Raw genomic sequence first — 57,671 nt, forward strand, 5'->3', positions numbered from 1 at the left:
CCGCCGAACCAGTTACTCACGGGGGTTCTGGTGTTCGACGGCGGCCGCTGCGGGCGGACACCCCCCGCCCCGTCCCCTCCCCGCCGTACGCGGCTGACGCCCCCGCCCGTGGGCGCTTCGCGTCGCACGCGTCTCCCGTCCTGTCCGTGGCTGCTGCGCGTCGCACGTGTCTTCCGTCCTCGTCCGTAGCCGCCGCGTGCCGTACGCGCCTTCCGCCCCGCCCGTGCCCCCTCCGTGCAGCCCGCGACCGCCTGCCGCCGCGGGCATGCGTGCCGCCAGGGGCGGCAGGGGTGGGCGCTGGGGGTCCCCTCTGGGGGAGGCACCTCGTCGCGCCGAGTTGCGCGCCGCACCGTCCTCAGCAACCGCCGGGCGGTACGTCGCTGACGCCGAGCCGCGAAACGTCCCCACGAGGGGGGCATATCGGAACGCCGAGTTTCGCAGCGCCCTGGTCGTCAGGCTCTTTTCGCGGCTGTGCCCGCGCCGAGAGCGCCTCGTTGGGGGCGGATTCCCGCGGGGACCGCGCGGGCCCGGGCGGGGGTGCCCGTCCAGCACGTGCCTCGGCGGGCCAGCAGGCGGGTGAGCCAGAGTTCGAGGGAGACGAGTTCGGCGAGGCCGTCCAGAGGGAGTACCTCGCCCGCGGCCGCGGAGCGGAGGGCCTTGCGGACCACTCGGGCCTCGATCAGGCCGGCCTGCGCCAGCAGAGGCGTGTCGAAGAGGGCGATGAGGGTGTCGGCCGCCACGCGCAGGCCCGTCCGGGCGGCCGCTGCCGTGGGGGCGTGGGAGGGAGCGCCCCAGCCCGGCGGAAGGTCGGGCACGCCCGCGCCCTTCAGGACGGTGCTCAGGATGGACGCCCGGGCGCCCGGCTGGACGCGGAGGGCCTCGGGGAGCGCGCGGCAGGCGCGGACGACCTGGTTGTCCAGGAACGGCGCGTGCAGGCGCTGGAAGCGGATCTCCGCGGCCTGCTCGAGGACGCGGATGTCGGCGGCCGTACGGGCGAGGGCGGCACGCGCGCGGTAGTCGCCGGGGCGTTGTCCGGGGCCCACTCCGGAGCGATGGGTGGCGGCCTGCAAGCGAATCGATACTTCGGCCAGTGCCTCTCCGGTGAGCCAGCGGGCGGCCGGGCCCGGGCCGCCCCAGGCCAGGGCGGCGAGGGAGGCGTCGGCCGCGCCGCCGGGGTCGTCGAAGCGGCGGTCGAGGAGGCGGGTGGCGAGGTTCTCCACGCCGGTGCGGTAGGAGGTGCGGGCCAGCCTGCGTGCGGCGGCGTACACGCGCGCGGGGACCATCACGGAGCCGTCCGCCCTGGCCAGGGCGGCGACCGGGCGGACCAGGTGGCGTCTCTTGCGGTCCATCAGGAGGTCGGCGAGCCGGGCGGGGTGGGCGTCCAGGACCTGGCGGGCCCCGTGGCCGGTGAAGTGGTCGGCGCTGCCCGCGGCGAGCCGGGCGCGGTGGCGGGCGGCCGTCACCAGGCACGGGCTGGGTTCGTCGGTGAGCGGGCCGTCGAGCTCGGCGTACGGCAGGGTGTCCTCGCCGCCGGTCACCACGACGTGGTGCAGACGCGGGTTGGCCGCGAGTTCACCCGCGCGCTCCAGTTCGGCCTCGGTGCCGCCGACGGCGAGGTCGTTGAAGGTGACGGCGAGGAGCCGTTCGCCCGCGCCCGTGCCGTGGCCGAGGACCGTGCCGGGCATGCCGGGCAGGCCCGCCGCGAGGAGGGCCAGGGTGCTGGAGGCGGGACCGCCGGAGAGGTCGGCGCCGATGCCGGGGACCGGTGTCCCGCGTTGGGCCCGTCGTTCGGCGGGGCCCATCCCCGGTACCGGGCCGGGGTCGATGCCCGTGCCCGGGACGTGCCGGGGCGCGGCCAGGCGGGCGCGGACGGCGTCGACGAGTGCCTCGCGCACGGCGCCTACGGCGCTGCCGGGGTCGGCCGGGGGCGCGGCCACCGCGAGGGAGGCGACGGGCTCGTAACCGGCGACCTCGCGCGCCCCGGCGCGCAGGATCAGCGCGTGACCCGGCGGAACGCGTCGCACGCCGTCGTAGGGCGTGGAGTCGTAGAGCGCGGCGGGAACGTCCGGAGCGGCGAGCAGCGCGGCGAGATGGCCGAAGTCGAGGTTGGCCTCGATCAGGTCGGCGAGCGGCAGGGCGGCGGTGGCGTAGGCGGTGCCGCCGGCCCAGGGGGTGTGGAACACCGGGCGGGCGCCCGCGAGATCACCGCACACGGTGACGCGGCGGCCGACCTGGACCACGGCCGTGTAGCTGCCGGCCCAGGCGGTGAGATGGCGCAGGGCGCCGCCACGCGCGGTGAACAGGCCGAGGCGCAGTTCCTCGTCGCTGGCGCCGCAGGTACCCAGGACGGCGAGGCGGTTGTGCTCGTCGGCCTTGACGACGCGCACCTCGTCGGGCCGCCAGTCGCCGACCGCCCACAGCGGGTCGGGGTCGCCCCACAGGAGTTGGGAGCCGACCGGATGGAGGGTCTCGCCTTCGTACCCGGTGGCGCCCGCGGAGCCGGGGGCGACGGCCCCCGCGGCGGCGCTGCTCCATCCCACCAACCACCGCATCGACGCCTCCACGAGCTGTGGACAATCAGTGCACCGTACGAACGGTTCACCATGCTGCCACGAAGAACGCGTCACAGAGGGCTGGCGGAGCCGCTTGCGCCACGTGGAGTGCGGCGGTGGTCACCGGGTCGACCGCCCGGTGGGGCGGGGCGCGTGCGACGTGAATGCGCCCCCGAGTGAGCCCCCGAAACCCCGTGCGCGCCCTCAACTCCCATGGTCGGGGGGCTGATCACGCATCGGACCTGGAGGCGATTTTCGGCCAATTCTGGGCTGTGGACCGTGTATTGGGCTTCCGCCGCACACGCTCCGTACAGGCTCTGCGCCCGGCCCTGCGCGCGCAGCCCGGGAGGCGTAACCCGCCCCCCGGACCGGTCCGCCGCCCGCGGGGATGGAGGCGGCGGTGTCCCCCAGCCCACTGGATCCAGTACAGCGGGCCGACCCACGCATCAGCCATGGAACCGCTCCCCGAATGGCCGGAGTAGAGCGCACGCACAGGCGCACGGCCACACGTCGGGGGCACGCCGCAACACACCGTGCCCGGCCCGTACTTGAGTGCGGGCAACAATCCCGCCAACCGGAACAATGCCCCTTAACGCTTGGGATGCGGCGAACTACGCTGGGTTTACGAATGCCGCGTGGTTATGCCAGCGCGGCAGCCGTCTGTGTCGAGGGGTGGCGCATGTCCAGGGAGCAACGCGGGCCGAACGAGAAACTCGGCGCCGTTCTCGCCCTCGCGGGAATCAGCAACGCAGGCCTCGCGCGGCGCGTCAACGACCTCGGCGCACAACGCGGGTTGACGCTTCGCTACGACAAGACGTCGGTGGCGCGCTGGGTGTCGAAGGGCATGGTGCCGCAGGGCGCCGCTCCGCACCTGATCGCGGCCGCCATCGGCCAGAAGCTGGGCCGTCCCGTGCCGTTGCACGAGATCGGCCTGGCGGACGCCGACCCCGCGCCCGAGGTCGGCCTGGCCTTCCCCAGAGACGTCGGCCAGGCGGTCAGGTCGGCCACCGAGCTCTACCGTCTCGACCTGGCCGGCCGCCGCGCCGGCTCCGGCGGCATCTGGCAGTCGCTGGCCGGATCGTTCGCCGTGACCGCGTACGCGACGCCCGCGTCCCGTTGGCTGATAACCCCGGCCGACAGTTCGGTCGCGCGCGAGGCCGGCCACACGGAGGGCTCGGGCGCACCGCTCAAAGTCGGCCACAGCGATGTGCGCAAGCTGCGGGAGGCCGCCGAGGACGCCCGGCGCTGGGACTCCAAGTACGGTGGCGGGGACTGGCGTTCGTCGATGGTCCCCGAGTGTCTGCGGGTGGAGGCGGCCCCTCTGCTGCTGGGCTCCTACTCCGACGACGTCGGCCGGGCCCTGTTCGGCGCGAGTGCCGAACTCACCCGTCTCGCGGGCTGGATGGCCTTCGACACGGGACAGCAGGAAGCGGCCCAGCGCTACTACATCCAGGCCCTGCGCCTGGCCCGGGCCGCCGCGGACGTCCCCCTCGGGGGCTACGTCCTCGCCTCCATGTCGCTCCAGGCCACCTACCGAGGCTTCGGCGACGAGGGCGTCGACCTCGCCCAGGCCGCCCTGGAGCGCAACCGCGGCCTGGCCACCGCGCGCACGATGAGCTTCTTCCGGCTCGTCGAGGCACGCGCCCACGCGCGCGCCGGTGACGCCCAGGCCGCCGGCGCCGCCCTGAAGGCCGCCGAGGGCTGGCTGGAGCGCTCACGCGACGGCGACAACGACCCCGGCTGGCTCGGCTTCTACTCCTACGACCGCTTCGCCGCGGACGCCGCCGAGTGCTACCGCGACCTCAAGGCACCCCGCCAGGTCCGCCGCTTCACGGAGTACGCCCTGTCCAAGCCGACGGAGGAGTTCGTGCGCTCCCACGGCCTGCGGCTGGTCGTCTCCGCCGTGGCCGAGCTGGAGTCGGGCAACCTCGACGCGGCGTGCGAGCAGGGCGTGCGGGCGGTGGAGGTCGCCGGGCGCATCTCGTCGGCCCGGACCACGGAGTACGTGAAGGATCTCCTGCACCGCCTCGAACCCTACGGGGACGAGCCGCGCGTGGTGGAGCTGCGCGAGAGGGCCCGGCCCCTGCTGATGACTCCGGCGTAGCGGCGGGGAGCCCCGACGTCCGTCCGTACCGGTGACAGGGCCGCCGCCGGCCGTACGCGTGCCCGCGGTGACGCCCCGGGCCGCCGCACCCCCCGCGTTCCCGGACGGACACCGCGAAGGCACTGGGTTTCAAACGATTGTCAGTGGCGCAGTGCACTATCGAACCCGGGAGGTGGAGCCAGGTGCGTTCAATCGGGTACGACTGCGATGTGCTCGTGATCGGCGGTGGGATCGTCGGGCTGTCGACCGCGTACGCGGTCACGCGTGCCGCGCCCGGCACCCGTGTGACGGTGCTGGAGAAGGAGCCGGGTCCCGCCCGGCACCAGACCGGCCGCAACAGCGGAGTGATCCACAGCGGCATCTACTACCGTCCCGGCTCGCTCAAGGCGCGCTACGCCGTGCGGGGCGCCGCCGAGATGGTCAAGTTCTGCGCCGAGTACGGCATCGACCACGCCGTCACCGGCAAGCTGATCGTCGCCACCGAGCGCTCGGAGCTGCCCCGGCTGCACGGACTCGTGCAGCGCGGCCGGGAGAACGGCATTCCGGTGCGGGAGCTGGGTTCCGCGCAGATCGCCGAGTACGAGCCGGAGGTGCGCGGCCTCGCGGCCATACACGTCGGCAGCACGGGCGTGTGCGACTTCGTCGGGGTCGCCCGGCAGCTGGCCGAGGCGTCCGGCGCCGAGATCCGCTACGGCGCGCAGGTCGCCCGGGTGGACCGCCGCCCCGACCTCGGGGTGGCCGTGCGGACCTCCCGGGGCGACATCGTCCGGGGCCGCGTCCTGGTGAACTGCGCCGGGCTGCGCTGCGACGAGATCGCCCGGATGACCGGCGACGAGCCCGAGATGCGGATCGTCCCGTTCCGGGGCGAGTACTACGAGCTGGCCCGGCCCGACCTGGTGCGCGGCCTCGTCTACCCGGTGCCCGACCCCGCCTTCCCCTTCCTCGGCGTCCACCTCACGCGCGGGTTCGACGGCGGTGTCCACATCGGGCCCAACGCGGTGCCGGCGCTCGCCCGCGAGGGCTACGGCTGGTCCACCGTGCGCCCCCGCGAGCTGGCCACCACCCTCGCCTGGCCCGGGGCCTGGAAGATGGCCCGCCGCCACTGGCTCTACGGTGCGGGCGAGCTGCACCGCTCCCTGTCCCGGTCCGCCTTCACCGCGGCGGTGCGCTGGCTTCTGCCCGCCGTGACAGCTCGGGACCTGGTGCCCGCCCCGGCCGGGGTCCGGGCCCAGGCCGTACTGCGCGACGGCACCCTCGTCGACGACTTCCTGATCAAGGAGGGGGACCGGGCCGTCCACGTCCTCAACGCCCCCTCCCCCGCCGCTACCGCCTCCCTGCCGATCGGCCGGGAGGTGGCCCGCCTGGCGCTGACGGCCCTGGCCCGGGTCTGAGACGGGCGGGACCGACCGTGAGGCGGGTGGCCGGTGGCGGGGTGTGGGGTCGTTGGCGAGTGGCCGGTGGCCGGTGGCCGGTGGCCGGTGGCGAGGGCATCGGACGGGTCGCGGGGAATCCTTCGCTTGCGTCCTGGGCGGCGGGGTCAGGTGCTGCCGTCCGGGGGCGGGAGGTCGGCTGAGGTGACCTCCTCCATGGCCGGGCGGCCGAAGGCCATGCGTGCTGGGGCTCCGGGACGCGGTGCCGCCGGGCGGCAGAAGGACGTGCGCGCGGAGGCTCCAGGACCCGGTGCCGCCGACCGGCCGAAGGGCGTGCCCACGGGGGCTCCGGGACGCGGTGCCGCCGGGCGGCAGAAGGACGTGCCCACAGGGGCTCCGGCGCCCGGTGCGCGTCCCCGCCGGGCCGCGCACCGCCCCCGGCCCGCCGCGCGGACGCCCCGCGCATCCCGCCGCCGTAGACTCGACCCCACTGTGTCTGAGTCGCCCCACACCCCCGCAGCCCCGCTTCCCCGCGCCAAGGGAGAGCCCCGTTTCCCCGACGGCCCGAAGGCCGACCCCGCCGGGTCGCACTTCGAGCGGCGGATCCGGAGCTTCCAGCCGCGCCGCAGCCGTGTCACCGCCGGTCAGGCCGACGCGCTCCAGCGCCTGTGGTCCAGGTGGGGCCTGGACATCGACGGCCACAAGATCCCCGACCTCGGCGAGCTGTTCGGCAACGACCGCCCCGTCGTCCTGGAGATCGGCTTCGGCATGGGCGAGGCCACGGCGCAGATGGCCGCCGCCGACCCGCACACCAACATCCTGGCCGTGGACGTCCACACGCCGGGCCAGGGCAATCTCCTCGGCCTCGCCGACCGCACCAGCCTGTCCAACGTCCGTGTCGGCAACGGCGACGCGATCATCCTGCTCCGCGAGATGCTCCTCCCCGACTCCCTCGACGGGCTGCGCGTGTACTTCCCCGACCCCTGGCCGAAGAAGCGGCACCACAAGCGCCGCCTCATCCAGCCGGAGTTCCTCACCCTCGCGGCCACCCGCCTCAGACCGGGGGCCCTGGTGCACTGCGCCACGGACTGGGAGCCCTACGCCGAGCAGATGCTGGAAGTCCTGACGGCCCACCCCGACTTCGAGAACACCCAGGACGACGGCGGCTTCGCACCACGCCCCGCCCACCGGCCGCTGACCCGTTTCGAGGGCCAGGGGCTGGACAAGGGCCACGTCGTGAACGATCTGCTGTTCCGCCGCGTGAAGCCTGTCGGGGCCACAGAGACCGCGGAGACCGATCAGTCCACCGCTTACGGAGCCCCCACCCCCCACGAACCTCCCGGCGCCTGAGCCCCTTACGCAACTGCGGGGCGCGCCCCTGTCTCGTTAGGGTCGATGTCGTGGCCATCTTTCCCCCGTACCCGACACCCCCCGCACAGGACCCGCTCGGCCGCGGCTCGCGGCGGCACCCGCACTGGTGGCAGCGCGTCTGGGTGCGCTACGCGGCGCTGACGGTCCTTCTCGCGCTCTCCGGCCTCGTGATCCTGGCCCTGGTGCGCGAACAGACCGGTACGGACGGCTTCCTGGTGGGCCTGGGCCTCGCGGTGCTGCCCGTGCCGCTGCTCATAGCCGCGTTCCGCTGGCTGGACCGGGTGGCGCCGGGCCCCTGGCGGAACCTGGTCTTCTGCTTCGCCTGGGGGGCCTGCGCGGCGGCGCTGATAGCCATCGTCGCCAACAGCTTCGCCACGAGATGGATAGCCACCGCGACGGCCGACCCGACCAGCGCGGACACCCTCGGCGCCACGCTGGTGGCGCCGGTCGTCGAGGAGTCCGCGAAGGCCGCCGCGCTGTTGCTGGTCTTCCTGTTCCGCAGAGGCGACTTCACCGGGATCGTCGACGGGGTCGTCGTCGCCGGTGTCACCGCGACCGGGTTCGCGTTCACCGAGAACATCCTCTATCTGGGCAACGCCTTCGGCACCGACCAGCTCGCCGGCGACTCGGGCATCGCCTCGGTGACGGCCGCGACCTTCTTCGTCCGCGTGATCATGTCCCCGTTCGCGCATCCGCTCTTCACCGTGCTGACCGGCATCGGCTTCGGCGTCGCCGCGCTGTCCGGCGAACGCCAGCGTCTGCGCCGCGTGCTGCTGCCGCTGGCGGGCCTGCTGACGGCGATGGGCGTGCACGCGCTGTGGAACGGCTCGGCGACCTTCGGCCCGTACGGCTTCTTCGCGGTGTACGGGGCGTTCATGGTCCCCGCGTTCGGCCTGCTGACCTGGCTGGTGATCTGGACCCGGCAGCGCGAACTGCGCACGGTGCGCGAGGAACTGCCCGCTTATGTGGCGGCGGGCTGGCTGACGCCCGGGGAGCCGTACGCGCTCGGCTCGATGCGGGCCCGCCGGACGGCCCGTCAGTACGCCCGGCACCACCTCGGCTCACCGGGCAGACGGCAGGTGGCGCAGTACGAGGCGTACGCGACCTCGCTGGCGTTCCTGCGGCACCGGGGGCGCAGGGGCCGCGCCGGCGCGGACTTCGTCGTACGGGAGCGCGAGCTGCTGCACGAGCTCTGGGCCCGGCGCGAGGCGGCCCGCCCGGCACTCCGGTACGCGGTGAGGACGACTGCTCCCGCGCCGCAGTACTACGGGCCCTACGGGTCCTACGGACACCACGGGTACGGCGTCCAGGGACTTCCCGGCGGCCGTCCCGTCCACAACCCGTACCGCACATGAGGAACCGGCAGCCCTGACGTCGGGGGGTTGCCGTCAGGACCGCCGGGGATCGGGGAAGTCCTCGAGCGGTGTGCGCGCCGGGGCGCACGGCCGGGGACCTCCCGGGTCGTCAGGGGTTGAGGCCCTTGCTCTGGAGCCAGGCCATCGGGTCCACGTCGCCGCCGCCGGTGTGCACCTCGAGGTGCAGGTGCGGACCGGTGACGTTGCCGGTGGCACCCACGCGTCCGATCACGTCACCGGTGTTGACCTGCTGGCCGACGCTGACGTTGATCGAGGACTGGTGGGCGTACCAGACCTCGGTGCCGTCCTCGAGGGTGAGGACGGTGCGGTAGCCGTAGGAACCGCTCCAGCCGGCCTCGGTGACCGTTCCGGTGTGGACCGCCTTCAGCGGGGTACCGGTGGGAGCGGCGAAGTCCAGACCCGTGTGGTAGCCGGAGGACCACATGGAGCCGGCCTGTCCGAAGACGGAGGTGAGCGTGTACGAGGAGGTCGGCAGCGTGTACTGGCGGGCCAGCTCGGCGAGGCGCTCGGCCTCGGCCTTCTTGCGGGCCTCCTCCTCCGCGGCGGCCTTCTCGGCGGCGGCCTTGGCCTCCGCCTCCTTCTCGGCCTTGGCGGCGGCTTCGGCGGCCTGCTTCTCAGCGGCGGCCTGCGCGGCCTCGACGGCCCTGGCCTCGGCCTGGTCCTGCTGCTGCTCGGCCTGCGCCATGATGCGGGCGCGCAGGGCCTCACCGGCGTCGGTGGTGCCCTCGGTGGTGTCGGCCGTGGTGGTGCCGATGGAGCTGAGCGGGGACGCGGCCTGCGGCGTCTCCTCGACGGGCTCCTCACCCGGCAGGAAGGAGCTGACGGAGGGCAGGTCGGGCATGGAGATGGCGACCGGCGGCTTGCCGGACTGGGCGCTGGCCATACCGCCGGCACCCACGGCGGCTATGACGCCGACGCCGAGGACGGTGGAGCTGCGGGCGAGACCGCCGCCGCGCTGCTTGGAGACCCGGTGCTTGCCGCGCACGGGACGGACGGAGTCCGCGGTGGGGTTCCACTCCTCCCACGGGCCGTCGTCGGTGCGGGGACCGCCGTAGACGAAGGTCTCGGTGTCGGCGGTGCGCTGGCCCGGCACGAACGGGGCTTGCGGGACAGGCGGGTTGGACGCCACGTGGGCGTGCTCCTTTCCTTCCTTCTCGCCTACCGGGTTAGCTGACGGGTTCGGAGCAGGAAGGTCTCCTACGCGCGTATATCTGCCGATTTCGCGGCGGATTACGCCCGATTCACCCCAAGTTGGTGGTTCCCCGGTTCCCTTGCGGGATTCGGCGCGTGCGCACGGAGCCGCCTCTTGTGACGGCTGGGACGACCGCGCTGCGTTATCGGACGTTAATAGAACCGGGTGCCTAATTCCAAGCCGTTCAGCTTGATCATTACAGTTTCCGGCCAGGACTTTCGGACCATGAACGGCCAAAAACGGGCGACTTGACCGCGACTCGGTACCGCCCCAGTTTCTGACGGTGACTCAGATGTTATGCGGAGGGCAGTCGTCCGATCACCTGGGGTGACATCGGCCCCTCTCAGGCCCGCTCCCGCGCCGCCGCTCCCGGCCGCCGTACGGCGAGCAGCGCCATGTCGTCACCGAGCGCGCCCCCGGTGTGCCGACGCACCTCCCCCACGAGGGTCTGGAGCAGTTGCTCAGGCCCGCGGAAGACCCGGCCGGCGAGCCGGGCCCCGGGGTCGTAGAACACCCCGTCGGCGTCGCGCGCCTCGGACAGCCCGTCGGTGTGGAGGAGGAGCGTGGCCCCGGCGGGGAAGGGCCGTTCCTCGGCCTGTACCGGGAGGGGCTCCAGGTCTCCCAGGCCCAGCGGCAGCGCCGCGACGCGTGGCTCCAGGGTGTGCAGGGTGCCGTCGGCGTGCAGCACGAACGGGGGCGGGTGCCCGCGGTGGAGCAGGCGTACGATCCCGTCGCCGTGCGGGAGTTCGGCGAGCACGGCGGTCGTGAACCCCTCCTCGGCCTCCGGCCCGAGCCGCCGCCCCACATCGCGCTCCAGGGCCCGCTCCAGGCGCTGGGCGATCGTCTCCAGTGCGGCCTCCTGCTCGGCCGCCTCCCGGAACGCCCCGATGACGACGGCGACCGCGGACACCGCGCCCATGCCCTTGCCGCGGACGTCCCCGACCACGAGCCGTACGCCGTGCGGGGTGTCCTGCACGGCGTACAGGTCGCCGCCGATGAAGGCGCCCCGCTGTGCGGCCTCGTAGCGGGCGGCGATCTCGAAGCCGCCGATCCGTCCGGGGGGTTGGGGCAGCACCGCACGCTGGGCGGCCTCGGCGATCTCCCGCACCGAGGCGAGCCGCTCGCTGCTGCGGCGCACCAGGTTGTTGATGACGACGGCCAGGAAGGCCACCGTCCCCACGGTGATCTCCTCGGTGACCGACTCGGCCTCCAGCGCGATACCGAGGAAGACGTGCACCACCACCACGACCACGAGCGCGACCAGACCGGTGAGCAGCGTGCCGCGCCGGGAGTAGAGCGGGGCGGCGACCAGGGGTGCGGCGGTGAAGAAGGGGGCGGCCGTGTGCACGGAGGGGGTGAGCAGGTCGTAGACGGCCCCGACGCCGATCAGCAGGGCGGGCAGGGCGCGGACGAAGGTCCGGGTCCAGGAGGCCCGCCGTCGTTCGGCGGGCGGCGGGCCGACGCGCCGGCCGCGCGCACCGGCGCCCCTCTCCTCACCCGGCGCCACCCTGTCTCCCGCAGCCTTGGTCGCGGGCCGCCGCTCGGCCGCGTCCGTCCAGGGTCACGGCCCCGGGCGTGGGCGGCGAGCGGGGGCGGTCCGACCGGGGGAGAAGAGGAGTGGGAAGCGAAGGGACCGAAGGGAGACGACTCAGGGCCGGTGCCCATTCGCATGGACACCGGCCCTGAGTCTTCAGTAGCGGGGACAGGATTTGAACCTGCGACCTCTGGGTTATGAGCCCAGCGAGCTACCGAGCTGCTCCACCCCGCGTCGATGAAACCAGTGTACGCCATCCGCGGGACCGGACGCACAGCGGTTTCCCCCGCCCCCGCCGAGCGGCCTTTCCGCCCTTCGGAGGAGCGGGCCGTGGCCCTGCCGCCGCAGGGCCACGGCCCTTCAGGACTTCAGCCCGGCAGATGCAGATTGGGCGCCTTGGCCGACTCCTCGTACGCGGGGAGCACGACGACGTCGACGCCGTGGGCCGCGAGCAGTCCGCTGCCGTCGGCGGCGGTGACGAAGGTGTCGGGCTCGCGCCAGGCGGTGACGACCCGGCGTACACCCGCGTCGAGGATGAGCCGGGCGCAGGGAGCCGGGCGGGAGGCGCGGTGGGCGCAGGGCTCCAGGCTGGAGTAGACGGTGGCGCCGGGCAGCCGCGGGTCGGCCGGGTCGATCTTGGCGAGCGCGGCCTCCTCGGCGTGCGCGACGGGGTCGCCACCCTCGCGGGAGTGGCCGCGGGCCAGCTCGGTGCCGTCGGCGGCGACCACGACGGCACCGACGCTGAACGCGGTCTCCGAGGGCGGGCACAGCGCCGCCAGCTCGCAGGCCAGGGCCAGCCAGTGCCGGTCGGCGGGAACGGCGAGGCCCGCGCCGCCGGGCTGCGTGGGCTCGTAGCGCATCAGGACCACGTCCTCGATCCGCCGGCTCTCCGCCAGCCGCAGCCGCCCGTCCTGGTACCCGCCGGGCCCGAACAGCCGGGGCGCCCCGGGGTCGCCGACGAACAGGGGCGCGAGGACGAGCTGGAGCTCGTCGGCGAGCTGCTGCTGGAGCATCTGGGTGTGCACGGTGCCGCCGCCCTCGACCATGAGCCGCCGCACCTCCCGTACGTCGTGCAGATGCTCCAGTACGTCCCGCCAGTCGAGCCGGTCGCCGAGCCCGACGATGTCGGCGGGGACGCCGGCCCGGGTGGCACGCTCGGCGCCCTCGCCGGTCGTGTACAGGACCTTCTCGCCGCCGGTGTGCCAGAAGCGGGCGTCGGGGTCGAGGTCGCCGGTGGCGCTGACGCAGACCTTGAGGGGGAACTCAGGCTGTCCGGCGGCGAGGCGCGCGGCCCGCCGTTCGGCGGAGTTGACCAGCAGCCGGGGGTTGTCGGCGCGCAGGGTGCCTGCGCCGATCAGGATCGCGTCGCAGGAGGCGCGTACCTCGTCGACGCGGTCGAAGTCGGCCGGCGAGGAGAGCAGCAGTCGGTCCGGGCCGGTGTCGTCGAGGTAACCGTCGAGGGAGACGGCGGCGGAGAGCAGGACGTACGGGAACGGCATCGGCGCGGTCTCTCTCGGCAGACAACTTGGTTCAAGTTTGAAGCAAACTTACACTGGCGGCATGACGACCCGCTGGCTCACCCCCGACGAGCAGCGCGCCTGGCGCGCGTACGTCGCCGCGACGCACCTCCTGGAGGACGCGCTGGACCGGCAGCTCCAGCAGGACGCCGGCATGCCACATCTGTACTACTCCATCCTGGCGACTCTCTCCGAGGCCCCGGACCGCCGGCTGCGCATGACCGACCTGGCCGAGGCCCTGAAGATCACCCGCAGTCGGCTGACGTACGCCGTCACCCGCCTGGAGAAGGACGGCCTGGTCGTACGGGAGGGCTGCCCGTCCGACCGGCGCGGCAGCATCGCCGTCCTGACGGGGGAGGGCATGGCCGTCCTGGAGCGCACGGCACCCGGCCACGTGGAGACCGTCCGCACCCATCTCTTCGACCTGCTCACGACCGACCAGGTACGCCATCTGGAGGAGATCTGCACCCGGATCAAGGGCGGCCTCGAGCAGGCGCCCACCGAGGAGGTGCCGTGGCTGCGGCGGTCGTGCGGGGCGCGGGAGGAGCAGTAGGGGGCGCGGGGCGAGCGGTAAGGGGCGCGGAGTGGCCCCCGGACGCGCCCGGCCGGCGAGGCGTGCGGAAGTCGCGAGGCACACCGGACGCGTGAGGCGCGCCACACCCTGGTTGCTTCAACTTTCAAGCAGGGGTAGCGTCCCCGCCAGAACCTGTGCTTCAAATCTGAAACACACGGCTGGACCGTCCCACCGAGCAGGTCCTCGCCGCCGCCGGACGGAGACCCAGATGCCCGACACCCCCGCCGCCACCCAGCGCGCCCGCGTCCGCGTCCCGCTGAGCTTCCCCGACGGCTACCGCGTGGACGCCGAACTCGTCACCTTCCACGGTCTGGCCGACGGCGCCGAGCACGTGGCCGTCGTCCTCGGCGACCCGGCGCCCGACAGCGCCCCGCTGGTCCGCCTGCACTCCGAGTGCCTCACCGGGGACGTCTTCGGCTCGGCCCGCTGCGACTGCGGCCCGCAGCTGCGCGAGGCGGTGGAGCGGATAGCGGCCCGGGGCGGAGTCCTGCTCTACCTCCGCCAGGAGGGCCGCGGCATCGGCCTCTACAACAAGCTCGACGCCTACGCCCTCCAGGACCAGGGCCTCGACACCTACGAGGCGAACGCCGCCCTCGGCCTCCCGGAGGACGACCGCGACTACACCGCCGCCGCCCAGATGCTGCGCGCCCTGGGCGTCACCGGGCTGGACCTGCTCTCCAACAACCCCGACAAGGCGGACCAGTTGCGCGACCTCGGCATCACGGTCCACGACCGGGTGCCCACCGGCGTCTTCACCACCGCCCACAACGTCCGCTACCTGCGTGCCAAGGTCCTCCAGACCCAGCACACCCTGCCGCTGGCGGAACTGGCGAAGGTGACTGCGGGCTGAGTGCTGCGCGACGCCCCCTTGACCCCGGCGCTGAGCCCGGCGCGACGCCCGCTTGAGCGCGGCGCTGAGCGGGGCGCGACGCCTCCCCCTTGACCCGATGCTGAGCGCGGCACGACACCCCCTTTGGCCGCGGCGCTGAACGCGGCGCGACGCCCCCTTGACCGCAGCGCGACGCCCCTGGGCCGCGGAAAACCACCTGCCCGGTGCCCGGCGGCCGCCGATACTGGACGGGCCAGAGGAACGCCAACGCCCCTGCCCGGACAGCGAGGTCCCGTGCCGCCCTCCCGCTCGACCCGCCACAGCTACGACGCCGTAGCCGACCGCTACGCCACCGAGATCGCCGGGGAGCTGGACGCCAAGCCCCTCGACCGCGCCCTGCTGAACACCCTGGCGGAGCTGGCCGGCGACGGCCCGGTCCTCGACGTCGGCTGCGGACCCGGCCATGTCACGGCCTACCTGGCCGACGGGGGCACCCGCGTCAGCGGCCTCGACCTGTCACCGGGGATGTGCTCGGTGGCCCGCCGCTCGACCGGCCTGCCCTTCGCCGCCGCCGACATGACCGCCCTGCCCGTCCGCTCCGGCTCGCTGGCCGCACTGCTGTGCTGCTACGCCCTCATCCATCTGACCGGACCGCAGCGCGCGGCGGCGTACCGGGAGTTCGCCCGTGTGCTGCGCCCCGGCGGGCACGCCCTGCTCGCCTTCCACACCGGCGACGCCGACACCGCGCCGGGCGGCTCCCGCAGGATCACCGACTGGTGGGACCACGAGGTCGACCTCACCTTCCACTTCCTGGACCCCGACGCGGAGACCCGGGCCCTGGCCGAGGCGGGCCTGACCGTGACCGCCCGTCTGGACCGCGCCCCGCACCCCGGCACGGAACACCCCAGCCGACGGACGTATCTGCTGGCCCAGCGCCCGCCGGCCCCCTGACACGGGTACGTCAGGCCGTCGGCCCGTCCGTCGACGACGACTCCTTGCCGGGCGGGGCCGGCTGCCGGGTGAAGACCGCGAGATGCCAGGAGCCGCCCTCCCGCATCACGGTGAACGTGTCCCGCACGAACTCGCCCCTCGCGTTCCCGGCGACGAGCCGGGCCGAGCCGACGTCCGGGCCCATGTGGTCGCCGATCTCCACTTCCCTGATCCTCCACCGCCGTCCGCCTCGCTCGGCGAGGATCCGGGCGGCCTCGCGCCGCGACCAGGTCTCGTCCTCGACACCGCCGACCGCGATCAGCGCGGTGGCGTCACGGGAGTTGAGTGCCTCGACGTACGCCTCGACGGCCTGCCGGGCTCCGGCGGAGGACGGCGGGCCGGCCTCGCCGTCCCGGGACGAGCACCCGGCGGCGAGGGGAGCGGCAGCGACGGCCGACAGGGCCAGGAGACGTCGACGTTCCACAGCACACTCCTCACGGTCCTCCGGTGGGCGAACTGACCGGTCGGCCAGGCGCGATGGACGCACCCCGCGACACGCGCACGCTCCCGGGACGGGGGCCGCCCGGTCGAGGCCGGCCTCCTGTCAGGAGTCCCGGTGCGTACGGGACGTTCCCCCGCGGCGGGTTCCTGATCCCGGAATGCCCCGCTCCTGAGCGGCGGCGCGCCCCCGGCCCTCGACGCAGGCAGGACCACGCTCCTGGCATGCCCGGCCGCAAGCCCCCGCGTAGCCGCCGCACCGCTCGTGCGGAACCCCGGAAACACCGCGGCGCCCGGCCCGACCGAAGTCGTACCGGGCGCCGCGGCGCAGGTCAGAGGGGGTGACCCCGTCCCCGTTTCCGTAGGCCCTGTGGGACTCGAACCCACAACCAATGGATTAAAAGTCCACTGCTCTGCCAATTGAGCTAAGGGCCCTGGCGATGTTGCCTCTCCGAGCATAGCCGGACGTGGCCGAGTCTCCGATCGGGTATCGGTGACCCGGCCACGTCGCGGTCGGGAAAGGTCAGGGATCGACCGGTTCGGGGCGGCCCGCTCGGGCGGCCGTCCAGGCGATGGTCCGTTCGTGGTCCGGGTTGAGGAACCAGTGCCGGGCGGAGGCCAGCCACCAGGTGGCGGCGAAGCCGAGGACGACCAGGACGGCGACCGGGGCGTAGTTGAACGTCTCCCAGGTGACCGGGGAGACCTGCGGCAGCATGAACAGCACGGTGATCACGCCGACCCAGACCACCGCCACCACGCCGACCACGCCCGACCAGCGGCCCAGATGCCACGGCCCCCGCTCGAACGCGTCGCCCTTGCGGACCCGCAGCAGGGTCGGGATGACGTAGGCGATGTAGAGGCCGATCACGGCGATCGAGGTCACCGCCGCGTAGGCCGTCACATTGATCAGATACGGCAGTCCCAGCGCGAGGGCGGAGAGCGCGGCCAGCCAGACCGCCGCCACGGGGGTGCGCGTACGCGGGCTCACGGTGTGCCAGACGTGCGAGTACGGCAGCGCGCCGTCCCGCGAAAAGGCGTAGATCATCCGGCTGTTGGCCGTCACCGAGGCCATGCCGCAGAACAGCTGCGCGCCGATCACCACGAGCAGCAGCAGCTTGCCCGCGGTCGCGCCGAGGCCGTCGAGCAGGATCTGCGCGGGCGGCGCGCCGGTCGGGGAGGTGCGGGCCCCGTCGTAGGACTGGATGGCGAAGGTGAAGCCGAGCAGGAGCACGAACCCGGCGATCCACGACGTCCAGATGGACCGCACGATGCCCTTCGGGCCCGCCGTGGAGGCGTCGTGCGTCTCCTCGGTCATATGGGCGGAGGCGTCGTAGCCGGTGAAGGTGTACTGGGCCATGAGCAGCCCGAGCAGCACCACGTATGTCCCGCTGCTCCAGCCGGTGTTGTTCACGAACTCGCCGAAGACGAAGGACGCGGACCGGTGCTCGTCGGGTACAAAAGTCAGCGCGCCAACAATCACCACGACACCCACGACGTGCCACCACACGCTGATGTTGTTCAGCAGCGCGACGATCCGTACGCCGAAGGTGTTCAGCAGGCCGTGCAGCACCAGGATCGCGGCGAAGAGCAGGATCGTCCGCCCGGGGGTCACCTCGAGGCCGAACTGGAGGTTCAGGTACGCCCCGAGGAAGGACGCGGCCCCGAAGTCGATGCCCGCGGTGACGGCCACCTGGCCCAGGACGTTGAACCAGCCCGTGAACCACGCCCAGGCGGCGGCCGAGCGCGGTGGCGCGAGCCGGTGCGCCCAGAAGTACAGGCCCGCCGAGGTGGGGTAGGCCGAGCAGATCTCGGCCATGGCCAGCCCGACGAACAGGGTCATCAGGCCGACGGCGACCCACCCCCAGGTGATCACGGCCGGCCCGCCGGTGTTCATCCCGAACAGGTACAGCGTCAGACACCCCGACAGCACCGAGATGATCGTGAACGACACCGCGTAGTTGGAGAACGCCGACATCCGGCGCGCGAGCACCTGCGTGTAGCCGAGCTGGGCCAGCCGTTCCTCGTCCGACGGCCCGCTCTCTCTGGCGTCATCTGTCATGCCCCCAGCAATTCCCTCACCGGGGGCGTGACATGCGTCACAGTTGGCTAAAAGAGGCCCTTGTAGCCCTGCCAGCCGGTCCCGATCCTCACGCGCGCGGTGAAGGACCCCGCGCCGGTACCGGCCTGGCGGTACAGACTGCCCGCGGTGTCCCGCGCGACCAGGTCGTTCCTCCCGTCGCCGGTGATGTCACCGACGCCGACGACCGCGTTGTACGACACGCCCCAGTTCGAGAACACCTTCACCCGGGCCTTCAGCGTCCCCCGTCCGGTGCCGTCGTAGCGCCACAGGTTCCCGGCCCTGTCGCGGGCCAGTACGTCACCGATGCCGTCGCCGGTGAGGTCACCCGCGCCGACGACCTTCGTGTAGATGTTCCAGCCGGACGCGAGCCTGACACCCGCCTTGAGCTTCCCGGCGCCGTCGTTGGCGAACACGTACATGTCACCCGTCGACGCCTTGCGCACGAGCAGGTCGGTGCGGCCGTCACCGGTGAGATCCCCCGGGGCGGTGAGGACGTCGTAGGCCCTCCAGCCGGTGCCGAGCGAGGCGTGGCTGTTCGACGGGCCGTAGGAGGAGCCGCACCTGCCCGTGTACCGGCGCAGTTCGCCGTTCGGCATGCGCATCAGCATCTCCGCACAGCGGTCCTTGCCCATGTCGCCGAAGGGGACGGCGACGGTTCCGGCGGGCCAGCCGGAAGCGCTGTACCTCCAGTCGAAGGTGCCCTTGCCGTGGGTGTAGTGCAGGCTCAGGGCTCCAGCGGAGTTGAGGGTGGCCAGTTCACCGAAGCTGTATCCGCCCTGGTCGTGATGACCCTGGAGCCCGCCGCCGTAGCCGATCGACCCGCCCGTGGTGTACGTGCCCGCGCCCTCGGCGGCGACGGCCTTCAGGCTCCAGGTCTTCCGCCCGTTGTACAGGTACGTGCCCGCGTCCGACTTCAGGTCCCAGCTCAGATCGACGGCCGCGCCGCTGCCCTTGATCGTGCGCTCCACCCTCCCCTGGGCGTCCTTGACAGTGAAGGTCCAGGCGGCGGGCTTGCTGAGCTGCCAGTAGCTGTCCCAGACGCTCACGCCATCGCGGCCGCTCGCGTCCACGCTGTCACCGCCCAGTACCGAATCGATCCTGGCCAGGGACTGCGACGGCACTCCGCTCTGCACGATCCGGATCGTGCTGTCCGGCCCAACGTAGGCGATGTCGCCGCCGAACTTGTCCACCGCCCAGGTCAGCCGCCGCTGGTCCGCGGTGGTCCCCGCGGGAACCTCGGCGATCGCGCGCGCGGGCGCCGCGGTGCCCGTGTGGTAATCCGTCAGCATCAGCTTGCCCGCCGTCCGGTCGTGCTGGACGAGGTAGCCGTCGCCGATCATCGCCCTGCCGGAGGGCACCTCGACGTTCTTCCCGGCCGTCCGGTCGTACACGCCCGCGGCACCGGAGACTCCGCAGTTCCAGTAGATCCAGCGGCCGACGACCTGGAGCTCCTTGACCGTGCAAGGCGCACCCGTGGAGACCGTCCGCACGGTCCTCCGGGTGACCAGGTCGTACGCCGTGACGGTGCCGTTGCCCGTGCCGGGCGCCCACAGCGCCGAACCCCACACCGAGGCGGCGGTGATCGAACGCGTCCGACGCACGTCCGTCCAGTAGTAGTGGTCCACGTCGTCGACGTACTGCTTGCCGGTGGAGGCGGCGTTGTAGACGTAGTAGCGGCCCGTCGCGTCCACGAACCGGCCTCCGGTGACGACCGGCTCGTCCGTACTGCTGAGGGTGTTCTCGCTCAGGTGGATCTGCGCCACCTGCTTGCCGTCGGGCTGCTGCATGAACGCCCCGACCCAGCCGTTGCCGAAGGTGCGCAGCGGCACGCAGTCCCTCGGCCCGGACTCGCAGGGCACCCGCTGCAGATGAAAGCCTCCGGCCAGCTCGTCGGCGTAACCGCGGTAGGTCTTCTCCAGCACCGTCGTGCCGTCGGCGGACAGCCTGCGGCCGACCACCCACTGGTACCCGCTGGGTGTGTTCTCCACCGTGCTCAGAAAGCCCCCGGCGTAGTCGATCCCCCACACCCCGTCCGTCTGGATCGGTGTGAGCGTGGGCTCCGCGGCCGCCGGGCCCGCGGTGGTCAGCGAACCGGCACCGAGTGCGGCCAGGCCCACCAGAGTGAACGCGATCCGGCCACGCCGGACCGCCGAAGTGCGCGTGCGTGCACGCGAGGTCACGGGTCCCTCCCCGGGGAAGTGAGAAAGGCATGGTGGTCGAAGACGGCTTCGCGCCCGACCGATTCGTCGCGCGGCCGCGTTGCTTCTTCTGCCCCTCAGGCCCCGCAACTCCATGCGAACCAAAGGATGTTAACAACCGCCCCACGAAAGACGCAGGGAATGGCCGAGGGCCCGTACGACCGGAGTCGTACGGGCCCTCGGGAGGCGAGCCTCAATCAGTCGGCGTCAGCCGTTGCGCTTCCAGCGCGGCTTGTCCTCGCGGCGGCCGAAGGAGGAGGAGCCGCCGGTGCCGCGGTGGTCGTCGCGGCGGCCGTAGGGACGCTCGTGGCCGCCGGAGCGGAAGCCGGGGCGGTCGCCCTGGCGGTCGCGGTTGAAGGGACGGTCGCTGCCGCGGTGACCGCCGCGGTCGTCACGGCGGAAGCCGCCACGGTCGTCACGGTCGCGGTTGAAGCCGCCCCGGTCGTCACGGCGCTCGAAGGAACGGCCGCCGCGGTCGTCGCGGTTGAAGCCGCCGCGGTCGTCGCGACGCTCGAAGGAACGGCCACCCCGGTCGTCACGACGCTCGAAGGAGCGACCGCCACGGTCGTCACGGTTGAAGGAACGGCCACCGCGGTCGTCACGACGCTCGAAGCCACGCTCACCACGGTCGCGGTTGAAGCCGCCACGGTCGTCACGGTCACGGTTGAAGCCGGCACGGTCGTCACGGCGCTCGAACGAACGGCCGCCACGGTCGTCGCGGTTGAAGGAACGGCCACCCCGGTCGTCACGACGCTCGAACGAACGGCCACCGCGGTCGTCACGGCGCTCGAAGGAACGACCGCCACGGTCGTCGCGGTTGAAGGAACGGCCACCCCGGTCGTCGCGGTCACGGTTGGACGGACGGCGCTCCTCACGCTCGGTGCGCTCCGCCGGGGCCGCCTCGGCGGCGTCCCGCGCGGTCGGCTGCTCCGGCACGGAGACCTCGGCGACGGCCACGGCCGCCTCGGCGGCAGCGGCGACCGCGGCCTCCGGGTCCTCGCCGCGCTCACGGGCGGCACGGGCCACGAGACGGTCGGCCTCCTCGCGCAGCTCGGTCGCACGGCGCTGGGCGCGCTCCAGCTGCTTGGTCAGGTGGGAGACGTCACGCTCGGCCTGCGAGGCGGCGTTGCCCGCCGACTCGGCCTGGACCTCGGTCATCGACCGGGCACCGGTGATCTCGGCGACCTCCGGGTCGAAGACACCGGCGCCCTGGATGATGTGGCGCGAGGCGTCGACGCCCGCGTCCTCCATCAGGCGGAAGATCTGGCGGCGCTGGTGCGGCAGGGCCAGCGAGACGACCGTGCCGGTGCGGCCGGCGCGGGCCGTACGGCCGGCGCGGTGCAGGTAGTCCTTGTGGTCACCGGCCGGGTCCACGTTCAGCACCAGGTCGATGCCGTCGACGTGGATACCGCGCGCGGCGACGTCCGTGGCGACCAGGACGTTGACGTAACCGTCCTTGAAGTCGGCCAGCGTGCGGGTGCGCGCGCCCTGGGTCATACCGCCGTGCAGCGCGTCGGCCTTCGCGCCCGCCTCGCGGAGCTGCTCGGCGACGCGGTCGGCGCCCAGCTGGGTGCGGACGAAGATGATCGTGCGGCCCTTGCGGGAGGCGATCGCGGCGGTGACCGGCGCCTTGTCCTTGGGCTTCACGACGAGGATGTGGTGGGACATCGTCGTCACCGCGCCCTGCGCCGCGTCCACCTCGTGCGAGACGGGCTCGTTCAGGTAGCGGTCGACGAGGGTCTGGATCTCGTTCTCCATGGTCGCGGAGAACAGCATCCGCTGGCCGCCCGCCGGAACCTGGTCCAGCAGCTCGGTGACCTCGGGCAGGAAGCCCAGGTCGGACATCTGGTCGGCCTCGTCGAGAACGGCGATCTGCACGTCCTCCAGGGAGCAGGCGCCGCGGTTGATGATGTCGCGCAGACGGCCCGGGGTGGCGACGAGGATGTCGACGCCGCGCTCCAGGGCGTAGATCTGGTTGCCCATCGAGGTGCCGCCGCAGACGACCTTCATCTTCAGGCCGACGACGTCGCCGTAGGGCTGGAGGGCGTCCGCCACCTGCATGGCCAGCTCACGCGTCGGCGTGAGGATGACGGCGCGGGGGCGCTTCTTCTCGGTGCGGCCGCCGGCCAGCAGGGCCAGGGTCGGCAGGCCGAAGGAGAGGGTCTTGCCGGAGCCGGTGCGGCCACGGCCGAGGATGTCCTTGCCGGCCAGGGCGTCCGGGATGGTCGCGGCCTGGATCGGGAAGGGGGTGGTCACGCCGTTCTGTGCGAGCTTGCGCACGACGCCCTCGGGCAGACCGAGGTCCGCGAAGGTCGTCTCGGGAGCCTCGGGAGTCTCGGCGGTCTCGGAGACCTCGGCCTCGACGACGACCTCTTCGAGGTTCTCGGGCAGGACGGCGTGATCAGAACTGGAAATGGACATGCGTATGCGAAACCTTCCGGAGTCTCATCGGCACGCGCCCGTCAACTCCGTGATTCGCATACGACCGCCTCAATGCGGTCCGCCACGACAAGAGAGAGTACGCGCCACACGGCGCGCTCTGCTGTGGCGCCGGGCAAATGGGATCAAACGATCTACCACCATACGCACCCACCACCCCTCAAGGCAAACCGACCCCTTCCCTCGCAGGTCAGCGCCCTGGCGCCCCTTCTACGCGGGTGACCCCGCCGCCGGTGCGGGCTCCCTCGACTCCAGCTGCGGCCCCGGCTCCGGATGCGCCGACGACGAGGGCTCGGCCTCCGTCGGCGTCGGAGAGGCGGGCGGTTCGGGCGACACGGGCGGCGGCTCGGGCGAGGGCAGCACCACCGACGGAGACGGCACGCCCGGCTCCGGCGGGCCCCCGGGCTCCGGCACACCAGGCCGGTCGGGACGCCCCGGCCGCGCGGGCGCCGACGCGGACGCCGACGCGCTCCCGGACGGCGACACCGAGGGCGACGCCGACCCCCTCGGCCCGCCCCTGCCCCCGCCCCTGGGCCGCGGATCCTCCGCGCCCCCCGCCGCACCGCCGTACCCGGCGCCCGCCCCGCCCGGCGCCACCACGCCGTCTCCGGGAACCCCGGCACCGGGCTCACCTGCGGAATGTCCGGGGTGCGGGCGCCCGCCGTCGTCCTCCCCCACGCTCATACAACCGGCGGCGGCCGCGACGGCCACGACCGTGGCGGCCAGGCGGACAGGAACGTACAAGGGGCGCACGGGCAGCCACCTCCGAGGACACGGAACGACGTCACGCTGCCCAACTCCCGCCGCCCGCGCGAGGACACGCCAGGCTCAGCCGTAACCCAGCGCGTGCAGCCGGGCGTCGTCGATCCCGAAGTGGTGTGCGATCTCGTGCACCACGGTGATCTCGGTCTCCGTGACGACGTCGTCGCGCGACTCGCACATCCGCAGCGTCGGCCCCCGGTAGATCGTGATCCGGTCCGGCAGCACCCCCGCGTACCACTCGCCACGCTCGGTCAGCGGAGTCCCCTCGTACAGCCCGAGCAGCTCCGGATCGTCCGTCGGCGGCTCGTCCTCGACGAACACGGCGACGTTGTCCATCAGCCGCGTCAGCTCCGGCGGAATCCGGTCCAGCGCCTGGGCGACCAGTTCCTCGAACTCCTCGCGTGTCATCTCCAGCACACGGCCATTGTCCGGTACGACACCCCCGTACGGGACTCCCCCGGGCGACCCGTACGCCACCCGTCCGGCACCGGCGCGCGGCGCATACGGCGGCGCACCCCCGGGCATACGCGCCCAATGGCCCGCCGCACCGACGCCCCGCCCCTCCTCGAACCCCACGACCGGCCAGGCCCCTGGCTGCGCGGCCTCGGGCTGTGCGCCGTGGTCCTCGTCGGCGCCTGGCTCGGCCTGCTGGTCGTCGGCAGCGTCCGCGTCCCGGTCGGCCCGATGGACACGACCATGACGCTGCGCCCCTCCCTCACCGGCGGCACGAAGATCAACGTCTCCCCGCTGGGCGCCCTCGAACTCGACAGCCACACCGCGCCCGTGCGCCTCGACGTCAACGTCGACCAGCTCGACCCCGTGCGCGCCCAGGCCCTGGTCGACCACCCCGAGCGGCTCTCCGGACTCCAGGACGAGGTCGCCGACGACGTCGGCACCGGCACCCTCGACCTCGCCGTACGCTCCGGCGTCGCCGTCGTCACCGGCGCCACCGCCCTCGGCCTGGCCGTCTACCGCCGCCCCCGCCGCGCCCTCGCCGCCGGCGGCCTGGCCCTGGCGCTGCTCGCGGCCTCGGGCGGCACGGCGTACGCCACCTGGAACCCCAAGTCCGTCCTGGAACCGCGTTTCTCCGGCCTGCTCACCTCGGCGCCCTCACTGGTCGGCAACGCGCGCAGCATCGTCACCGAGTTCGACGTCTACCAGAAGGAACTCGCCCGCCTGGTCACCAACGTCACCAAGCTCTACGACGCCACCTCCACGCTCCCGGTCTACGCGCCCGACCCCTCCACGATCCGGGTCCTGCACGTCTCGGACATCCACCTCAACCCCGCGAGCTGGAAGATCATCGCCTCGCTGGTGGAGCAGTACGACGTGAACGTCATCGTCGACACCGGCGACACCATGGACCACGGCACGGCCGCCGAGAACGGCTTCCTGGACCCGGTCGAGGACCTCGCGGCGCCCTACGTCTGGGTCCGCGGCAACCACGACTCCAGGGGCACCCAGCGCTATCTGGAGGGCCTGAGGAACGCGTACGTCCTCGACGACGGCCGGGCGAGGACGGTCGCGGGGCTGCGCTTCGCGGGCATCGGCGACCCGCAGTACACCCCGGACCGCTCGGCGAAGCCCGGCGCGGACGCGACGCAGGAACTGGCGGGCGCCCGCCTCGCCTCGGCCCTGCGCGACCAGCGCGCGGCGGGCACACCGGTCGACGTGGCGCTCGTCCACGAGCCCTCGGCGGCCCGCGGGACGGACGGCGAGGTCCCCCTCGTCCTGTCCGGTCATCTGCACCGCCAGGACACGGAGGTGCTGCGCCTCGGCACCCGGCTGCGCGTGGAGGGCTCCACGGGCGGCAGCGGCCTGCGCGCGATCGAGGGCGAGCACCCCGACCCGATCGAGGCCTCGATCCTGTACTTCGACCGCGACACCCGCCGTCTCCAGGCCTGGGACGCGATCCGTCTGGGCGGTCTCGGCCTCACCACAGCGGAGGTCAGCCGGCACCTCCCGGAGGAGAACAGCCCCGGCGCGACACCCTCCCCGTCCACCCGCCCGTAAACCGTTTTGGCGATACCTCCCCGCATCCCATATGCTTCTCACGTCCCCGAGGCGCTGCGAAGCGCCCAGGCGGGCCGATAGCCCTCATCGTCTAGCGGCCTAGGACGCCGCCCTTTCAAGGCGGTAGCACGGGTTCGAATCCCGTTGGGGGCACGCAAGAACGTGTGCGACACTGTCGTACGCCGACTTGGTCCTGTGGAGCAGTTTGGAGTGCTCGCCACCCTGTCAAGGTGGAGGCCGCGGGTTCAAATCCCGTCAGGACCGCTGAGGTTTCCCCGGAAACCTCGTGGCTGGGTAGCTCAGTTGGTACGAGCGATCGCCTGAAAAGCGATAGGTCGCCGGTTCGACCCCGGCCCCAGCCACAACGAGAGCCCCGATCCCCGGATCGGGGCTCTTTCGTTCCGAGACGACGGGGGACGTTGTGGGCCGGAGTGAGGGCAGGGCGGGCGAGGTCGAGCGGTCGCGGGCCCGGTACGGGTTGCAGGCCGTCCTGGGGAGCAATCTGGCGATCGTCGCCGTGGCGCTGTTCGGGGTGTGGCGGATCGACGGGGAGCCGGCGGTCGTCGTGGGGGTGCTGACCACCGCGTTCACCGCGATCAGCGGAGTGACCACCGCGTATCTCGGCATCAAGGCGGTGTCGAACACCGCACAGAACATGGCACTGGCCGGCGTCCCCAGGCCGGCGCCGGAACCCGCGCCCGCCGCCGCACCGCCCGCGCCGCGCACCGGCGAGGTCTCGGGCGGCTGACCTGCGCCGAAGGGGCGGAGGCAAAAGCGTTCGCCACGGATTTGGCGGGGATGAGATCCTGGATCGCGTATGTCTACGCAGCCTGCCCCCGCCCTCGGCTCCCTCGCCTCCCGACTGACCGAGCTGTCCCTGCGCGACGCGCACCGGCTCGGCCGGAGGCTGGAGGGTGCGCGAAAGATCCGTAAGCCGGAGGCCCGGACCGCCGTTCTCGCGGAGATCGAGACCGAGGTCGCGACGGCCGAGGAACGGATGGCCCGACGACGCGCCCGCCTGCCCGGGGTGACCTACCCCGAGCAGCTGCCCGTCAGCCAGAAGAAGGACGAGATCGCCGCGGCCATCCGCGACCACCAGGTCGTGATCGTGGCCGGTGAGACCGGGTCCGGAAAGACCACGCAGATCCCGAAGATCTGTATGGAGCTGGGCCGGGGCGTGCGCGGCATGATCGGGCACACCCAGCCCCGGCGGATCGCGGCGCGCACGGTCGCCGAGCGGGTCGCCGAGGAGCTGCGGACACCGCTCGGCGAGGCGGTCGGCTGGAAGGTGCGGTTCACCGACCAGGTGAACCCGGACGCCACCTTCGTGAAGCTGATGACGGACGGCATCCTGCTCGCGGAGATCCAGACGGACCGCGAGCTGCGCGCCTACGACACGATCATCATCGACGAGGCCCACGAGCGGTCCCTCAACATCGACTTCCTGCTCGGCTATCTGGCACAGCTGCTGCCGAAGCGGCCCGACCTGAAGGTCGTCATCACCTCGGCGACCATCGACCCGGAGCGCTTCTCCCGGCACTTCTCGGACGCGCCGATCGTCGAGGTCAGCGGCCGTACGTACCCCGTGGAGGTGCGCTACAGGCCGCTCCTGGAGGAGGATTCCGAGGACGCCGACCGCGACCAGATCACCGCGATCACCGACGCCGTCGAGGAGCTGATGGGCGAGGGGAAGGGCGACATCCTCGTCTTCCTCTCCGGTGAGCGGGAGATCCGCGACACGGCGGACGCGCTCACGAAGAAGCAGTACCGCTTCACCGAGGTGCTCCCGCTGTACGCGCGGCTGTCGCACGCCGAGCAGCATCGCGTCTTCCAGCCGCACACGGGCCGCAGGATCGTTCTGGCGACCAACGTCGCCGAGACCTCGCTGACCGTCCCGGGCATCAAGTACGTCATCGACCCCGGCTTCGCGAGGATCTCCCGCTACAGCCACCGCACCAAGGTGCAGCGGCTGCCGATCGAGGCGGTCTCGCAGGCCAGCGCCAACCAGCGCAAGGGCCGCTGCGGGCGTACGTCCGACGGTGTGTGCATCCGGCTGTACTCCGAGGACGACTTCCTCGCCCGGCCGGAGTTCACGGACGCGGAGATCCTGCGGACGAACCTGGCGTCCGTCATCCTCCAGATGACCGCGGCCGGCCTCGGCGACATCGAGAAGTTCCCCTTCATCGACCCGCCGGACCACCGCAACATCCGCGACGGTGTGCAGCTGCTCCAGGAGCTGGGCGCGCTGGACCCGGCGGAGAAGGACCCGCGCAAGCGGCTCACCCAGACGGGCCGCAAGCTCGCCCAGCTGCCGGTCGACCCGCGGCTCGCCCGCATGGTGCTGGAGGCCGACCGCAACGGCTGTGTCCGCGAGGTCGTGGTCATAGCCGCCGCCCTGTCCATCCAGGACCCGCGCGAGCGGCCCGCGGAGAAACAGGCCCAGGCGGACCAGCAGCACGCCCGCTTCAAGGACGAGACCAGCGACTTCCTGGCGTACCTGAACCTGTGGCGGTACGTGCGCGAGCAGCAGAAGGAGAGGGGCTCCAGCGCGTTCCGCCGGATGTGCAAGCAGGAGTACCTGAACTTCCTGCGCATCCGCGAATGGCAGGACATCTACAGCCAGCTGCGCACGGTCGCCAAGCAGATGGGCATCCACCTCAACGAGGAGGACGCGCCGGGCGACCGCATCCATGTCTCCCTTCTCGCCGGCCTGCTGTCCCACATCGGCATGAAGGACGTGAAGGACGGCAACAAGAACGAGTATCTGGGCGCCCGCAGCGCCAAGTTCGCGGTCTTCCCCGGCTCGGCGCTGTTCCGCAAGCAGCCACGGTTCGTGATGTCGGCGGAGCTGGTGGAGACCTCCCGTCTCTGGGCGCGCGTCAACGCGAAGATCGAGCCGGAGTGGGTCGAGCCGCTGGCCGGCCATCTGCTCAAGCGCACGTACAGCGAACCGCACTGGGAGAAGGACCAGGCGGCCGTGATGGCGTACGAGAAGGTCACGCTGTACGGCGTCCCGATCGTGGTCCAGCGCAAGGTGAACTACGGCCGGATCGACGCCGAGGTCTCGCGCGAGCTGTTCATCCGCAACGCGCTGGTCGAGGGCGACTGGCGCACGCACCACAAGTTCTTCGCCGACAACCGCAGACTCCTCAGCGAGGTAGAGGAGTTGGAGCACCGGGCGCGGCGCCGGGACATCGTCGTCGACGACGAGACGCTGTTCGACTTCTACGAGCAGCGGGTGCCCGAACACGTGGTGTCCGGGGCGCACTTCGACTCCTGGTGGAAGCGCAAGCGGCAGGAGCAGCCGGAGTTCCTGGACTTCGAGCGGGCGATGCTGATCCGTGAGTCGGCGGAGGCGGTCACCAAGGACGACTATCCGGACTCGTGGCGGCAGGGGCAGCTGAAGTTCCGGGTGACGTACCAGTTCGAGCCGGGCGCCGACGCGGACGGTGTGACGGTGCACATCCCGCTCCAGGTGCTGAACCAGGTGACGGACGAGGGCTTCGACTGGCAGATCCCGGGTCTGCGGGAGGAGCTGGTCACCGAGCTGATCCGCTCGCTGCCGAAGCCGATCCGCCGCCATTACGTGCCGGCGCCGAACTTCGCCAAGCGGTTCCTGGACACGGCCGTGCCGTTGCAGGAGCCGCTGACGGTGACGATGGCGCGTGAGCTGAAGCGGATGGTCGGGGTGCCGTTCGAGGCGGACGACTTCGACCGGGCGAGGGTGCCGGACCATCTGCGCGTCACCTTCCGGATCGTGGACGAGCGGCGGCGCAAGCTGGCCGAGGACAAGGACCTGGAGGCGCTGCGGCTGCGGCTGAAGCCGAAGGCGCGCCAGGCGCTGTCCCAGGCCGCGGCGGCGACCGCGTCCCGCGAGGGCGGGGAGTCGCTGGAGCGGCGGGGTCTGACGGACTGGTCGATCGGCTCGCTCAGCCGGGTCTTCGAGACGCGGCGGGCCGGCCATCCGGTGAAGGCGTACCCGGCGCTGGTCGACGACGGCGACACCGTCTCGGTCCGCCTCTTCGACACGGAGGCGGAGCAGGTCGAGGCGATGTGGAAGGGCACGCGGCGGCTGATCCTGCGCAACATCCCGGTCAACGCGGCGAAGTTCGCGAGCGACCGCCTGACGAACGCGCAGAAGCTCGCGCTCTCGGCGAACCCGCACGGGTCGACGCAGGCGCTGTTCGACGACTGCGCGATGGCGGCGGCGGACAGGCTGATCGCCGACTTCGGGGGACCGGCCTGGGACGAGGAGTCGTACCGCAAGCTGTTCGACAAGGTCCGCGCGGAGATCGTCGACACGACGGTCCGCGCGGTCGGGCAGGTGCAGCAGGTGCTGGCCGCCTGGCAGGCCTGTGAGCGGCGTTTCAAGGCCGTCCGCAGTCCCGCGCTGCTGGCGAACCTGACGGACGTACGGGCGCAGCTGGACGCGCTGGTGAAACCGGGGTTCGTGACGGAGTCGGGTATCGCGCGGCTGCCGCATCTGATGCGTTACCTGGTCGCCGCCGACCGGCGTCTGCAGCAGATGCCGACCGGTGTCCAGCGGGACACCACCCGCATGGAGAAGGTCCACGACATGCAGGACGAGTACGCCTGGCTCCTGGAGCAGCTGCCGAAGGGCCGGCCCGTGCCCGCCTCGGTCAAGGAGATCCGCTGGATGATCGAGGAGCTCCGGGTGAGCTACTTCGCCCATGCCCTCGGCACGGCGTACCCCGTCTCCGACAAGCGGATCGTGAAGGCGATCGACGCCGCCGCGCCGTAGCCGGCCGTCTACGGAGGGTGAGTTCGACCAGCAGGCTCACCCTCCTGTACAGTCCTTCTCGCAGCGCAACGCAGAACAGCAAGCGCCGCGAAACCTGGTCCTGTGGAGCAGTTTGGAGTGCTCGCCACCCTGTCAAGGTGGAGGCCGCGGGTTCAAATCCCGTCAGGACCGCATCGAAGAGAAGGCCCGCCCCCGCAAGGGACGCGGGCCTTCTCGCATGCCCGCCCCGCCCCCGCCCTCGCCGCCCTGCCGAAGCGGAGGCCGCGCCCGCGGCGAAGCCGCGAACAGACACGGCAAATCCCGTCAGGACCGCCCCCCGAACCGCGCCGCCAGACGAACCCCAGGCCACCTCTCACGCCCGACCCCACCGCCCTGCCGAAGCGGAGGCCGCGCCCGCGGCGAAGCCGCCATCAGACACGGCAAATCCCGTCAGGACCGCATCGAAGAGAAGGCCCGCGCCGTACGGGACGCGGGCCTTCTTCCGTGCCCGCTCGCCCCCAGGGAGACCCCGGCCCCTGCGCGAGGGGCCTTCCACCGCACAGCTGCCGTCGTCATCAGAACTCAGCAATTCCCGTCAGGACCGCACCACTCCGAGGTCCACGCTCCGTGATGGGCCGCGGGCCTCGGCGCGTCTTCCGTCGGGGCGGAACGGCCTCTCTCGCCCGCCACTCCGTCAAGACGGCGTCCGCCCCCTCGGAGGGAGTCCCGCGACCCCTCACGCCCCGGCGGGCACACCGTCCTCCCCGTGCCCCTCCGCGGCCCTCCGGCGCCCTTGACGGCGTCACATTCGGTCGGTACCCCGGAAAGGGCGGGGCGTGGCTGCGGAGGGCGCGGGAGGGCGTATGGGTGCTGCGGTCAGGCACGAGACGCGGGCGTTGCTGCGGGCGCATCTGGCCGCGGCGTCGTCGTACCGGCATCTGACGCGGCACTGCCCCGTCTGTCACCGGCTGCTGCGGCTGGCGATGGACTCGACGGCCTCGACGCCCGAGGAGACCGACACCACACCCGACGAGGGCGTGGAGCAGGGCGAGGGGGCCGAGCGGCCCTCGGGCGGCTGACGTCCGTCCGTGCCCAACACCCCTACAGAGGTGGGACGCTGGAACACTCGCCTCCACTAGCGCAGATAAGCCGGAGGCAACAAGTACTCTGGCATGTGACGGGAGTCACCGGATCAGTTTCCGAAACCCTGCTTCTTACCCCACTCCTACAACTGGTCAATTTAATATGTGCAATTGCACCAGTCTCCAGAGAGCCCACCGGCGTCTCCGGGGCTCCTGCCCAGCACCCTCACAGCCCACCCACGGGACAACGCCCGGCCACCGGAAGGCGAGCCGACGGCCATCCGCCCGGTGGTCCCGCTCCCACGCAAGGGCGCGAGAGGAACACGGTGCGTACACAACGAGGGCGCACAAAAAAGATCGCGCTGGACCCGGCGGAGTCCAGCGCGATCTACGACGCACCCTGTTTCGTGCCTGTGAAGTTCTGAGTGGCTCGGGCGTGGGCCCTGTTGGGGCAGGTCCCGCGTCGGTTGGAGCTAGGGGTTCCGGGCGGCTCGGCGGGGTTGGGGGTCCAGCCGTTCTGCCCGGTTATGAAGTTGTTCAGGCCTCGCTGCGCTGCTGCGGGATGCCCGCGAGCAGTGCGCGGACCTCAGCCTCGCGGTAGCGTCGATGCCCGCCGAGCGTGCGGATCGACGTGAGCTTGCCGGCCTTCGCCCACCGCGTGACCGTCTTGGGGTCGACGCGGAACATCGTGGCGACCTCAGCCGGGGTCAGCAGCGGCTCGGCATCAGGGGTGCGAGCGGTCATGAGCGGCCTCCTCGGGAGAACCGAACCTTCTCGGTTCTTTCCTCTAAATTCTGCACCTTGACCCGCGTTGCCCGAAATGGCGGACGCGGGTCGAGTCGGTTATAGGACGAACGGCTTGTCCTCGGCACTACAACTACACCATCTGTCCAGCCGCGTCGGCCAAACCGATGGAATTGCCCTCCCAGGTGTTCATCAGCGACGGAAGCCGATGGACCATGCCATAGCGGACAGTCACGCCACTGTGACGATCAGTCACAGGGCGATCAGGAGGCACCAGACCCCCCAAAGCAGGTAATGCTGAGACAGAGCCCTCCCCGGGCTCCTTGTCCTATTTTGGCACGAGGAGGGGTAAGCGGCGCAAGGGCCGCGTACGTGCGCTCTGTCACGCTTGAGGCATACGCCCGGATAGGGACCAACATCCCGTCAACTTCTTGAAGTGCGGTAGACCGTACGCGCAGACGTCGCGTTCAGGCCGTGACGTGTGTCACTTCTGTTGTCCCGTCAGTTCGCTGACCGCAGGTCACGCACCGCGCGCCAGCGCTCCACCAGTTCCGCGTACGCCTCGCCCGCGGCCCGGCCGTCCCCCCGGCGCAGCGCCTCGATCCCCCGGGCGACGTCCGCGGCCGAGTGGTCGTCCGCCAACTCGTCGTCGGAGAGGGCGTGCACGAGCCCGCCGTAGTCGAGCTCGACCAGCGAGCGCGGGTGGAACTCCTCCAGCCAGCGTCCGACGTCCACCAGGCCGTCGATGAGCGGCCCCTCGTCGATGGCCTCCCGCAGGGCCCGCAGCCCCCGCGCGACCCGCCGACGGGCCTGGACCATCGGGGTGCGGTACCGCAGCCGGGGCGCGGCGTCGGCGGACCCCTTGGCGTACTCCCGCTCCTCGTCGGAGACGAGTACGAACCAGTTCAGCGGCACCTGCCAGGTCGCCGTGCGGATCCAGGGGCGGGCGTCGGGGTTGCGGGCGAGCCAGCGCTCGTAGTCCTGGGCGGCCTGGTGGCGCACCAGCGGCGGCAGGACGGCGTCCAGGACGGGCACGGGCAGCTCGTCCGCGAGCTCGCCGAGGGCCTGCCAGCCGCGCAGCCGGGTGCGCCAGGGGCAGACGTGGACCACCCCGTCGGCCTCCAGGACGAAGGCGTCGCCGCTCTCGTGCACCGGCACCACCACGGGCGGGACGGGCAGCAAGTCGGCCAGGGAGCGGCGCAGTTCGTCCTGGTAGGTGGGGTGCTCGGGGCGGCGGGCGTAGCGCGCCCAGTGGTCCCGCTCGGGCTCGGGGAAGGCTGCCAGCGGCTCGTACACACGCAAGTAGGACGCGTACGGGACGATCACCGAGGACACCTTGGGCACGCCTGCTCCCTCCCCCGCCACCAGCCGGGGAAAACTGCGGAACCCGCCGACAAAAGTGCGGGAAATCTATGCGAATCGTCGCACGGACGTACCCCGTGAGGAGGTGATCCTGAGCACGGCGAGGTGGCCCGCCCCGGACGGGTCTACTCTTCAGCCCAACGGGGCCCCGCCACCCGCACGGGACCCCTTCCCGACCGCCGCTTATTACCCAGGAGTCACCACAGTGACCGACGTAACCGGCGCACCTGCTGAGGTACTGCACACCCTGTTCCAGTCGGACCAGGGTGGCCACGAGCAGGTCGTGCTCTGCCAGGACCGCGCCAGCGGCCTCAAGGCCGTCATCGCCATCCACTCCACCGCCCTCGGCCCCGCCCTCGGCGGTACGCGCTTCTACCCGTACGCGAGCGAGGAGGAGGCCGTCGCCGACGCGCTGAACCTCTCGCGCGGGATGTCCTACAAGAACGCCATGGCCGGGCTCGACCACGGCGGCGGCAAGGCCGTGATCATCGGGGACCCGGACCGGATCAAGACCGAGGAGCTGCTGCTGGCCTACGGCCGCATGGTGGCCTCCCTCGGCGGCCGGTACGTCACCGCCTGCGACGTCGGCACCTATGTCGCCGACATGGACGTCGTCGCGCGCGAGTGCCGGTGGACGACCGGCCGCTCCCCGGAGAACGGCGGCGCCGGCGACTCCTCGGTGCTGACCGCGTTCGGCGTCTACCAGGGCATGCGGGCCTCGGCCCAGTACCTGTGGGGGGACCCGTCGCTGCGAGGCAGGCGGGTCGGCATCGCGGGCGTCGGCAAGGTCGGCCACCACCTGGTCGAGCACCTGGTCGCGGAGGGCGCCGAGGTCTTCGTGACGGACGTGCGCGAGGACGCCGTACGCCGGATCACCGAGCGGCACGCGAGCGTCGTGGCCGTCGCCGACACCGAGGCGCTGATCCGCGTCGAGGGCCTGGACGTCTACGCCCCCTGCGCGCTGGGCGGCGCCCTCAACGACGAGTCCGTGCCGGTGCTGACCGCCAAGGTCGTCTGCGGCGCGGCCAACAACCAGCTCGCCCACCCGGGCGTGGAGAAGGACCTCGCCGACCGCGGGATCCTCTACGCCCCGGACTACGTGGTGAACGCGGGTGGTGTCATCCAGGTCGCCGACGAGCTGCACGGCTTCGACTTCGACCGGTGCAAGGCGAAGGCGACGGGGATCTACGACACCACGCTCGCGATCTTCGCGCGTGCGAAGGCGGATGGGATTCCGCCGGCCGCCGCGGCCGACCGGATCGCCGAGCAGCGGATGCACGAGGCGGTCGCCGGACGCTCCGGACGCTGACGTTCCGCGGAGCGCAGGCCAACGGTTCGCGCGGTACCCGCCGGGGCACGGTTAGAGAGAACTCTCACTCCAACCGGCGGGTCGTCCGCCGATAAGTGGTTAAAATCGCCACTGACCAGCGAGGACAGGGCGCCTCGAAGGTCCTGTGCACACGCGCGTGCTGCGGGCGACGTACCGTATGGGCGCGGGCTCAGGTACCGTGGAAGCCCTACGGACCGGCCTCTCCACGGAGAGTCCGTTCCGGATCATGAACGCGTGTCAGACTCTGGGGCCGTCGAGCCCCGTCACCAAGGGGGTCGAGCCATGGGGCGCGGCCGGGCCAAGGCCAAGCAGACGAAGGTCGCCCGCCAGCTGAAGTACAACAGCGGTGGGACTGACCTCTCGCGTCTGGCCAATGAACTGGGCGCATCGTCTTCGAACCAGCCGCCGAACGGCGAGCCGTTCGAGGAGGATGAGGATGACGAGGACGATCTTTACTCTCGGTACGCCGACCTCTACGAGGACGACGACGAGGATGAAGACGACGGTCCTTCTTCTTCACAACACCGTCGCGGCGCTTGACCTCGCAGTGAGCACCCACCCGGTCGGTGACTTCGGTCACCGACCGGGTTCTGTGCTGTCTTCAGGGATTCAGCCCGCGTAGTCGCCGACCAGGGCGGCGCCTGTCCCGTGGTCCCCGCGGTCCGTGATCTCGCCCGCGACCCAGGCGTCGACCCCACGGTCGGCCAGTGTCGTCAGGGCCACGTCCACCGACTCCTGCGGGACGATCGCGATCATGCCGACGCCCATGTTCAGGGTCTTCTCCAGCTCCAGGCGCTCGACCCGACCGGTCCTGCCGACCAGCTCGAAGATCGCGCCCGGGGTCCAGGTGGAGCGGTCGACCGTGGCGTGCAGCCCGTCCGGGACGACCCGGGCCAGGTTGGCCGCCAGTCCGCCGCCGGTGACATGGCTGAAGGCGTGGACCTCGGTGGTGCGGGTGAGGGCCAGACAGTCCAGGGAGTAGATCTTGGTGGGCTCCAGCAGCTCCTCGCCGAGGGTGCGGCCGAGCTCCTCGATCCGGGCGTCCAGGGCGAGACCCGCCTGCTTCAGCAGGACGTGCCGGACCAGGGAGTACCCGTTGGAGTGAAGGCCCGAGGACGCCATGGCGACCACCGCGTCACCCGTACGGATACGATCCGCGCCGAGCAGCCGGTCGGCCTCCACGACGCCCGTACCGGCGCCGGCGACGTCGAAGTCGTCCTCGCCCAGCAGGCCCGGGTGCTCGGCCGTCTCGCCGCCCACCAGGGCGCAGCCGGCCAGCACACAGCCCTCGGCGATGCCCTTGACGATCGCGGCGACCCGCTCGGGGTGGACCTTGCCGACACAGATGTAGTCGGTCATGAACAGCGGCTCGGCGCCGCACACCACGATGTCGTCCATGACCATGGCGACCAGGTCGTGGCCGATGGTGTCGAAGACACCCATCTGGCGCGCGACGTCGACCTTGGTGCCCACACCGTCGGTGGCGGAGGCGAGCAGCGGACGCTCGTAGCGCTTGAGGGCGGAGGCGTCGAAGAGGCCGGCGAAACCGCCGAGGCCGCCGAGGACCTCGGGGCGCTGAGCCTTCTTCACCCACTCCTTCATCAGCTCGACCGCGCGGTCGCCCGCCTCGATGTCGACTCCGGCCGCCGCGTAGGAAGCACCGGTAGTTGTCTCAGACATTGCCTGGGATCTTTCGGGTTGAGAGATACGGGGCTTACGGGCGACGGATCGCGTCGGCCGCGGCCGTCGCGGCCGGGCCCGCGGCCAGCTCGGTCTCCAGCAGCTGCTTGCCGAGCAGCTCGGGGTCCGGCAGCTCCATCGGGTACTCGCCGTCGAAGCAGGCGCGGCACAGGTTCGGCTTGGCGATCGTGGTCGCCTCGATCATGCCGTCGATGGAGATGTAGGACAGGGAGTCGGCGCCGAGGGACGTGCCGATCTCCTCGATCGTCATGCCGTTGGCGATGAGCTCGGCGCGGGTGGCGAAGTCGATGCCGAAGAAGCAGGGCCACTTCACGGGCGGGGAGGAGATCCGGATGTGGACCTCGGCGGCGCCCGCCTCGCGCAGCATGCGGACCAGGGCCCGCTGGGTGTTGCCGCGCACGATGGAGTCGTCGACGACGACCAGGCGCTTGCCCTTGATGACTTCCTTCAGCGGGTTCAGCTTCAGCCGGATACCGAGCTGGCGGATCGTCTGGGAGGGCTGGATGAACGTACGCCCGACATAGGCGTTCTTGACCAGGCCGGCGCCGAACGGGATGCCGGAGGCCTCCGCGTAGCCGATGGCGGCCGGGGTGCCCGACTCCGGGGTCGCTATGACCAGGTCGGCCTCGACGGGCGCCTCCTTCGCCAGGCGGCGGCCCATCTCCACGCGGGAGAGGTACACGTTCCGGCCGGCGATGTCGGTGTCGGGGCGGGCCAGGTACACGTACTCGAAGACACAGCCCTTGGGCTTCGCTTCCGCGAAGCGGGAGGTGCGCAGGCCGTTCTCGTCGATGGCGATGAACTCGCCCGGCTCGATCTCGCGCACGAAGCTCGCGCCGCAGATGTCCAGGGCGGCGCTCTCGGAGGCGACGACCCAGCCGCGCTCCAGGCGGCCGAGGACCAGCGGGCGGATGCCCTGCGGGTCGCGGCCGGCGTAGAGGGTGTGCTCGTCCATGAAGACGAGGGAGAACGCGCCCCGCACCTTCGGGAGGACCTGGTGCGCGGCCTCCTCGATGGTGAGCGGCTTGCCGTCCTCGTCGACCTGGGCCGCGAGGAGCGCGGTCAGCAGGTCGGTGTCGTTGGTGGCAGCCACGCGGGCGGAGCGGCTGTTGTTGTCGTTCGGCAGGGCGGCGACCATCTCGGCCAGCTGCGCCGTGTTGACGAGGTTGCCGTTGTGGCCGAGCGCGATGGAGCCGTGCGCGGTGGCACGGAACGTCGGCTGGGCGTTCTCCCACACGGAGGCGCCGGTGGTCGAGTAGCGGGCGTGTCCGACCGCGATGTGACCCTGGAGCGAACCGAGTGAGGTCTCGTCGAAGACCTGGGACACGAGGCCCATGTCCTTGAAGACGAGGATCTGGGAGCCGTTGCTGACCGCGATTCCCGCGGATTCCTGGCCCCGATGCTGGAGGGCGTAGAGCCCGAAGTACGTGAGCTTTGCGACCTCTTCGCCCGGAGCCCAGACACCGAAGACGCCACAAGCGTCCTGGGGGCCTTTCTCGCCGGGGAGCAGATCGTGATTGAGTCGACCGTCACCACGTGGCACGGCTCCGAGTGTAGGCGAGATCGACCACTGGTCCGAATTGGAGATACGCGCCGCTAATGGATCACTCGGCCGCGACCGCGGTCACGGTCTCACCGTTTTCGCTGGTCAGCGTGAGCGTTTGGTGATCGATGCGGTAGTCGACGGTGCCGTCGAGCACCTTCAGGAGGCCGCGCTCGGCTTTCATGAGTGAGGCTTCGCACACCATTCGGGTCGTGGCGACCGAGCCCAGCGTGATACTGCCGTCGCGTACCGTCGCCGAGGCGTTCACCCGATTGCAGCCCGCGCTTCCCGAGACGGTTCCCGCGGCGGTGTCGAAGACGAGGTGGCCACGGCCGTCGCCCGCCGGGTCGGTGAGCTTCCAGCGCGTGCCGGACAGCGGGGCCGGCTTCCGCTCGGTGAGGCGGACACGGTCGCCGCCCGCGGTGGTGAGGGTCAGGTCGGCGCCTTCGCGGCGGGCGGTGAGACCCCCGTCCGTGAGCACGTCGGCGAGGGTCCCCTCGAAGGCGACCGGGACGCCGTCGCAGGCCATCTCGGTGGCGCCGAGCCCGTCGAAGGTGACGCGGTCGCCGCGGACGTCGGCGGTGGCACTGAAGCCGTTGCAGCCGAGGCTGCCCTCGACCTTGCCGTCGGCGGATATGCGCAGGTGGGCGGCTGTCGGGGCGCGGTGGGTGCGGCCGTCGGCGGTGACGTCTGTGACGGCCCAGCGCACACCGGTCACGGCGGGGCCGGACGCGCCGACGGGGTCCTCGGACGGCTTCTCGGTGCCGCACGCGGCCAGGAGCGGAAGGAGGGTCAGGGCTGCGAGGGTCAGTCGCTGCTTGTCCATGGCGGTGGGACGGGAGGGCCCGGCGATCGGTTCCCCTCAGCTCATCAGCGGCAGCAGCCCGGCGAGGTCCGCCCTCTCCCCGCTGGCGCTGACCAGTGCCGCGTCCCGCGCGTCCGCCCAGGTCGTCCGGCCGGTGGCGAGGCGGACCCAGGTCAGCGGGTCGGTCTCCACGACGTTGGGCGGAGTGCCGCGGGTGTGCCGGGGCCCCTCGACGCACTGCACCACCGCGTACGGCGGGACGCGTACCTCGGTCGCGCCGCCGGGCGCCTTCGCGGCGAGCGCGTCGGCCAGAAGCCGGGTGCAGGCGGCCAGGGCCTGCTTCTCCAGCGGGATGTCCAGACCGGGTACCGCCGCGTTCAGGTCGTCGGTGTGGACGACGAGTTCGACGGTCCGGGTGACCAGGAAGTCGGTGAGGGTCATGGCGCCCGCCCGCAGGTCGAGGACACGGGAGTCGGGGGCCGCGGCGAGGCGGGCGGTGAGCTCGTCCCCGGTGCGGTCGTACAGCGCGTCGAGGTCCGGTTCGGCGGCGGCCAGTTGCCGGGTGCCGTCGGCGACGGCCTCGGCGAAGAGGGCGGTCACGGACGGGTAGTCGAGGAGCGCGATGTCGGCCTTCGGCGGCTCCGGACGGTCCAGGGCGCGGCTGACGGCGGCGACGGTCATGGTGAGATGCGCGGCCAGGTCGCGGACGGTCCAGTCGCCGAGTCGGGTGGGCCCCGCGAGCTGATCGGGCGTCAGAGTGCCGACGGCACCGCGGATCTTCCCGAACTGCGCGAGCACCGCGGCACGGGTCTTGGCGGGGTCGTAGCTGCGGGTGCGCTTCTTGGCCGGCATGGGGACGAGCCTATGCCGGGCCGTGGAAACGGCGGACCCCGCCCGGAGAACCGGGCGGGGCCGTCACCGTCGTACGGGCGTCGTCTACTTCAGCAGCGCCGGGATGGTGTTCTCGTGGGCCTCTCGCAGCTCGTCCAGGGGGAGGGCGAACTCGCCCTGGACGTCCACGGAGGTGCCGTCGACGACACCGATGCGGGTGACGGGCAGACCCCGCGCGCCGCACATGTCGTTGAAGCGGAGCTCCTCGGAGCGCGGCACGGCGACGACGGCGCGGCCGGCCGACTCGGAGAAGAGGAAGGTGAACGCGTCCAGGCCGTCGGGGACGACCAGACGGGCACCCTTGCCGCCGAGCAGGGCCGACTCGACGACCGCCTGGATCAGGCCGCCGTCGGAGAGGTCGTGCGCGGAGTCGATCATGCCGTCGCGGGATGCCGAGATCAGGATCTCGCCGAGCAGCCGCTCCCGCTCCAGGTCCACCTTCGGGGGCAGTCCGCCGAGGTGGTCGTGGACGACCTGGGACCAGGCCGAGCCGCCGAACTCCTCGCGGGTGTCGCCGAGCAGGTAGAGGAGGTGACCCTCCTCCTGGAAGGCGACCGGGGTGCGGCGGGCCACGTCGTCGATGACGCCGAGGACGGCCACGACCGGGGTCGGGTGGATGGCGGCCTCGCCCGTCTGGTTGTACAGCGAGACGTTGCCGCCGGTCACCGGGGTGCCGAGCTGGAGGCAGGCGTCCGCGAGACCGCGTACGGCCTCGGCGAACTGCCACATGACCGCCGGGTCCTCGGGGGAGCCGAAGTTGAGGCAGTCGGAGACGGCGAGGGGCTTGGCGCCGGTGGTGGCGACGTTGCGGTACGCCTCCGCCAGGGCCAGCTGCGCGCCCGTGTACGGGTCGAGCTTGGCGTACCGGCCGTTGCCGTCGGTGGCGATCGCCACGCCGAGGCCGGTCTCCTCGTCGATCCGGATCATGCCGGAGTCCTCGGGCTGGGCGAGGACGGTGTTGCCCTGCACGAAGTGGTCGTACTGCGAGGTGATCCACTTCTTGGAGGCCTGGTTCGGGGACGCGACCAGCTTCAGGACCTGGTCCTTCAGCTCCTCGCCCGTCGCCGGGCGGGGCAGCTTGTTCGCGTCGTCCGCCTGGAGCGCGTCCTGCCAGGAGGGGCGGGCGTAGGGGCGCTCGTAGACCGGGCCGTCGTGCGCGACCGTGCGCGGGTCGACGTCGACGATCTTGCCGCCGTGCCAGAAGATCTCCAGGCGGTCGCCGTCGGTCACCTCACCGATGACGGTGGCGATGACGTCCCACTTCTCGCAGATCTCCAGGAAGCGGTCGACCTTCTCCGGCTCCACGACCGCGCACATGCGTTCCTGCGACTCGCTCATGAGGATCTCCTCGGGCGAGAGCGTGGAGTCGCGCAGCGGTACGTCGTCCAGGGTGACGCGCATGCCGCCGGAGCCGTTGGAGGCCAGCTCGCTCGTCGCGCAGGACAGGCCCGCCGCGCCGAGGTCCTGGATGCCGACGACGAGCTTCTCCTGGAAGGCCTCCAGGGTGCACTCGATGAGGAGCTTCTCCTGGAAGGGGTCGCCGACCTGCACGGCCGGGCGCTTGGACGGCTTGGCGTCGTCGAAGGTCTCGGAGGCCAGGATGGAGGCGCCGCCGATGCCGTCACCGCCGGTGCGGGCCCCGTAGAGGATGACCTTGTTGCCGGCGCCGGACGCCTTGGCGAGGTGGATGTCCTCGTGCCGCATGACGCCGATGGCGCCGGCGTTGACCAGCGGGTTGCCCTGGTAGCAGGCGTCGAAGACGACCTCGCCGCCGATGTTGGGCAGGCCCAGGCAGTTGCCGTAGCCGCCGATGCCGGCGACGACGCCGGGCAGGACGCGCTTGGTGTCGGGGTGGTCGGCCGCGCCGAAGCGCAGCGGGTCGACGACCGCGACCGGGCGGGCGCCCATCGCGATGATGTCGCGCACGATGCCGCCGACGCCGGTGGCCGCGCCCTGGTAGGGCTCGACGTACGACGGGTGGTTGTGCGACTCGACCTTGAAGGTGACCGCGTAGCCCTGGCCGACGTCGACGACGCCGGCGTTCTCGCCGATGCCGACGAGCATCGCCTCGGACTCGGGGGCCTTCTCGCCGAACTGGCGGAGGTGGACCTTGGAGGACTTGTAGGAGCAGTGCTCGGACCACATGACCGAGTACATGGCGAGCTCGGCACCGGTGGGCCGGCGGCCGAGGATCTCGACCACGCGCTCGTACTCGTCCTTCTTCAGACCGAGTTCGGCCCAGGGCAGCTCGACGTCGGGGGTCGCGGCCGCGTGCTCGACCGTGTCCAGAGGCGTCCGGCTCATGCGTTGACCAGCTTCTTGAGGATCGAGGTGAAGAAGGGGAGGCCGTCGGTGCGGCCGGTGCCGATGAGCGGCTCCACGGCGTGCTCCGGGTGCGGCATCAGGCCCACGACGTTGCCGGCCCCGTTGGTGATGCCGGCGATGTCGTTGAGCGAGCCGTTCGGGTTGAAGCCCAGGTAGCGGAACGCGACCCGGCCCTCCGCCTCCAGCTTGTCCAGCGTGTACTGGTCGGCGACGTAACGGCCGTCCATGTTCTTCAGCGGGATGTGGATCTCCTGGCCCGCCTCGTAGTCGCTGGTCCAGGCCGTGTCCGCGTTCTCCACCCGCAGCTTCTGGTCGCGGCAGATGAAGTGCAGATGGTCGTTGCCGAGCATGCCGCCGGGCAGCAGGTGGGCCTCGGTGAGGACCTGGAAGCCGTTGCAGATACCGAGAACCGGCATACCGGCCTTCGCCTGCTCGATCACCGTCTCCATCACCGGCGAGAACCGGGAGATGGCACCGGCGCGGAGATAGTCGCCGTAGGAGAAACCACCGGGCAGCACCACGGCGTCGACCTGCTTGAGGTCCTTGTCCTTGTGCCAGAGAGCGACCGGTTCGGCACCCGCGAGACGGATCGCGCGCTGGGTGTCCCGGTCGTCGAGACTTCCCGGGAAAGTGACGACGCCGATACGAGCGGTCACTTCGCGGCCTCCGCGACTTCCTCGACCTTGACGGTGAAGTCCTCGATCACGGTGTTGGCGAGGAAGGATTCCGCAAGATCGTGGATGCGGGCGAGCGCGGCCTCGTCGACCGGCCCGTCAACTTCCAGTTCGAATCGCTTTCCCTGACGGACGTCGGAGATGCCTTCGAAACCCAGCCGCGGCAGTGCGCGCTGCACCGCCTGGCCCTGGGGGTCGAGGATCTCCGGCTTGAGCATGACGTCGACTACGACGCGTGCCACTGGCACTCCCGGTGTGTGGTGCTGAGCAGGTTCCTTCAGACTACCCGCACAAAATTTCTACGCGAGTAGAGTAGGAGGAACCTACGTGACCGGCATCACGATCCGGTATCGGAGGGGTGCGTTCGGGAAAAGTTCCGGGAAAGATCGCCGGGCGGCCCGCGATACCTATTGCGCACGGACACGCGGGGAGATTTAGTCGAGCTTCACTTTGCAATGCCGGGCACTGTACAAATGAATTGGCAATAAGCCGACAACTCGGCACGTCATGGCAGCTGAGCTGTATGGGGTGCCGCACGAAGGGACCGATATTCGTGGCGCAGAAGGTCGTGGTCACGCTCTTCGACGACATCGACGGCTCGGAAGCGGCGGAAACGATCGCCTTCGGACTCGACGGCAAGTCGTACGAGATCGACCTGAATGAAGCCAATGCCGAGAAACTGCGTGAGGCGCTCGCGCCCTACGTGGAGGCCGGCCGCAAGCGGTCGAGGTCCGGCCGGGCCTTCCGGCAGACGGAGGTCGCTCCCGACCCGGCGGCGGTCCGGGCCTGGGCGCAGGCGAACAAGATGGACGTGCCGGCCCGCGGCCGGATCCCCAAGAAGGTCTACGAGGCGTTCGCCGCCGCGCAGTGAGGGCCATGGCGCGGGGCTCCACCGGGGCCCCGTGACCACCCGCTCGCACGCCTCCGGCGCCTACCGACTTGCACAGCACCCCCGCTGATCAGCTAGAGTCTGGAGCACGCCAAGGGGGCGGGGCCGAAAAGCCCAGCTCACAGCGGCATGCGGGTGTAGTTCAGTAGTAGAACATCCCCCTTCCAGGGGGAAGGCGCAGTGTGCGATTCCTGTCACCCGCTCTGCATCACCGTCCCGACCACTCTTGTGGATCAGGTAGGCTGGTGCTCGCACCGATCGGGGCCGTGTATTTCACGGCCGAAGGTCGGCGGCAATGCGGACGTAGCTCAGTTGGTAGAGCGCAACCTTGCCAAGGTTGAGGTCGCGAGTTCGAGCCTCGTCGTCCGCTCTCGATGAAGAACCCCGGTCCTTTCGACCGGGGTTTTTTCATGCCCTCTTCTGTCTGGCTGGCTGGGTCTTCTGGCTGGCGGTCTGTTTCTCGTGCCTGGCTGGCTGGGTCTTCTGGCTGGCTGCGCCCCGGCTCCGATCTTCGGCTACGTCCGGCTGGCTCTTCCCCGGCTCCGGTCTCCGGCTTCGTTCCCTGGCTGCCTCTGACATTTGTCATGCGGAGTGATGACAGCGCGCACTGCTGACGCCGCCGGTCCGCCGCGAAGCTGAATCCATGAACACGACAGAGCACGTGATCGAGGTCACCGATCTGCGGCGTGCGTACGGGGGCGGGTTCGAAGCGGTCCGCGGGATCACGTTCCAGGTGGGACACGGCGAGATCTTCGCCCTGCTGGGCACGAACGGGGCGGGCAAGACCTCCACCGTCGAGCTGCTGGAAGGACTGGCCCGGCCCAGTGGGGGCCGGGTGCGGGTCTTCGGCCGCGACCCCTACGCCGAGCGGGCCGCGGTGCGGCCCCGGACGGGCGTGATGCTCCAGGAGGGCGGCTTCCCGTCGGAGCTGACCGTCGCGGAGACCGCGCGGATGTGGGCGGGGTGCGTGTCCGGGGCCCGGCCGCCCGGCGAGGTGCTGGAGCGGGTCGGCCTGTCGCGCCGGACGGGCGTACGGGTCAAGCAGCTGTCGGGCGGCGAGCGCAGACGCCTGGACCTGGCGTTGGCGCTGCTGGGCGATCCCGAGGTGCTGTTCCTCGACGAGCCGACGACCGGGCTGGACGCGGAGGGGCGCCGGGAGACCTGGGAGCTGGTGCGGGCGCTGCGCGACGCGGGCACGACCGTGCTGCTGACCACGCACTACCTGGAGGAGGCCGAGGATCTCGCCGACCGGCTGGCGATCCTGCACCGGGGGCGGATCGCCGCCGCGGGGACACCGGCCGAGGTGACCGCGGCCCAGCCGTCGCAGATCTCCTTCCGGCTGCCCGAGGGCTGGTTCCCGGGCGACCTGCCGCCCCTGGCCGAACTGGGCGTCTCCGGGCACGTGGTGGAGGCGGGCGTCGTACGGCTGCGCACCCACGAGCTCCAACGGGCGGCGACCCGGCTGCTGGTGTGGGCGGAGGGCGCCGGGGTCGAGCTGCGCGGGCTGGATGTACGGGCCGCCTCGCTGGAGGAGGCGTTCCTGGGGATCGCGCGGGAGTCGGAGCGTTCGGAGCGGACGGAGGTCACCGCATGAGCGGCGCGGTGGTGGAGGGCCGTCGGCCGACGACGGCCGCGGGGCGGATCGCGGCGCTGGGGCGGGCCGAGCTGACGCTGTTCGGGCGCAGCCGGGGCATGCTGATCGGGGCGCTGGTCGTCCCGCTGGTGCTGCCGTTCAGTGTGCGGTCGGTGGTCGAGGACATGGACCTCGCGGAGAACGGGCTCAGTGTGGGGCTCGTGCTGCTGCCGGGGGCGATCGGGTTCTCGCTGCTGTTCGCGGTGTACTCGGCGCTGGTCGCCGTGTTCGTGGGGCGGCGCGAGGAACTGGTGCTGAAGCGGCTTCGGACCGGTGAGCTGAGGGACGCGGAGATCCTTTCCGGGGCCTCGCTGCCGGCCGTCGTGACCGGGCTGCTCCAGTCGCTGGTGCTGGTGGCCGGGTGCACGGTGCTGCTGGACGTGCCCGCTCCGGAAGCGGTCCCGCTGGCCGTGCTGGGGCTGCTCGCGGGACTGGTGGTGTGCGCGGCGCTGGCCGCCTTCACCGCGAGCTTCACCCGGACGGTGGAGAGCGCGCAGGCCACCGCTCTGCCGCTGGTGCTCGTGTCGATGATCGGTTCCGGGATCACGGTTCCGCTGGAGCTGATGCCCGACCGGCTGGCCACGGCGTTCTCCCTGCTGCCGCTGAGCCCGGTGATCACACTGATACGCGGCGGCTGGTCGGGCGACCTGTCGGCGGCCGAGACACTGACCGCGTGCGCGGTCGCGCTGGCCTGGACGGCGGGCGCGGTGTTTGCTGTACGGCGATGGTTCCGCTGGGAGCCTCGGCGCTAGGGGGAGTACGTATGCGCAGGCCAGGGGGCTGGTGGCGGGGGAAGAGCACGCCGGCGAAGGTCGAGACGTACACGCGGTGGTCGTTCCACTTCTTCGGGGTGACCGAGGTCGCGGCGATCGGGGTGGCGGCGCTGGGGCAGGCCGGGTCGCCTATCGGGGTGTGGCTGCTGCTCGCGGTGTGTGTGCACGCGGCGCTGATGATGGTGACCGCGTCGCGGGCCCTGGACTGGACGCGGGGGCGGCGGGAGCAGCCGGTGCGCACGCTGTGGGCGATGGCCGCCGTGAGCGCGGCGATCGCCACGGCAGCGCTCGCGCTCTCGGAGTACGGTCCCGGCGGCGAGGACGTCGAGGCGGCTGCGGGCGCGGTGTTCGGAGGCGTGACCGCCTTCGGGGCCGGGACGATCGCGCTGGGCGTGGGCGACCGCAGACGGGTGCCCGCCGTCATCGGCGGCTTCGCCGGGGGCGCGGGGGCCGTGGCCGCGCTGCTGGGACTGTCCGCGACAGCCACGCTGGTCACCATGCTGGTGGTGCTGCTCGGCAGCGGGTTCTTCGCCTTCACCGCCATGTTCTCGGTCTGGCTGCTCGACGCCGTCTACGAACTCGACGCCGGCCGCGAGACCCGGGCCCGGCTCGCCGTGGCCGAGGAGCGGCTGCGGTTCGGCCGGGATCTGCACGACGTGCTGGGCCGCAACCTCGCCGTGATCGCCCTCAAGAGCGAGCTGGCCGTGCAGTTGGCGCGCCGGGAGCGGCCGGAGGCCCTCGAGCAGATGGTCGAGGTGCAGCGGATCGCGCAGGAGTCGCAACGTGAGGTGCGCGATGTCGTACGCGGCTACCGGGAGGCCGACCTCGGGGTCGAACTGGCCGGGGCGAAGGGCGTGCTGACGGCCGCCGGGATCGACTGCGAGGTGACCGGGGAGGCAGACGGGCTGCCGGGCGAGGTGCAGTCGGCGCTCGGCTGGGTCGTCCGGGAGGCGACCACCAATGTGCTGCGGCACGGGGACGCCGGGCGGTGTGTGGTGGGGCTGCGGTTGGCCGAGGGACGGGTGGTGCTGACGGTGCGAAACGACGGAGTGGGCGGCGGGGCGGACGGACCCGTGCCGGGGCACGGCGGCTCGGGGCTGGCCGGGCTGCGGGAGCGGCTGGCCGCGGTGGACGGGACGTTGGAGGCCGGACCGGTCGGGAAGGGGGAGTTCAGAGTGGTGGCGCAGGTGCCGCTGGCGGCTTCCGGTGTGAGCGAGGTCCTGGCGTGACGGACGCGGTGCGGCTGCTGCTCGCCGACGACGAGCACCTCATCCGGGGCGCCCTGGCGGCGCTGTTGTCGCTGGAGGAGGACCTCTCGGTCGTCGCCGAGGCCGCGACGGGGCCCGAGGCGCTGGCGATGGCCCGGGCGCACACCCCGGACGTGGCGGTGCTGGATCTCCAGATGCCGGGCGCCGACGGTGTGAAGGTCGCCACATCCCTGCGGGCCGAACTGCCCGGCTGCAAGGTGCTGATCGTGACCAGTCATGGACGTCCGGGACATCTGAAGCGGGCGCTCGCGGCGGGAGTGCGCGGATTTGTACCGAAGACGGTCAGCGCGCAGCGGCTCGCCGAGATCATCCGCACGGTGCACGCGGGAAACCGCTATGTGGACCCGGAGTTGGCGGCCGACGCGATCGCCGCCGGGGACTCGCCGCTGACCGTGCGGGAGGCCGAGGTGCTGGAACTGGCGGCGGACGGCGCGTCCGTGGCGGAGATCGCCGAGCGGGCCGCGCTGTCCCAGGGGACGGTCCGCAACTACCTCTCCTCCGCCGTCACGAAACTGGGCGCGGAGAACCGTCATGCGGCAGTGCGTCTCGCACGCGAGCGAGGTTGGGTATAGTTGCTCTCGCGCCACGGCGCACTGCGGACGTAGCTCAGTTGGTAGAGCGCAACCTTGCCAAGGTTGAGGTCGCGAGTTCGAGCCTCGTCGTCCGCTCTCTGTGAAGAAACCCCCCGGCCTGTGCCGGGGGGTTTCTTCGTGTGCGGGGGTTTCTTCGTGTGCGGCGGGGAGTTGGCCCCCGGTCGCCCGGGGGCCGTCCGGCTCAGGACCAGCTCGTGCCCGTCAGCCGCTCGTACGCCTCGATGTACTTGGCGCGGGTCGCCTCGACGGCCTGCTCCGGCAGCGCGGGCGGGGGCTGCTCGCTCCTGCGGTCCCAGCCGGACTCCGCCGAGGTCAGCCAGTCGCGCACGAACTGCTTGTCGTACGACGGCTGCGCGCGGCCCGGCTGCCACTGGTCGGCCGGCCAGAAGCGTGAGGAGTCGGGGGTGAGGACCTCGTCGGCGAGGACGAGGGTGTCGCCGTCGAAGCCGAACTCGAACTTGGTGTCCGCGAGGACGATGCCCCGCTCGCGGGCGATGTCGCGGGCGCGGCCGTAGACGTCGAGGGTCGTCCGGCGCAGCAGGGCGGCGGTCTCGGCGCCGACCTGGCGGGCGACCTCCTCGTAGGAGACGTTCTCGTCGTGCTCGCCGACCTCGGCCTTGGTGGCGGGGGTGAAGATCGGGGCGGGCAGCTCGGAGCCGTCGACCAGGCCCTCGGGGAGGGCGAGGCCGCACACCGTGCGGGTGGCGTCGTACTCGACGAGGCCGGAGCCGGTGAGGTAGCCGCGGGCCACGCACTCCACGGGGACCATCGCGAGGGACTTGCAGATCAGGGTGCGGCCGGCCCAGTCGGCGGGGGCGCCGGCGGGCAGCTCGGTGCTCAGCACATGGTTGGGCGCCAGGTCGGCGAGCTGGTCGAACCACCACAGGGACAGCTGGGTGAGGACCCGGCCCTTGTCGGGGATCTCGGTGGGCAGCACCCAGTCGTAGGCGGAGATGCGGTCGCTGGCGACCATCACGAGGTCGCCGGCCTCGTTCCGGTACAGGTCGCGCACCTTGCCGGTGTGCAGATGCACCAGGCCGGGCACCTGGATCGGCTCGGGCTTTTCGACGAATCCGGACACGGTTCCTCCCCGTGGTTCTGTCCAACTGGCTCGATTCTCCCGTATCGGGAGACGGGCCGTGGACACGGGGTCGGTGGGGGCGGTCCCGTCGGTCGCGTTTGCGGCTTCGGGTCAGTCGTGTTTGCAGATGCGGTCGAGGAGGTTGGCGGTGGCGCGCTGCACACGGGTGTCGACGTGGCCCGGCCGGTCCAGGGACGGGGACCAGGCGAACGTTCCGGACGCGAACACCCAGGCTCCCGAGGGCGCCCGGTACAGGCTGGTCTCCTGATGTCGTCGGACGCCCTCGCTGTCGGCGTAGGGGGAGTGGGCGAGCAGGACGCGTTCGTCGTGCTCGGGCAGTGGGGTGCGCGGGAAGTAGCGGTCCGCCTCGCCCGCGACCAGGCCTTCGATCTCGTCGCCCTCGTGTGCGCCGGTGGCCTCCCACAGCCAGTGGCCGGCGTTGCGGACGATCATCGGGTGGGGCTCGGGGACGCGGCCGGCGTACTGGATGCCCGCGACCTGCTGCTCGGGACGGCCGATTTCCCGCCACAGCCAGGACTTGCCCGGCCCTTTGCGTTTGCGGCAGGTGAGCAGGCGGTCGGGGACGCCGGACGGGGAGGGGCCCAGCTCGACCTGCCAGTACATGGTGTTGGCGGACAGGAAGACCAGTGAGGTACCGGTGTCGCGGGCCAGTTCGACCGTGCGGCGCATCGGGACCGACCAGTACTCGTCGTGGCCGGGGAACACCAGGCCCCGGTAGCGGGTGGGGTCGACTCGGCCGGCGTGCAGGTCGCGGGCGTCGGCGTAGGCGAGGTCGTAGCCGTAGCGCTCGGCCCAGCGGATGAAGTCGTAGGCGTGGCCGACGTGCAGGGGCAGGCCCGCGCCCGCGTAGGGGCGGTCGAAGGAGACGGTCGTGGCGGCGTCGGACTCGCCGAGCAGCCGGCCCGCCTCGTCCCAGGCGTGGTACAGGCTGGCGCCGGTGCGGCCGTCCTCCGGATAGAGGTTGTACGCCTGCCAGGTGATGTCGGGCAGGAGCAGCAGCAGGTCGGCCGGGTGGCTGTCACGGACGGTGAAGGGGATGTGGGAGCGGTAGCCGTCGGCGGTGGTGAGGACCGCGACATACGCGCCGTTGCTCCAGTGCGAGGGGACCTGGAGGCGCCAGGACAGCCACCAGTGGTGGCAGGAGACCGTGCGGTCGGCGGTGAGCGGCGGGGGCTGGACGATGCCCGACAGCCGGGGGCTGGTGGTGATCTTGGCGGCGCCGTCGCCGCCGTAGTGGCCGATGCGGTAGACGTCGACGCCGAACTCCTGGGGCGGGTCGACGGTGACGTGGAAGTCCAGTGCCTCACCGGGGGCGACCGCGCCGCGGGAGGTGAAGCCCTTGATCTGGCGGTGGACGTCGTCGGCGGAGCGGGGGGCGCCGGGCGGGCCGGGGCTGTTGCGCGGAGCCGGGATGCGGGGGGCGCCCTCGCGGGGGGTGTGGCCGGGGGCCGTGTCCACGTACCAGGGGACGACCTGGCCGGTGTCGTCGAAGTAGGTCTCGCTGCCCCGCAGCCAGGGGACCGGGCCCTGGCCGAAGGGGTCCGTCACGGCGTGGGCGAGTGCTCCCGACTCCCAGCGGCGGATGTGCTCCGATGCCATGGTGGCTCCCCTCCCTCGGACCCCGGGTGTGTCGGCGCGTCGGCTGTTGTTCGAGGTGTCGTGCGGCGGCGTGGTGCGGGTGCGGTGGGTGGTTCCCCGTGCGGGCGCGGCTGGCCTATGTCGTGTGCGATTGCCATGTGCGCGTCGGATCCCAGCACATCACATTGCGCACGGATCCCGTCACTGTTCGTCTCTGATTGACCGAAAGTGGAAGTATGCGCTCCGGGCGGGTGGGGGCGGTGGGGTGGCCTGGGACGGGGGTGGGGGTCCGCCCCGGGATTCGCTGGGAGTGGGCTCGGCGGGTTGGGCGGGGTCGGCTCGGGACCTGGCCTGGGGGGGGTGGTGGCTCGACGGCTTCGGCGGGGGTCCACCGGGGGCCGGGCGGTCAGACGAGGCGTACCGGTTTCTCCGGGCGTATGCCCACCTCGGTCAGCCAGGTGCGCAGGGGCGCGGGGTCGCCGTCCTCCAGCAGGGTGAGCACCTTGGGGGCCAGGTCGGACGCGCGTTCGCCGTCGAGCAGGAGAGAGGGGCCGTCCAGCCAGTCCAGGCCGGGGGTGGCACCGGCCGTGTCCATCGCCGCGCAGCAGACCATGGCCGTGATGTGGTCGGCGAGGAGTTCTCTCGGGGTGCGGGGAGGCTGGAGCGGGAAGAGCGGGAGGGCGTCGTCCCACAGGGCCGCGTCGCTGGACCCGCCCAGGGCGGAGGCGCCGGTCGAGGGGTGGGCCTCGGCCTCCTCGCGGGCGAGCTCGGTGGTGATGCCGTTCGCGAGGGCTGTGCAGCGGGGGTTGTCGCGGGGCGGCCGGTAGGTGTCTTCGTCGGTGTCGGGCTCTGTGGCTTCGCCGATCGGGGCTTGGGGGTTCGCGGGCTGGGCGTTCGCGGGCTCGCCGTCGGCGGCGGTCCGTGACAAGTCGGGGTCGTGGCCGGCCTCGGCGGTGCTCTGCTGTCCGGTCGTCAGGTGGTCCAGGACCCGGGCCAGGGTCGGGCCTTCGGCGTGCGGGCCGGCCTGGCGGACTCCGAGGGTGTCCAGGACTCGGTGGAGGCGGGCGGCGTCGGTGCGCCATTTGCGGTCCACGACCTCGTCCGGGTAGTCCTGCCACTCGACGGGGGACCAGGCGGGGCCCGGTTCGGCGGGGCCGCCGTGGAAGAGACGGGCGGCGAGCAGGGAGGCGGCCTCGTCGATCAGACCGGGTTCCTCCAGCAGATCGCACGCGGGGCGTTCGCCCAGCCGTGAGGCGAAGCCCTCGGCCAGACGGTCCCGGCGGGAGAGCTCGGTGAGGGCGGCCACCACGCCCGCGTCCAGCCGGGAGGGCCAGCGGCCCATGCGCCAGGCGGGCAGCGCGACGCGGGTCAGCAGCCGGTCCCAGCCCGCGTAGGCGAGGCCGACCTGCTCCTGGGCGACGATCCTGAGGCCGTAGTCCACGGCCTGTGCGCGTTCCGCCGCGGCGGACGCCACCGCGCGCTCCATCAGCACCGCGTGCTCCCGGCAGCCCCGCAGCATCAGCCGGGCCACCCAGCCGACCGCCGCCCTCGGGGCGCGTACCAGGGGGAGGCGGGCCGGGGCCGCGGCGACCGCCACCGCGGCGTCCAGGCCGCGGACGAAACGCCGCGCGGCGGCTATGTCGGGGTGCGCCGACGGTCCCGTACCGGCGACCACCGGGGCGAGGACGGCGCGCAGTTCGCCCACGCGCATCCACCACAGGAACGGGGAGCCGATGACCAGCACGGGTGCGGCGGGGGTGCGGCGCACGGGGCGGCCCGCTATCTCGTCGCGGCCGGTCGGCGCGGGCGGGCCGTGCGCCGGGTGGGTGCGGTCCTCGAGCCAGCTGTCGCAGTCCGGGGTGAGCGCTATCGCGGAGGGCGCGGGGACGTCGAGGCGGTCGGCCAGTTCACGGACCAGGCGGTACAGATCGGGCGCCGCGCCCTCGGCGATCGGGACCGTCGGGCTGAGGGCGGGCCGGGCGCGGGCGACCACCAGGGCGATGGCCCCTGCCACGAGCAGCACCACCGCCGCGACGACCACGGTCACCCAGCGGGCGGTGTCCCAGACGGGTCCCACGAAATGGTCCGTGGCACCGCCCGCCAGCAGGATCACCGCAGCCGCGGCGGGCAGCAGGGCCACCGCCAGCGCCCTGCCGCGCACACGCAGCACGGCCAGGGCTCGCGCCCGAGCGGCCTGCGCTCCTGCCTCCACACCCATCCCGGTCACGACCGGACCACACCCCCTCGCTGCCGCGCTGGTGCTTTCCTGGCGTTGCTCACTCCCCCACTGTGGCACCCGTCACTGACATCGCAATGCCGGTGGGCCAAGTGCCGGAACGCTTGCGCCGCACCATAGTTGGGCCCCGGGCCCCCGGTCAGGCAGATAGGGGATCGGTCACTCGATGGAATGGCTTTGGGGAAAGGTGGATGACGGAGGGCAAGGATCAGGCCCCGGTTCCTGAGACGGATCCGGGGCCTGGAGGGTTCATAGGCGCGGGCGGAGTACCTCGTTCACGCCCCGGCGGCGGCCTTGGCCGCGATGTCCGTACGGTGCTGGGAGCCGTCGAGCACGACGCGGGCGACGGCCCGGTAGGCGCGCTCGCGGGCCTCGGTGAGATCGGCGCCGACGGCGGTCACCGACAGCACCCTGCCGCCCGCGCTGACGACGGCGTCGCCGTCCTGGCGGGTGCCCGCGTGCAGCACGTAGGCGTGCGGGGCGTCCTGGGCCGCGACCTCGTCCAGACCGGTGATGGGGTCGCCGGTGCGCGGGGTGCCGGGGTAGTTGTGCGAGGCGACGACGACGGTGACGGCCGCCTCCTCGCTCCAGCGCAACGGCTCCAGGTCGACGAGGGTGCCGTTGGCCGCGCCCAGCAGGACACCGGCAAGCGGCGTCCTCAGACGGGCCAGCACGACCTGGGTCTCGGGGTCGCCGAAGCGGGCGTTGAACTCGATGACCCGCACACCGCGCGAGGTGATCGCCAGACCCGCGTACAGCAGGCCGGAGAACGGGGTGCCGCGGCGGCGCAGCTCGTCGACGGTCGGCTGGAGAACCGTCTCCAGTACCTCCTCGACCAGCTTCGGGTCGGCCCACGGCAGCGGGGAGTAGGCGCCCATGCCGCCGGTGTTGGGGCCCTCGTCGTTGTCCAGCGCGCGCTTGAAGTCCTGCGCGGGCTGGAGGGGGACGACCGTCTCGCCGTCGGTGATGGCGAAGAGGGAGACCTCGGGGCCGTCCAGGAACTCCTCGATGACCACGCGGTCGCAGCCGGCCGCGTGCGCCTTGGCCTCTTCGAGGTCGAAGGTGACGACGACGCCCTTGCCGGCGGCGAGGCCGTCGTCCTTCACGACGTAGGGAGCGCCGAAGGCGTCGAGGGCCTCCTCGACCTCCTCCGCGTTCGTACAGACGTACGACCGGGCCGTGGGTACGCCCGCCGCGGCCATGACGTCCTTGGCGAACGCCTTGGAGCCTTCCAGCTGGGCGGCTTCCTTGGAGGGGCCGAAGACCGGGATGCCCGCCTCGCGCACGGCGTCGGCGACACCGGCGACCAGGGGCGCCTCCGGGCCGACCACGACCAGTTCGGCGCCGAGCCCGGTGGCCAGCGCCGCGACGGCCGTGCCGTCCAGGGCGTCGACCTGGTGCAGCTCGGCGACCTCGGCGATGCCGGCGTTGCCGGGGGCGCAGTGCAGCGCCGTGACGGCGGGGTCGAGGGACAGTGAGCGGCACAGGGCGTGTTCGCGGGCGCCGCTGCCGATGACGAGGACCTTCACGGGGGTCAGCCTAACCGGAGGCGGGGTTGAGCTTTTGTGCGGGCCGCCGAGGGGGCGGGGGCGGGGTGGTTGTGGGTTCCTCCGAAAAGGTGGGTTCTGTGCGCCGCCGGGTGCGGTCCGCCGTGGCCGGAGGACTGGTGGCGGGAGGACCAGCTGGTGGCCGGAGGACCAGCGGCCGCTGGACTACTGGTCGTTCTGGAACTCCTCCATCACCGTCGCGCCCAGCTCGCGCACGATCAGCTCCTGTCCCGAGAGGGCCGACTCGTCGAGGTCGGGGTCGTCGTCCTCGGGGATGTCGTCCTCGGGGGCGACGTGGACGGGCGTGGGCTCCGGAGCGGGCGGCGGCGGGGCGGCGGGAGTGGGAGCGGCCTGGGCGGGGGCGGGTGCGGGGCCCGGCCGGTCCATGGGCGGGGCGTGCGCGGGCCGCTGCACGGCGAGGCCGCCGCCGTATCCGCCGGGGGCTGCGGGGGCGGGTGCGCCGTAGCCGGAGAAGCCGCCCGTCTGCGGGGGCGCGGAGCCGCCGGAGGTGTCGACGACCGCGTCGATCTTCCAGTGGACGTTGAAGCGCTCGGCCAGTACGGCCTTCAGGTCGTCCTCGCTGCCGCTCCCCACGAAGCGGTCCATGGCGCCCGCGTTGATGAAACCGATCTGGAGAGTGGTGCCGTCGAAGCCCGCCACATGCGCGTTCGGGGTGTTCAGCAGGGCCCAGGTGAAGCGGCGCTTGTCCTTCACCGCCTCCAGGATGTTCGGCCACAGCGCGCGGGGGTCGAGGCCGCCGGGGACGTGCGCGTACCCGGCCGCCGGGGCGGGCGAGGCCTGGGCGGGGGCCGAGGGAGCGGGGGCCGGGGCCTGGGCCGCGGCGGCGGGCCGGGAGGCACCGCCGGGGGTGGTCGCGGTGGGCCAGCCGCCCGGGCGTCGGCCGCCGCCCGCGGGCGCGGCCGTGGGCCAGGCGCCGGGGGCTGCGGCCGGGGCGGGCTGGGGCTGCTCGGGGGCGGGTAGAGCAGCGGGCGCTGGCCGGCCAGCGCCGGGATCGCCGTACTCGGCGGCGGGTGCGGGAGCGGAGGCCGGGGCGGTGGGCGTGGGAGCCGGGGCGGGTGCCACGGGAGCCGTCGGGGCCGCGGGAGCCGCCGGGGCGGGAGCGCCCGGTCCGGCCGCCCCGCGAACGGCAGCGCGAGCCGCGGCGGCTCCACCGCCGGGCGGGACGGCGGAGGGCGGGACGGCGGAGGGCGGGACGGCGGGGGCACCCTGCGGTGCCTCGGAACCGTGCGCCCCGGGGCCGGGGGCGTATCCCATCGCGGGCATCCCCGCGGGGACGCCCGCGGAGAAGCTGACGCCGCGCTCGATACGGTCGAGGCGGGCCATGACGGAGCGCTCGTCGCCGTAGGCGGCGGGGAGCATCACGCGCGCGCAGATGAGCTCCAGCTGGAGACGCGGCGAGGTGGCGCCGCGCATCTCGGTCAGGCCCTCGTTGACCAGGTCGGCGGCGCGGCTGAGCTCGGCGGCGCCGAAGGTGCCCGCCTGGGCCAGCATCCGCTCGATGACATCGGCCGGGGCGTCGATGAGCCCCTTGTCGGCGGCGTCGGGAACGGCCGCCAGGATGACCAGGTCACGCAGCCGCTCCAGCAGGTCGGCGACGAAGCGGCGCGGGTCGTTGCCGCCCTCGATGATGCGGTCGACGACCTCGAACGCGGCGGCGCCGTCACCCGTGGCGAAGGCCTCGACGACGGAGTCGAGCAGGGAGCCGTCGGTGTACCCGAGGAGGGAGGTGGCCATGGCGTACGTCACACCCTGCTCCCCCGCGCCCGCGAGGAGCTGGTCCATGACGGACATCGAGTCACGCACGGAACCGGCGCCGGAGCGCACGACCAGCGGCAGCACCCCGTCCGCGACGGGGATGTCCTCCTTCCGGCACACCTCGCCGAGGTACTCCCGCAGGGTGCCCGGCGGCACGAGCCGGAAGGGGTAGTGGTGGGTCCGCGAGCGGATGGTCCCGATGACCTTCTCGGGCTCCGTCGTGGCGAAGATGAACTTGAGATGCTCCGGGGGCTCCTCGACGACCTTCAGAAGCGCGTTGAAACCGGCCGACGTGACCATGTGGGCCTCGTCGATGATGTAGATCTTGTAGCGGCTGCGGGCGGGCCCGAAGAAGGCCTTCTCCCGCAGGTCACGGGCGTCGTCCACGCCACCGTGGGAGGCCGCGTCGATCTCGATGACGTCGATCGAGCCGGGGCCGTTTCGCGCGAGGTCGCGGCAGGAGTGGCACTCGCCGCAGGGCGTCGGCGTGGGACCCTGCTCGCAGTTCAGACAGCGGGCGAGGATGCGCGCGCTGGTCGTCTTGCCGCAACCGCGCGGACCGCTGAACAGGTACGCGTGATTGACCCGGTTGTTCCGCAGCGCCTGCTGCAACGGGTCGGTGACATGCTCCTGCCCGATGACCTCGGCGAACGACTCCGGGCGATAGCGGCGGTACAGCGCGAGAGACGACACGCCTACGAGGTTATAGGCGCCCACTGACAGAGCGGACCGCCCGGCGGGAGCGGGAGCAGCGGCGGCGGCGCGGCCGGGGCGCGGGAGCGGCGGCGGATGCCGGGCGGAGCCGGGAAGCCGGTGGGCTCGCCCACCGAAGGACCGCGAAGGACCAGGAAGCCCCACGAAGGACCGCCCCGGAGCCGGCTGGGACCGGGAACGCAGACGCCCCCCACGCACCCGCCAGAGCCGACCTACCCTTGCTGCCTTCCGGCCCTGGGGGAGTTCAGTCAGATAGCGCCGCGTGAGGGGCTGCGCCCACAGTACCCGATCGCGGCCAGCGGGAACGAGTTCGCGAGCACACCTCCGGGTCATGTAATGTTCCCAGCGGAGGATTCGCCTAGAGGCCTAGGGCGCACGCTTGGAAAGCGTGTTGGGGGCAACCCCTCACGAGTTCGAATCTCGTATCCTCCGCCAGTGCCTCACCGGGCACGATGTCGAAGGGCCCCACCGTTCTCGGTGGGGCCCTTCGACGTTGTGCGGCTGGCCAGCCGGTGAGGCGAGGACGTGTCCCTCGGTGTCGCGGGGAAGCGGCAGTCGGCGGTGGGGGCGTCCGGCCCTGTCGCGCGCGGAAGCGACAGCCGCGGCTGGTGTCGCGCGGAAGCGGCAGTCGACGGCTGGTGTCGCGCGGAAGCGGCAGTCGACGGCTGGTGTCGCGCGGAAGCGGCAGTCGGCGATGAGGCCTCCGGCCCTGTCGCGCGCGGAGGCGAGAGTCAGAGGCGGGGTCTCTGGCCCTGGGCGTTCACGCAGGTCACCGTCCCTTCCTCATCCGAACGGACGACCTCTTCGTCATCCGTTCCGTGTCCCGTGCCGAGCCTCTCCGTCGACCGGCCGGAGCCCTTGGCGGGCCGAGGATCGAGGCAAGGCGAGGCCGACGACAGGCCGAGCGAACGGACCGCCGACGGCCGTGTCAGGCACGAGGCACAGAGGAAGGGCTCCCCCGCCATGCAGCACGTTCGTAAGAAGCACCTGTCCACCCGCGCCCGCGTTCTCGGCGGCGGTGCCGT

Annotated in this window: 42 protein-coding genes, 10 tRNA genes, 1 other RNA gene and 1 riboswitch (1 of these 54 running past the window's edge); of the genes, 27 read left to right on the forward strand and 26 right to left on the reverse strand. The window is 72.1% G+C overall.

The annotated features are described in order from the left end of the window. Nucleotides 1-452 precede the first annotated feature (452 nt). Nucleotides 453-2,552: an asparagine synthase-related protein gene (locus tag ACFYR0_RS09240; protein WP_389323796.1), complete on the reverse strand. Its 2,100-nt coding sequence runs from the start codon at nucleotides 2,550-2,552 to the stop codon at nucleotides 453-455. Nucleotides 2,553-3,231: 679 nt separating this feature from the next. Here ACFYR0_RS09240 and ACFYR0_RS09245 point away from each other — a divergent pair. The 4 genes from ACFYR0_RS09245 (at nucleotide 3,232) to ACFYR0_RS09260 (ending at nucleotide 8,752) form a co-directional block, all read left to right on the forward strand. After that, entirely contained in the window at nucleotides 3,232-4,656 is a 1,425-nt protein-coding gene (locus ACFYR0_RS09245; RefSeq protein WP_389323799.1) for an MFS transporter, read from the forward strand. Between the two features lie 182 nt (nucleotides 4,657-4,838). Beyond that, nucleotides 4,839-6,047, forward strand: coding sequence for an L-2-hydroxyglutarate oxidase (gene lhgO / locus ACFYR0_RS09250; protein WP_389323802.1), 1,209 nt, complete (start codon nucleotides 4,839-4,841; stop codon nucleotides 6,045-6,047). Between the two features lie 471 nt (nucleotides 6,048-6,518). Then, nucleotides 6,519-7,376: a tRNA (guanosine(46)-N7)-methyltransferase TrmB gene (gene trmB, locus ACFYR0_RS09255; protein ID WP_389323805.1), complete on the forward strand. Its 858-nt coding sequence runs from the start codon at nucleotides 6,519-6,521 to the stop codon at nucleotides 7,374-7,376. Between the two features lie 50 nt (nucleotides 7,377-7,426). Then, on the forward strand, nucleotides 7,427-8,752 hold the full coding sequence (locus ACFYR0_RS09260) for a PrsW family intramembrane metalloprotease (RefSeq protein WP_389323808.1): 1,326 nt from the start codon (nucleotides 7,427-7,429) through the stop codon (nucleotides 8,750-8,752). 109 nt (nucleotides 8,753-8,861) lie between these two features. Here ACFYR0_RS09260 and ACFYR0_RS09265 read toward each other — a convergent pair whose 3' ends face one another. From ACFYR0_RS09265 to ACFYR0_RS09280, 4 genes are all read right to left on the reverse strand, one after another. Next, a complete protein-coding gene (locus tag ACFYR0_RS09265) occupies nucleotides 8,862-9,902 on the reverse strand; it encodes a M23 family metallopeptidase (protein ID WP_389323811.1) in 1,041 nt (346 codons plus the stop codon). Nucleotides 9,903-9,913: 11 nt separating this feature from the next. After that, nucleotides 9,914-10,069, reverse strand: a riboswitch (cyclic di-AMP (ydaO/yuaA leader). A gap of 239 nt (nucleotides 10,070-10,308) precedes the next feature. Further along, the gene (locus ACFYR0_RS09270; protein WP_389323814.1) at nucleotides 10,309-11,472 is read right to left on the reverse strand and encodes a PP2C family protein-serine/threonine phosphatase; all 1,164 of its coding nucleotides are present in this window, start codon (nucleotides 11,470-11,472) and stop codon (nucleotides 10,309-10,311) included. A 187-nt stretch (nucleotides 11,473-11,659) separates the two neighbouring features. After that, nucleotides 11,660-11,733, reverse strand: a tRNA-Met gene (locus ACFYR0_RS09275). A gap of 134 nt (nucleotides 11,734-11,867) precedes the next feature. After that, the gene (locus ACFYR0_RS09280; RefSeq protein WP_389323817.1) at nucleotides 11,868-12,998 is read right to left on the reverse strand and encodes a dihydrofolate reductase family protein; all 1,131 of its coding nucleotides are present in this window, start codon (nucleotides 12,996-12,998) and stop codon (nucleotides 11,868-11,870) included. Nucleotides 12,999-13,059: 61 nt separating this feature from the next. On the opposite strand from ACFYR0_RS09280, the gene ACFYR0_RS09285 reads away from it, so the two are divergent. The 3 genes from ACFYR0_RS09285 (at nucleotide 13,060) to ACFYR0_RS09295 (ending at nucleotide 15,370) form a co-directional block, all read left to right on the forward strand. Next, a complete protein-coding gene (locus ACFYR0_RS09285) occupies nucleotides 13,060-13,569 on the forward strand; it encodes a MarR family winged helix-turn-helix transcriptional regulator (RefSeq protein ID WP_389323820.1) in 510 nt (169 codons plus the stop codon). 229 nt (nucleotides 13,570-13,798) lie between these two features. Then, nucleotides 13,799-14,440 (forward strand): GTP cyclohydrolase II, encoded by a 642-nt coding sequence (gene ribA / locus ACFYR0_RS09290; RefSeq protein ID WP_389323823.1) that lies wholly within the window; start codon nucleotides 13,799-13,801, stop codon nucleotides 14,438-14,440. 273 nt (nucleotides 14,441-14,713) lie between these two features. Beyond that, nucleotides 14,714-15,370: a class I SAM-dependent methyltransferase gene (locus ACFYR0_RS09295; RefSeq protein ID WP_389323826.1), complete on the forward strand. Its 657-nt coding sequence runs from the start codon at nucleotides 14,714-14,716 to the stop codon at nucleotides 15,368-15,370. 10 nt (nucleotides 15,371-15,380) lie between these two features. Here ACFYR0_RS09295 and ACFYR0_RS09300 read toward each other — a convergent pair whose 3' ends face one another. The 6 genes from ACFYR0_RS09300 to ACFYR0_RS09325 all read right to left on the reverse strand — a co-directional run bounded on the left by ACFYR0_RS09300 (nucleotide 15,381) and on the right by ACFYR0_RS09325 (nucleotide 23,743). After that, entirely contained in the window at nucleotides 15,381-15,833 is a 453-nt protein-coding gene (locus tag ACFYR0_RS09300; protein ID WP_389323829.1) for a hypothetical protein, read from the reverse strand. Nucleotides 15,834-16,209: 376 nt separating this feature from the next. Further along, a tRNA-Lys gene (locus ACFYR0_RS09305) sits at nucleotides 16,210-16,282 on the reverse strand. A gap of 88 nt (nucleotides 16,283-16,370) precedes the next feature. Beyond that, a complete protein-coding gene (locus ACFYR0_RS09310) occupies nucleotides 16,371-17,906 on the reverse strand; it encodes an amino acid permease (RefSeq protein ID WP_389323832.1) in 1,536 nt (511 codons plus the stop codon). Nucleotides 17,907-17,953: 47 nt separating this feature from the next. Further along, entirely contained in the window at nucleotides 17,954-20,107 is a 2,154-nt protein-coding gene (locus ACFYR0_RS09315) for an FG-GAP repeat domain-containing protein (RefSeq protein ID WP_389323835.1), read from the reverse strand. Nucleotides 20,108-20,332: 225 nt separating this feature from the next. Next, nucleotides 20,333-22,546 carry a DEAD/DEAH box helicase gene (locus tag ACFYR0_RS09320; RefSeq protein WP_389323838.1) on the reverse strand — a complete coding sequence of 738 codons (2,214 nt, stop codon included), beginning with the start codon at nucleotides 22,544-22,546 and terminating at the stop codon, nucleotides 20,333-20,335. Between the two features lie 846 nt (nucleotides 22,547-23,392). Continuing rightward, entirely contained in the window at nucleotides 23,393-23,743 is a 351-nt protein-coding gene (locus ACFYR0_RS09325; RefSeq protein WP_389323841.1) for a metallopeptidase family protein, read from the reverse strand. Nucleotides 23,744-23,860: 117 nt separating this feature from the next. Here ACFYR0_RS09325 and ACFYR0_RS09330 point away from each other — a divergent pair, with 117 nt between their 5' ends. From ACFYR0_RS09330 to ACFYR0_RS09365, 8 genes are all read left to right on the forward strand, one after another. Then, nucleotides 23,861-25,339, forward strand: coding sequence for a metallophosphoesterase (locus ACFYR0_RS09330; RefSeq protein WP_389323844.1), 1,479 nt, complete (start codon nucleotides 23,861-23,863; stop codon nucleotides 25,337-25,339). An 80-nt stretch (nucleotides 25,340-25,419) separates the two neighbouring features. Beyond that, nucleotides 25,420-25,492: transfer RNA gene (locus ACFYR0_RS09335), tRNA-Glu, on the forward strand. A gap of 36 nt (nucleotides 25,493-25,528) precedes the next feature. Next, a tRNA-Asp gene (locus tag ACFYR0_RS09340) sits at nucleotides 25,529-25,603 on the forward strand. A 24-nt stretch (nucleotides 25,604-25,627) separates the two neighbouring features. Continuing rightward, a tRNA-Phe gene (locus tag ACFYR0_RS09345) sits at nucleotides 25,628-25,701 on the forward strand. 59 nt (nucleotides 25,702-25,760) lie between these two features. Beyond that, nucleotides 25,761-26,087 (forward strand): hypothetical protein, encoded by a 327-nt coding sequence (locus ACFYR0_RS09350; RefSeq protein ID WP_389323847.1) that lies wholly within the window; start codon nucleotides 25,761-25,763, stop codon nucleotides 26,085-26,087. A 69-nt stretch (nucleotides 26,088-26,156) separates the two neighbouring features. Beyond that, the gene (hrpA, locus tag ACFYR0_RS09355) at nucleotides 26,157-30,101 is read left to right on the forward strand and encodes an ATP-dependent RNA helicase HrpA (RefSeq protein WP_389323850.1); all 3,945 of its coding nucleotides are present in this window, start codon (nucleotides 26,157-26,159) and stop codon (nucleotides 30,099-30,101) included. A gap of 96 nt (nucleotides 30,102-30,197) precedes the next feature. After that, nucleotides 30,198-30,272 (forward strand) — tRNA-Asp (locus tag ACFYR0_RS09360). Nucleotides 30,273-30,943: 671 nt separating this feature from the next. Further along, a complete protein-coding gene (locus ACFYR0_RS09365; RefSeq protein WP_389323853.1) occupies nucleotides 30,944-31,159 on the forward strand; it encodes a DUF6274 family protein in 216 nt (71 codons plus the stop codon). Between the two features lie 540 nt (nucleotides 31,160-31,699). Here ACFYR0_RS09365 and bldC read toward each other — a convergent pair. After that, complete coding sequence (bldC, locus tag ACFYR0_RS09370) at nucleotides 31,700-31,906, reverse strand: developmental transcriptional regulator BldC (RefSeq protein WP_003949541.1); 207 nt, start codon at nucleotides 31,904-31,906, stop codon at nucleotides 31,700-31,702. Nucleotides 31,907-32,407: 501 nt separating this feature from the next. After that, entirely contained in the window at nucleotides 32,408-33,250 is an 843-nt protein-coding gene (locus ACFYR0_RS09375) for a hypothetical protein (RefSeq protein ID WP_386384678.1), read from the reverse strand. Nucleotides 33,251-33,473: 223 nt separating this feature from the next. Between ACFYR0_RS09375 and ACFYR0_RS09380 the strand changes: the two genes are divergently transcribed. Together ACFYR0_RS09380 and ACFYR0_RS09385 are read left to right on the forward strand one after the other, a co-directional pair. After that, entirely contained in the window at nucleotides 33,474-34,577 is a 1,104-nt protein-coding gene (locus tag ACFYR0_RS09380) for a Leu/Phe/Val dehydrogenase (protein ID WP_389323856.1), read from the forward strand. Between the two features lie 303 nt (nucleotides 34,578-34,880). After that, nucleotides 34,881-35,138: a DUF3073 domain-containing protein gene (locus ACFYR0_RS09385; RefSeq protein ID WP_389323859.1), complete on the forward strand. Its 258-nt coding sequence runs from the start codon at nucleotides 34,881-34,883 to the stop codon at nucleotides 35,136-35,138. 69 nt (nucleotides 35,139-35,207) lie between these two features. Here the strand turns inward: ACFYR0_RS09385 and purM are convergent, their stop codons facing one another. From purM to purS, 7 genes are all read right to left on the reverse strand, one after another. After that, nucleotides 35,208-36,278 (reverse strand): phosphoribosylformylglycinamidine cyclo-ligase, encoded by a 1,071-nt coding sequence (purM, locus tag ACFYR0_RS09390; RefSeq protein WP_389323862.1) that lies wholly within the window; start codon nucleotides 36,276-36,278, stop codon nucleotides 35,208-35,210. Between the two features lie 34 nt (nucleotides 36,279-36,312). Continuing rightward, a complete protein-coding gene (gene purF / locus ACFYR0_RS09395) occupies nucleotides 36,313-37,842 on the reverse strand; it encodes an amidophosphoribosyltransferase (protein ID WP_386384670.1) in 1,530 nt (509 codons plus the stop codon). 61 nt (nucleotides 37,843-37,903) lie between these two features. Continuing rightward, nucleotides 37,904-38,668: an META domain-containing protein gene (locus tag ACFYR0_RS09400; RefSeq protein ID WP_389323866.1), complete on the reverse strand. Its 765-nt coding sequence runs from the start codon at nucleotides 38,666-38,668 to the stop codon at nucleotides 37,904-37,906. Nucleotides 38,669-38,704: 36 nt separating this feature from the next. Beyond that, nucleotides 38,705-39,499 carry a sterol carrier family protein gene (locus ACFYR0_RS09405; RefSeq protein ID WP_389323869.1) on the reverse strand — a complete coding sequence of 265 codons (795 nt, stop codon included), beginning with the start codon at nucleotides 39,497-39,499 and terminating at the stop codon, nucleotides 38,705-38,707. An 84-nt stretch (nucleotides 39,500-39,583) separates the two neighbouring features. After that, nucleotides 39,584-41,842: a phosphoribosylformylglycinamidine synthase subunit PurL gene (gene purL / locus ACFYR0_RS09410; protein ID WP_389323877.1), complete on the reverse strand. Its 2,259-nt coding sequence runs from the start codon at nucleotides 41,840-41,842 to the stop codon at nucleotides 39,584-39,586. Beyond that, nucleotides 41,839-42,519: a phosphoribosylformylglycinamidine synthase subunit PurQ gene (purQ, locus tag ACFYR0_RS09415; RefSeq protein ID WP_389323880.1), complete on the reverse strand. Its 681-nt coding sequence runs from the start codon at nucleotides 42,517-42,519 to the stop codon at nucleotides 41,839-41,841. The genes purL and purQ overlap by 4 nt, the downstream gene beginning before the upstream one ends. Beyond that, on the reverse strand, nucleotides 42,516-42,779 hold the full coding sequence (purS, locus tag ACFYR0_RS09420) for a phosphoribosylformylglycinamidine synthase subunit PurS (RefSeq protein WP_015659417.1): 264 nt from the start codon (nucleotides 42,777-42,779) through the stop codon (nucleotides 42,516-42,518). Before purS ends, purQ begins: the two co-directional genes overlap by 4 nt. A 311-nt stretch (nucleotides 42,780-43,090) precedes the next feature. Between purS and ACFYR0_RS09425 the strand changes: the two genes are divergently transcribed. The 8 genes from ACFYR0_RS09425 (at nucleotide 43,091) to ACFYR0_RS09460 (ending at nucleotide 47,768) form a co-directional block, all read left to right on the forward strand. Continuing rightward, nucleotides 43,091-43,408, forward strand: a complete 318-nt coding sequence (locus ACFYR0_RS09425; RefSeq protein WP_386384663.1) for an Lsr2 family protein — start codon at nucleotides 43,091-43,093, stop codon at nucleotides 43,406-43,408. A 149-nt stretch (nucleotides 43,409-43,557) separates the two neighbouring features. Continuing rightward, a tRNA-Gly gene (locus ACFYR0_RS09430) sits at nucleotides 43,558-43,629 on the forward strand. 94 nt (nucleotides 43,630-43,723) lie between these two features. Beyond that, nucleotides 43,724-43,796 (forward strand) — tRNA-Gly (locus tag ACFYR0_RS09435). Nucleotides 43,797-44,069: 273 nt separating this feature from the next. Continuing rightward, nucleotides 44,070-45,020 carry an ABC transporter ATP-binding protein gene (locus tag ACFYR0_RS09440; protein WP_389323884.1) on the forward strand — a complete coding sequence of 317 codons (951 nt, stop codon included), beginning with the start codon at nucleotides 44,070-44,072 and terminating at the stop codon, nucleotides 45,018-45,020. Then, nucleotides 45,017-45,811: an ABC transporter permease gene (locus ACFYR0_RS09445; RefSeq protein WP_389323887.1), complete on the forward strand. Its 795-nt coding sequence runs from the start codon at nucleotides 45,017-45,019 to the stop codon at nucleotides 45,809-45,811. The genes ACFYR0_RS09440 and ACFYR0_RS09445 overlap by 4 nt, the downstream gene beginning before the upstream one ends. Nucleotides 45,812-45,822: 11 nt before the next feature. Further along, nucleotides 45,823-47,061 carry a sensor histidine kinase gene (locus tag ACFYR0_RS09450; RefSeq protein WP_389323890.1) on the forward strand — a complete coding sequence of 413 codons (1,239 nt, stop codon included), beginning with the start codon at nucleotides 45,823-45,825 and terminating at the stop codon, nucleotides 47,059-47,061. After that, on the forward strand, nucleotides 47,058-47,672 hold the full coding sequence (locus ACFYR0_RS09455) for a response regulator (protein ID WP_386384655.1): 615 nt from the start codon (nucleotides 47,058-47,060) through the stop codon (nucleotides 47,670-47,672). The genes ACFYR0_RS09450 and ACFYR0_RS09455 overlap by 4 nt, the downstream gene beginning before the upstream one ends. Nucleotides 47,673-47,695: 23 nt before the next feature. Beyond that, nucleotides 47,696-47,768, forward strand: a tRNA-Gly gene (locus ACFYR0_RS09460). 106 nt (nucleotides 47,769-47,874) lie between these two features. On the opposite strand, the gene ACFYR0_RS09465 is transcribed toward ACFYR0_RS09460, so the two are convergent. The 6 genes from ACFYR0_RS09465 to ffs all read right to left on the reverse strand — a co-directional run bounded on the left by ACFYR0_RS09465 (nucleotide 47,875) and on the right by ffs (nucleotide 56,921). Further along, nucleotides 47,875-48,774: a phosphoribosylaminoimidazolesuccinocarboxamide synthase gene (locus ACFYR0_RS09465; protein ID WP_389323894.1), complete on the reverse strand. Its 900-nt coding sequence runs from the start codon at nucleotides 48,772-48,774 to the stop codon at nucleotides 47,875-47,877. Between the two features lie 111 nt (nucleotides 48,775-48,885). Then, nucleotides 48,886-50,394, reverse strand: a complete 1,509-nt coding sequence (locus ACFYR0_RS09470) for a N,N-dimethylformamidase beta subunit family domain-containing protein (protein ID WP_389323897.1) — start codon at nucleotides 50,392-50,394, stop codon at nucleotides 48,886-48,888. Nucleotides 50,395-50,779: 385 nt separating this feature from the next. Then, nucleotides 50,780-52,591 carry a hypothetical protein gene (locus ACFYR0_RS09475; RefSeq protein WP_389324613.1) on the reverse strand — a complete coding sequence of 604 codons (1,812 nt, stop codon included), beginning with the start codon at nucleotides 52,589-52,591 and terminating at the stop codon, nucleotides 50,780-50,782. 293 nt (nucleotides 52,592-52,884) lie between these two features. Then, nucleotides 52,885-54,138, reverse strand: a complete 1,254-nt coding sequence (purD, locus tag ACFYR0_RS09480) for a phosphoribosylamine--glycine ligase (protein ID WP_389323899.1) — start codon at nucleotides 54,136-54,138, stop codon at nucleotides 52,885-52,887. Between the two features lie 183 nt (nucleotides 54,139-54,321). Next, nucleotides 54,322-56,625, reverse strand: a complete 2,304-nt coding sequence (locus ACFYR0_RS09485) for a DNA polymerase III subunit gamma and tau (protein WP_389323901.1) — start codon at nucleotides 56,623-56,625, stop codon at nucleotides 54,322-54,324. Nucleotides 56,626-56,824: 199 nt separating this feature from the next. Beyond that, nucleotides 56,825-56,921: signal recognition particle sRNA small type (gene ffs / locus ACFYR0_RS09490), an RNA gene on the reverse strand. A 72-nt stretch (nucleotides 56,922-56,993) separates the two neighbouring features. Here ffs and ACFYR0_RS09495 point away from each other — a divergent pair. Together ACFYR0_RS09495 and ACFYR0_RS09500 are read left to right on the forward strand one after the other, a co-directional pair. After that, nucleotides 56,994-57,081 (forward strand) — tRNA-Ser (locus ACFYR0_RS09495). Nucleotides 57,082-57,609: 528 nt separating this feature from the next. Beyond that, a protein-coding gene (locus ACFYR0_RS09500) for a heme-binding protein (RefSeq protein WP_389323903.1) crosses the window boundary here: on the forward strand, nucleotides 57,610-57,671 show its 5' portion. 502 nt of this gene lie beyond the right edge of the window; only the first 62 of its 564 coding nucleotides appear in the window; it begins with the start codon at nucleotides 57,610-57,612; the stop codon falls past the right edge of the window.

The organism is Streptomyces sp. NPDC005017 (genome assembly GCF_042873115.1).
In the GTDB taxonomy this organism is placed as follows: Bacteria; Actinomycetota; Actinomycetes; order Streptomycetales; family Streptomycetaceae; genus Streptomyces.

What these genes read in the sequence shown, in the direction of transcription:
- ACFYR0_RS09240 (WP_389323796.1), bottom strand. Translation starts at nt 2,552, where the DNA reads ATGCGGTGGTTGGTGGGATGGAGCAGCGCCGCCGCGGGGGCCGTCGCC.
- ACFYR0_RS09245 (WP_389323799.1), top strand. Translation starts at nt 3,232, where the DNA reads ATGTCCAGGGAGCAACGCGGGCCGAACGAGAAACTCGGCGCCGTTCTC.
- ACFYR0_RS09280 (WP_389323817.1), bottom strand. Translation starts at nt 12,998, where the DNA reads ATGCCGTTCCCGTACGTCCTGCTCTCCGCCGCCGTCTCCCTCGACGGT.
- ACFYR0_RS09285 (WP_389323820.1), top strand. Translation starts at nt 13,060, where the DNA reads ATGACGACCCGCTGGCTCACCCCCGACGAGCAGCGCGCCTGGCGCGCG.
- ribA (WP_389323823.1), top strand. Translation starts at nt 13,799, where the DNA reads ATGCCCGACACCCCCGCCGCCACCCAGCGCGCCCGCGTCCGCGTCCCG.
- ACFYR0_RS09310 (WP_389323832.1), bottom strand. Translation starts at nt 17,906, where the DNA reads ATGACAGATGACGCCAGAGAGAGCGGGCCGTCGGACGAGGAACGGCTG.
- ACFYR0_RS09320 (WP_389323838.1), bottom strand. Translation starts at nt 22,546, where the DNA reads ATGTCCATTTCCAGTTCTGATCACGCCGTCCTGCCCGAGAACCTCGAA.
- ACFYR0_RS09330 (WP_389323844.1), top strand. Translation starts at nt 23,861, where the DNA reads ATGGCCCGCCGCACCGACGCCCCGCCCCTCCTCGAACCCCACGACCGG.
- hrpA (WP_389323850.1), top strand. Translation starts at nt 26,157, where the DNA reads ATGTCTACGCAGCCTGCCCCCGCCCTCGGCTCCCTCGCCTCCCGACTG.
- ACFYR0_RS09365 (WP_389323853.1), top strand. Translation starts at nt 30,944, where the DNA reads ATGGGTGCTGCGGTCAGGCACGAGACGCGGGCGTTGCTGCGGGCGCAT.
- bldC (WP_003949541.1), bottom strand. Translation starts at nt 31,906, where the DNA reads ATGACCGCTCGCACCCCTGATGCCGAGCCGCTGCTGACCCCGGCTGAG.
- ACFYR0_RS09385 (WP_389323859.1), top strand. Translation starts at nt 34,881, where the DNA reads ATGGGGCGCGGCCGGGCCAAGGCCAAGCAGACGAAGGTCGCCCGCCAG.
- purM (WP_389323862.1), bottom strand. Translation starts at nt 36,278, where the DNA reads ATGTCTGAGACAACTACCGGTGCTTCCTACGCGGCGGCCGGAGTCGAC.
- ACFYR0_RS09400 (WP_389323866.1), bottom strand. Translation starts at nt 38,668, where the DNA reads ATGGACAAGCAGCGACTGACCCTCGCAGCCCTGACCCTCCTTCCGCTC.
- ACFYR0_RS09405 (WP_389323869.1), bottom strand. Translation starts at nt 39,499, where the DNA reads ATGCCGGCCAAGAAGCGCACCCGCAGCTACGACCCCGCCAAGACCCGT.
- purL (WP_389323877.1), bottom strand. Translation starts at nt 41,842, where the DNA reads ATGAGCCGGACGCCTCTGGACACGGTCGAGCACGCGGCCGCGACCCCC.
- ACFYR0_RS09440 (WP_389323884.1), top strand. Translation starts at nt 44,070, where the DNA reads ATGAACACGACAGAGCACGTGATCGAGGTCACCGATCTGCGGCGTGCG.
- ACFYR0_RS09445 (WP_389323887.1), top strand. Translation starts at nt 45,017, where the DNA reads ATGAGCGGCGCGGTGGTGGAGGGCCGTCGGCCGACGACGGCCGCGGGG.
- ACFYR0_RS09450 (WP_389323890.1), top strand. Translation starts at nt 45,823, where the DNA reads ATGCGCAGGCCAGGGGGCTGGTGGCGGGGGAAGAGCACGCCGGCGAAG.
- ACFYR0_RS09470 (WP_389323897.1), bottom strand. Translation starts at nt 50,394, where the DNA reads ATGGCATCGGAGCACATCCGCCGCTGGGAGTCGGGAGCACTCGCCCAC.
- ACFYR0_RS09475 (WP_389324613.1), bottom strand. Translation starts at nt 52,591, where the DNA reads ATGGGTGTGGAGGCAGGAGCGCAGGCCGCTCGGGCGCGAGCCCTGGCC.